We start from the raw sequence: 56,539 nt of genomic DNA, 5'->3' as shown, positions 1-56,539 counted from the left end.
TTCGGCCTCGACGCCGTAGATATCGGCGTTGACGTTGTCGTTGACCGAGGTCCGCGCGACGATCCGGCTCAGCTGGAGGTTCTTGTACTGATAATAGAAGCCGGTGAGGTTCAGCCTGAGCTGGCCGCCGCCGAAGGTGTTCTTCGAGCCGATCTCGTAGGCATTGACCTGCTCGGGGAGGAAGGTGCTGCTGACGTTGAACATCGGCAGCAGCGGCGGATTGATCCCGCCCGATTTATACCCGCGCGAATAGGACGCGTAGAGCAGGTTGTTCTCGGTGATCCGGTAGTCGAGTACCGCGCGCCCGGTCAGCCGCGAGAAGCTGACCTGTGCATTGGCGAACTCCTGGCGCCCCGGCAGATTGGGGTCGAAATCGACCGTGCCGTAGTTCAGCCCCTGCTCGATTCCCGTCGCGCCGATCGGTGTCAGCACGTTGAGCGCGAGGTTGCGTGCCTGGTCGGTCTTCTTGTCATGGTTGTAGCGCAGACCGACGGTGAGCTTCAGCTTGTCGGTGAACTTGAAATACGTCTCGCCGAAGATGCCGTAGGATTTAAGGCGGAACTCGGTATCGCTGTTGCGATAGAAGGGCGTCGACAGGAAATAGCCGTTGCCGGCGGGCAGCCCGGCCCCCGCGGCGTTCGCCGAGCCGAGGATGCCCGAGGCATAGTCCAGCCCGAACGCATTGACGAAGTAATCGGTGTTGGTCGACTTGCTGTCGACATAGATGCCGCCGAGCAGGAAGTTGAACATGCCGTCGAAATTGCTGTCGAGATGCGCCTCGGCGGAATATTGGCGGTTCTTCTGCCGCGAGCGATCGAAGTCGAGGCTTTGCGCATAACACCCGATCGAATTGCCGCCATAGATGCCGACATTGTTCGGATCCGCCGCCGACTGGCATACGCCTCCCGCCGCGCCGTTGGGGATCAGCGTTTGCCGCACGCCGTTGAGGAACGCGAACGGCGATCCGGTCCGGGCGAGCGCGTTGAGGTTGGCGAGCCCGGCATTGTTGGTCAGCGGGTTCTCGACCGCGAGATTATAGTCGGCGGTGCTGTCGACCACGTTGCGTGTGTAGCCGCCGGTGAAGTTCAGGCTGACCGGGCCGAAATCGTGGAAGATCTTGGCGGTATATTGCTCCTCCTCGGCGAAATAGGTCGGGCTGTAGTCGAGCGACACGGTGCGGACGTCGGTCGGGTTGACGACGCCGGCATAGGTATCCCGGCCGTACAGGCTCTGCAGGCCGAAGCGCGCGAGCGCGGGGTTGTTGACCGCGAAGAACTCGTTCGAGCTGAGTACCGCGGACAGCGTCGAATTGCCGTTCGCGGTCTCGTTGGCGAGCCGGTCGGGCAGGCAGCCCAGGACGCCGGTCGGATCGCGGTGGCACAGCTGCTTCTGCAACCGCGAGCGATCGTCCTTTTCGCGGAAATAATAGCCGATCAGGTCGATCCGGGTGTCGCTGGTCGGCTCCCACGACAGCGTGCCGCGGATCGAATACAGATCGCGCCCGTCGATCTTGCGGCCGTCGTACAGGTTCTTGGTATAGCCGTCGCGGTTGAGATAGGTGCCGGCGACGCGGATGCCGAGCGTGTCGGTGAAGGGCAGGTTGAACATCGCCTTCACGCGCTTCGAGTCGTAGTTGCCGTACTCGAACTCGGCGGCCGAATGGATCGCGGAGAGATCGGGCTTGGCGGAGATGAAGTTGACCACGCCCGAGGTGGCGTTGCGGCCGAACAGCGTGCCCTGCGGTCCGCGTAGCACTTCGATCCGCTCCAGATCGAAGAACTCGCTCTCGAACAGGCGGGTCGTCACCAGCGGCATGTCGTTGACGTGGATCGCGGTCGCGGTGTCGCAGGTCGCGCCGGTGCACAGATCGCCGATCCCGCGGATCGTGAAGCTCGACGTGGTGAAATTGGTCTTGGTGAAGGTGACGTTCGGCAACGTCTGCTGGAGCGCGCTCGGGTTGACGATCTGCTGCTTGCTGAGGTTTTCAGCGGTAAAAGCGCTCACAGCAATCGGAACATCTTGCAGACGCTGCGATTGGCGTTGCGCGGTAATCACGATATCCTGCGACGCGTAAGCGCTGGACGGCGTATCGGCTGGGGCGGTCTGCGTCGACGGGGTTTGCGTCGATGGGGCTTCCTGGCCGGGTCCGTTGGTCGGCGCGGTGTTTTCAGCCGATGTGGTGGTGGCGGTCTGCGCCATTGCCGGCGCGATCGACAGGAGTATCATCGCCGATGCGGCGAGCAGTTCGAACTTAGCCATGGCAGTCCTCTCCCCGATCGTGCCGGTCTATGCCGATTCACGATTTAGTTTTTCAGGTATGGCGAGGTAACGACGATTTAAATCAACCGTCAACGCTTTTTCGTCCCCTGAAAACCGGGATTTATGCCAAGTGGCCGAAATGAAACAGTTGCAAAAGAAGACCCATGTTCTGATGTTTGGGTATGCTGACAAAGGGTGTTGCGATGCGGGATGAAATGGGCGGCCCCGAGGGGCCGGCGGCTGCGGAGGACGGGGTTGGTCCCGACGGCAAGCTGAATGTGCCCGAAGACGTAGCGTCGGCGATCCGTACGCTGATCCGCTGGGCAGGCGACGATCCAACCCGTGAGGGGCTGCTCGATACGCCGCGTCGTGTTGCACGTGCGTGGAAGGAATATTGCGCGGGCTATGGCGACGATCCGGCCAAGCACCTCGACCGCGTGTTCGAGGAAGTCGGCGGCTATGACGAGATCGTGCTGCTGAAGGACATCCCGTTCCAGTCCCACTGCGAGCATCACATGGCGCCGATCATCGGCAAGGCACACATCGCCTACCTGCCGCGCAACCATGTTGTCGGCATTTCGAAGCTCGCGCGCGTGCTGCACGGGTTCGCGCGGCGGTTGCAGGTGCAGGAGCGGCTGACCGCGGAAGTGGCGGACTGCATCTGGGACAATCTCAAACCGCAGGGCGTCGCGGTGGTGATCGAGGCGAGCCATGCCTGCATGACCGCGCGCGGCGTCCGCACGCCGGGGGTGACGATGGTCACGAGCCGGATGATGGGCGTGTTCCGCGACGACGAGCGCAGCCGCAAGGAAGTGCTGGCCTTGATGGGGCGTGGCGTTTGATGCGCACCGTCCTGGTGACGGGCGGGGCGAAGCGGCTGGGTGCGGCGATCGTTCGGCGGCTCGCGGCGGACGGGCATGCGGTGATCGTGCACCAAGGGCATTCGCGGGACGAGGCGGAAGCGCTGGTGGCGGAGATCGTCGGTGAGGGCGGGCGTGCTGCTGCGGTGGCGGGCGACCTGAGCGACCTTGGCGCGATCGGCGACCTGTTCGCGAAGGCGCGGGCTGCGATCGGCGGACCGATCGACGGGCTGGTGAACTGCGCCTCGCGGTTCGAGTTCGATCGGCCGCCCAGCGTCGACCCGGTGCTATTCGCGGAGCTTGGTGCGATCAATTGTGGCGCACCGGTGCTGCTGGCCTCCGCGCTGGTATCGCAGGACGATGTTGCGAATGGCGCAGTGGTCAACGTGCTCGACCAGAAGGTGGCGAACCTGAACCCCGATTTCTTCTCTTATAGCTGCGGGAAGATCGCGCTGGAGGGTGCCACGACCATGCTCGCGCAGGCGCTCGGGCCGCGGATCGCGGTGAATGCTGTGTCGCCGGGGCTGACGTTGCCGAGCGGCGACCAGACCGAGGAAGAATTCGCGGCGGTGGCGAGCGACAATTTGCTCCGGCGACCGGTCGGCGCGGAGGCGGTCGCGGACGCGGTCGCGTGGCTGCTGACCGCGAAGGGCGTGACGGGGCAGAATGTGTTCGTCGATTGCGGGCAGCGATTTCTGACGCGCGATAGCGACGTGATGTTTGAGGGGCGCAATGGCTGAGTTTACGACGATCCTCGACGGGCTCGAGGTCATGATGCGGCTTGGCATCCACCCGCACGAGGTCGCGCCGCAACGCGTGGTCGTCTCGGTCGAGATGACGGTCGTGTATCCGGGCCCGCTCGGCGAGGATGCGATCGAGGAGGTGCTCGATTACGACTTCGTCCGCACGGGGATCCTGGCGATGGTCGCGGAGCGCCCGTTCAAGTTGCAGGAGACGCTCTGCGAGGCGATCGCCGCGCTCTGCCTGAGCGATGAGCGGGTGAGGCGGGTCGAGATCGAGACGATGAAGACCGACGTCTATCCAGATGCGGCGATCGGGTGCCGGATTGTGCGGGAACGAGGGATTTAGCCGGGGCGATAGTCCCACGATCGGGCGCATTTCGTTTCACACGCGTAAGGCCCCGATCTTAGAGCCGGATCGTTCTCTCCCCGTAATCCCCGATCCGGAGACCAATTTTGAAAATTCTCGTCGTCCTCACCTCGCATGCCGATCTCGGCGATACCGGCCGCAAGACCGGGTTCTGGCTCGAGGAACTCGCCGCGCCCTATTACGTGTTCAAGGACGCCGGCGTGGACATCACGCTCGCGTCGCCGGCGGGTGGCCAGCCACCGCTCGATCCGAGCAGCGCCAAGCCCGACGCGCAGACCGACGCGACGCGGCGGTTCGAGGCGGATGCCGAGGCGACCGCCGCACTCGCCGATACGCGCAAGCTGTCCGATATGCGGATCGCCGATTACGACGCGGTGTTCTATCCGGGCGGGCACGGGCCGCTCTGGGATCTCGCCAACGATCCGGCCTCGATCGCGTTGATTGAGGACACGATCGGTGCGGGCAAGCCGGTCGCGCTGGTCTGCCATGCGCCCGGCGTGCTGCGCGACGTGAAGGCTGCGGATGGCACGCCGCTCGTCAAGGGCAAGACGGTCACCGGCTTCACCAACAGCGAGGAATCAGCGGTCGGGCTTAGCGACATCGTGCCGTTCCTGGTCGAGGACATGCTCGGGCAGCAGGGCGGCAATTATTCGAAGACCGCCGATTGGGGCGTACACGTCGTCGAGGACGGCCTGCTGATCACCGGCCAGAACCCGGCGTCGTCGGAAAAGGCGGCGCAGGCGCTGCTGGCGAAGCTGGCTTAAGAAGAAACGGCCACCGGTTCAGCCGGTGGCCGTCCTTTGTAAGGTCAGGCGCGGTTGGCGGCGCTCAGGACGGCGCGGACCGAGGCGGTGGCGATGTCGGTGTCCATGCCGACGCCGAACACCGTCTTGCCCTCCGCGGTCCGGCATTCGACATACGCCGCCGCCTGCGCGTCGGCGCCGTGGCCGATCGCATGCTCGTTGTAATCCACCACGTCGAGCGTCGGCCCGGTCGACTCCGCGATCGCCGCGATCACGCCCGAGATCAGCCCGTTGCCGCGCCCCGAGATCGACCGCTCCTCGCCGTCGATCGCGACACGACCGATGAAGACGCGCTGCCCCGAGGCGCCGCTCTCCTCGTAGTCGCGCAACTCCACGCGGTCGTCGGCCTGCGGCATGTAGGTCCGTTCGAACAGGCCCCAGATGTCGGCCGCATTCAGCTCGCGGCTGGTCTCGTCGGCATAGGCCTGGACGTGGCGGCTGAAGTCCGCCTGCAACCGCTTGGGCAGCTTCAGCCCCTTGTCCTGCTCGATCACCCAGGCGACGCCGCCCTTGCCGGATTGCGAGTTCACGCGGATCACCGCCTCGTAGCTGCGACCGAGATCGGCGGGGTCGATCGGCAGATACGGCACCTCCCACAGCGTGTCGTTCTTCGCCTCCTGCGCCGCGAACCCCTTCTTGATCGCGTCCTGATGCGACCCCGAGAACGCGGTGAACACGAGGTCGCCGGCATAGGGCGTGCGCGGGTGGACGGGGATGTTGGTGCAGTAATTGACCGTGTTCACGACGCCGTCGATGTCCGACAGGTCGAGCTTAGGATCGACGCCTTGCGTGTACATGTTGAGCGCGACGGTCACGAGATCGCAATTGCCGGTGCGCTCGCCATTGCCGAGCAGGCAGCCCTCGACCCGGTCCGCGCCCGCCATCATGCCGAGCTCCGCCGCCGCGACGCCGGTGCCGCGGTCGTTATGCGTGTGCAGCGAGATCGCCACCGCGTCGCGGTTGCGGATGTTGCGGCCGAACCACTCGATCTGGTCGGCATAGATGTTCGGCGTCGCGCACTCGACCGTGGCGGGCAGGTTGAAGATGATCGGGTTCTCGGGCGTCGGCATCAGGACGTCCATCACCGCCTCGCAAACTTCCAGCGAGAAATCGAGTTCGGCGGTCGAAAAGGTCTCGGGGCTGTATTCGAACTGCCAGCGGACGTTCGGCTGCTTGGCGGCTTCGTCGCGCAGCACCTTGGCGCCGTCGATCGCGATCTGCTTCACCTGTGCGCGGTCCATCCCGAACACGATCTTGCGCCACGCGGGCGACACCGCATTATACAGATGCACGATCGCGGTCTTCGCGCCGACCAGGCTGGCGAAGCTCGTCTCGATCAGGTCACGGCGCGACTGGGTCAGCACCTGGATCGAGACGTCGTCCGGGATGCGGCCGGTCTTTACGAGGCCAGAAATGAAGTCGAACTCGGTCGCGCCCGCGCTGGGGAAACCGACCTCGATCTCCTTCAGCCCGACCTTGCACAGCAGGTCGAAGAACCGCGTCTTCTTCTCCGCGTCCATCGGGTCGATCAGCGCCTGGTTGCCGTCGCGCAGATCGGTCGAGAGCCAGCGCGGTGGCTTGACGATGGTCTTCGACGGCCATTGGCGGTCGGGCAGGTCGACTTGGGGGAAGGGGCGGTATTTGGTCGATGGGTCGCGCAGCATGGCTCGTGTCTCTCGTGTCGTCGGGAGCGTTCGGGTCAGCCCTTAGGCGCGAGGCGCGGGGCATGGCCACCGCGCAAACGATCGGCGCGCCTAAGGGCGCGTAAGTCGAAGCAGCAGGAGGCGACCATGCGTCATTGATGCCGTCCTATCGCGCGGACACGTGCCGTGTCCAGCGCGATAGGAATTTCGACAGATTATTGCGCCGAGAAGGCCGCGTTGATCGTCAGATCGACCTTGTCCGACACCACCGGGGCATAGGCGCCCAGGTTGAAGTCGCTGCGCTTGATCGAGGTCGTCGCGCGGAAACCGAAGTTGAGTTTCTTGTTCATCGGGTTCGCGCCCGCGCCGATGAAGGTCGCCTGGAGCACGACCGGCTTGGTGACGCCCTTGAGCGTGAGGTCGCCGGTGATCGTCGCCTTGTCGCCGGTCGCGACGACCTTGGTCGAGACGAACTTGGCGGTCGGGTAGGTCGCGGCATCGAAGAAGTCCTTCGACTTCAGATGGCCCGCGAACGGTGCCGCGGTGACCGAAAGCTGGTCGATCGCGAAGTTCACTTCGACCTTGGTCGCGTTGGGCTTGGCGGGATCGATCGTGATGCTGCCCCCCGACGCGCCGAGCTGCCCTTCGAGCATCGAGAAGCCCATGTGGTTGACGGCCCACGTGACCTGCGTGTGGTTCGGGTCGACCGCGTAGGTGCCGGCGGCGACGCGCGCCTTGACGGGGGCGCCGGGGACGCCTGCGGTCTGCGCGAGAACGGGCGCGGCGGTGAGGGCGAGGATCGTGGCTAGGACTAGGCGCATGCGGGGTCTCCTGTTTGACGCGCGATGCTGGCCCAGCGGAGGGGGCGCGTCAAACGACCTTATGCCAACGCTGTGTTTCGGAATTGGGTCGGTGGGGGCGTGCTCGCGCTCCCGGTAGAGTGCATCGCAAGCGCTCGTTCCCCCGCGGACGCGGGGGCCCAGCTAAACCCCGATCACCGCCCGAGATCCTGACCCCCGCGTTCGCGAGGGAACAGTAAGGGAGAACGCCCTTACCTTACACCACCACCCCGGCGAAGGCCGGGGCCCAATTGGGGGACGTCGCTAACGGAAGACAGCGTTCCGTTACTCGAACCTTTCCAATTGGGCCCCGGCCTTCGCCGGGGTGGTGTGGAGTCCGCGGGAACGCCAGCCCGTCGGACCCGGCGAAGCCGTGCCCTATGGGCAGGCTCCGTCGTGCCGGCCGCGCTCACGCGCTAGCGCGCGCTCGCGTCAGTTCTTCGCCTTATCAACCAGCGCATTCTTGCCGATCCAGGGCATCATACCGCGCAATTCCGACCCGATCTTCTCGATCGGATGCGCCAGCGCCTGCTTGCGTGCCGCCTTCAGTTCCGGCTGCCCTGCACGGTTATCCAGGATAAAGTTCTTCACGAACCGGCCCGACTGGATGTCGGCCAACACGCGCTTCATCTCGGCCTTGGTCTCCGACGTGATGATCCGCGGCCCGGTCGTGATGTCGCCATACTCGGCGGTGTTCGAGATCGAATAGCGCATGTTGGCGATGCCGCCCTCGTACAGCAGGTCGACGATCAGCTTGGTCTCGTGGAGGCACTCGAAATACGCCATCTCGGGCGCGTAGCCGGCCTCGACCAGCGTCTCGAACCCGGCCTGGATCAGGTGGGTGATGCCGCCGCACAGCACGGCCTGCTCGCCGAACAGGTCGGTCTCGCATTCCTCGCGGAAGTTGGTCTCGATGATACCCGAGCGACCGCCGCCGACGCCCGATGCATAGGCGAGCGCGATGTCGTGTGCGTTGCCCGACTTGTCCTGGTCGATCGCGATCAGGCAGGGGACGCCGCCGCCGCGGACATATTCGCTGCGCACGGTGTGGCCGGGGCCCTTGGGCGCGATCATGATGACGTCGAGATCGCCGCGCGGCTCGATCAGGCCGAAATGCACGTTGAGGCCGTGGGCAAAGGCGATCGTCGCACCCTGCTTGAGGTTGTCGTGCAGGTCGGCAGCGTAGATCGCCGCCTGATGCTCGTCCGGGGCGAGGATCATGACGATGTCGGCCCAGGCTGCGGCTTCCTTGTTCGACTTGACCGCGAAGCCGGCCTCGATCGCCTTCTTTGCGGTGGCCGAGCCTTCGCGGAGCGCGATCGCGACGTCCTTGACGCCCGAATCGCGGAGGTTCTGCGCATGCGCATGGCCCTGCGAGCCGTAACCGACGATCGCGATCTTCTTGTCGGTGATGAGGTTCAGGTCGGCGTCGCGATCGTAATAGACACGCATTGGATGGTCCTTTCGATAAGGTGTGTCCCTCCGCGAAGGCGGAGGTCCAGACTGGGCTCCCGCCTTCGCGGGAGAACAAAACTTGTGGTGGTTAAGCCGGCTCTTTGCCGCGGGCGATCGCGACGATGCCGGTTCGGGCGACTTCGATCAGACCGACTTCACCCATGAGTTCGACGAACTTGTCGATCTTGTCGATCCCGCCGGTGACCTCGAACACGAAGCTCGACGTCGTCGCATCGACGACGCGCGCCCGGTAGACGTCGGCGAGGCGCAGCGCTTCGATCCGGTGGTCGCCGGTGCCGCGGACCTTCACCAGCGCGAGCTCGCGCTCGACGTGCGCGCCCTGTGCCGTGAGGTCGGTGACCTTGTGCACCGGCACCAGCCGGTCGAGCTGGGCGATGATCTGCTCCATCGTCGCCGGCGACGCGCTGGTGACGATGGTGATCCGGCTGACCGACTTGTCGGCAGTGATCTCCGACACCGTCAGGCTCTCGATATTATAGCCGCGCGCGGTGAACAGGCCGGCGATCCGGGCGAGGATGCCCGGTTCGTTGTCGACGATGACGGCGAGCGTGTGCCGCTCGGCCTTTTCCTGGGGAATGTGCATCTTAAACCAGCGCCTTCGCTTCGTCGTCCATCGTGCCGGACACTTCGTTCGCCTGCAGGATCATGTCGGTATGCGCCGCCCCCGACGGGATCATCGGGAAGCAGTTGGTCAGCTGCGACACGCGGCAATCGACGATCACCGGGCCGTCATACGCCAGCATCTCGGCGATCCCGCTGTCGAGCTGGTCGCGCGTCTCGATCAGGATGCCCTTCCAGCCATACGCCTCGCCGAGCTTGACGAAATCGGGCAGCGAATCCGAATAGCTTTCGGCATAGCGGCTCTCATAGGTGAGCTCCTGCCACTGGCGGACCATACCCATATACTGGTTGTTGAGGATGAAGATCTTCACCGGCAACCGGTATTGCGACGCGGTCGCAAGCTCCTGGATGTTCATCTGGATCGACGCCTCGCCGGCGATGTCGATCACCAGCGCGTTCGGGTTGCCGAGCTGCGCGCCGATCGCGGCGGGCAGGCCGTACCCCATCGTGCCGAGACCACCGCTGGTCAGCCACTTGTTCGGCTTCTCGAACCCGAAATGCTGCGCCGCCCACATCTGGTGCTGGCCGACCTCGGTCGTGATGATCGGCGAACGCGCGTGCGTGGCGTCGAACAGCGCCCGGATCGCGCGTTGCGGCATGATCTCGGTCGGATCGTTCTCGGGGAAATCGAGACACTTCACCGCGCGCCAGCCGGCGATCCGCCGCTGCCAGTCGGTGGTGTCGGGCTTGGGATGCTGGCGGCTCTTCCAGATCCGCACCATGTCCTCGAGCGCATGGCCGACATCCGCGATGATCCCGAGATCGACGCGCACCGTCTTGTTCACTGACGAGCGATCGATATCGATATGCACTTTGCGCGAGTTCGGGCTGAACGCGTCCAAGCGCCCCGTCACGCGGTCGTCGAAGCGCGAGCCGAGCGCGACGACGAGGTCGGCCTGGTTCATCGCCATGTTGGCCTCGTACGTGCCGTGCATCCCGAGCATGCCGAGCCACTGCGGCCCCGATGCGGGATAGGCGCCTAGGCCCATCAGCGTCGACGTCACCGGCGCGCCGGTGATACGGACGAGTTCGCACAGCAACTGGCTCGCGGCCGGACCCGAATTGATGATGCCGCCGCCGGTGTACAGGATCGGGCGTTCGGCCGCGGCGAGCATGTCGACGAGCTGCTCGATCTGCGACTGGTCGGCCTTCACCTGCGGGCGATAGGTCTTGTGCTGTATCGGGCCGGGCTTCTTGTAGCGCGCGGTCGCGACCTGCACGTCCTTGGGGATATCGACGACCACCGGCCCCGGACGACCCGAGGTGGCGATGTGGAACGCCTCGTGGATCACGTCGCCGAGCTTGGCGGGATCCTTCACGAGGTAGTTGTGCTTCGAGCAGTGGCGCGTGATGCCGACGGTATCGGCCTCCTGGAACGCGTCCGTGCCGATCAAAGCGGTCGGCACCTGGCCGGTGATCACAACCATCGGGATCGAATCCATCAGCGCGTCGGTGATCCCGGTGACCGCGTTGGTCGCGCCCGGACCCGAGGTGACGAGCACCACGCCGGGCTTGCCGGTCGAGCGGGCGTAACCTTCGGCCGCATGCGTCGCCGCCTGTTCGTGGCGCACCAGAATGTGTTTGATCCGGCCGCTGCGAAACAACGCGTCGTAGATCGGCAGCACGGCGCCACCCGGATAGCCGAAGACGACCTCCACGCCGAGATCGCACAGCGCCTCGATCAGGATATCGGCTCCACTCTTCTCGGTCATTTCATATCATCCTTTGCGAGAACGCTGCCTTTAGCGTCTCGTGGAGGGGCCGGCTACCGGTATAAAAGATGCGTGTCAAACATCATTTGAGCAATATAGTTTCAAATTGCTGCAGGCGCGTTGGGAGATCGAGCGCTTCGGTGCGGGGCCAGGCGGCGGGCGGCTGATGTCGGAGCCATGTGTATTGGCGCTTGGCATAGCGGCGCGTGGCGAGCGATCCGGCGGCGATCGCGTCGGGTTTCGAGGTCTCGCCGCGGACGAGCGCGGCGATCTCGGGAACGCCGATCGCGCGGCGGATCGGGGCGTCCTGCGGAATGTCGGCGCGGGCGAGAAGCGCGGCGATTTCCTCGCGGCTGGTGTCGGCCATCGCGGCAAAACGCTGGTCGATGCGCGCGTTAAGCCAGTCGCGGTCGGGGATCAGGATCAGCGCGCGGACGTCGATCGTGTCGCCGATCCCGCCGATCTTTTCGGTCTGCCAGTCGGCGAGCGTGCGGCCGGTGCCGCGGACGACTTCTAGCGCGCGGGCGACGCGGGTGGTGTCGGCTGCGTTGAGCTTGGCGGCGGCTTGCGGATCGAGTTGCGCGAGCGCGGCGTGCGCTTCCGCCACGGGTAGGGCGCGGATGTCTTCGCGGAGGGCCGGGTCGATCGCGGGGACGGGGGCAATCCCGTCGAGCAAGGTGCGGATATAGAGCCCGGTGCCGCCGACCAGGATCGGCAGTTTCCCCTCGGCCAGCGTATCGTGGATCGCCTGCGTCGCCTCGGCGGCCCAGCGCGCGGCGGAGTAGCTCGCATCGGCGGCATCTACGTGACCGAAGAGCCGGTGCGGGGTGCTGGCCTCTTCTTCCGCGGACGGGCGCGCGGTGAGGATGCGGAGGTCGGCATAGACCTGCGCGGAGTCGGCGTTGATGACGACGCCGTCGTGGCGGGCGGCTACGGCCAGCGCGAGCGCGGACTTGCCGCTCGCGGTCGGCCCTGCGATGAGCGCGACCTTCGGGAGAGCGCCCGTTGATTGGGAGATAGGTATGTTCACGGCAACGCTTATAGCCTCGGGCACGCTGACCGCAGGCGATATTTCGACTGCGATGGACCGCCTGCGCGACGCCGGCTGCGCACCGGGTGCGAGCGGCTGGATCGACGAGGGTGACGCGGCGGACCTGATCTTCGGGATGGCGCCGGATGCAGCTCGGGGTGCGCTAGAGGGCGCTTTCGCGGGGGCGGACGTGGTCGTGCAGTCGAGCGTGACGCGCACCAAGACACTGCTGGTCGCCGACATGGACTCGACGATGATCACCGTCGAATGCATCGATGAACTCGCCGACTATGCTGGGATCAAGCCGCAGATCGCTGAGATCACCGAACGCGCGATGCGCGGCGAACTCGATTTCGAAGCGGCGCTCGACGCCCGCGTGGCGCTGCTGAAGGGGCTGGCGGAAAGCGACATCGAGCGCTGCCTGGCCGAACGCGTGAAGATCATGCCTGGCGCGAAGGCGCTGGTGCGGACGATGCGCGCAAGGGGCGCTCTGGCGGTGCTGGTGTCGGGCGGCTTCACGCGGTTCGCGGAGCCAGTGGCGAAGGAGATCGGGTTCCATCGCGCGATCGCCAACGTGCTTGAGATCGACGGTGGCATGCTGACGGGGACGGTGACCAAGCCGATCGTCGGGTCGAATACGAAGCTGACGACGCTGCACGCCGCGATCGCCGAGCGGGGGATCGCGGTGGAGGAATCACTCGCGGTCGGTGACGGCGCGAACGATCTGGCGATGATCGAGGCGGCGGGACTTGGGGTGGCGTATCACGCCAAACCGATTGTGGCTGCGGCAGCCGCCGCGCGGATCGATCATGGGGATCTGACGGCGCTGCTGTACGCACAAGGCATCGCGCGGTGGCATTGGGTGTTGGACTGATCAAATCCCGTCATCCTGACGAAAGTCAGGATCCAGAGCCAGAAAGGCTACGCTGCTTGGCTCTGGATCCTGGGTCGAGCCCAGGATGACGGGGTAAACAGAGGTCGACGCTTCCAATCAGCCGCCGTGTCTGGCCGCCAATTAGTCGTTTCACCCCTTCGCCAACGGCGTACCGCTCGCGTTGCACACATACGTCGCAAGTTCCTCGCGCAACGGCAGGCCCTTGATCGGGCGCAGCGGGCCGTCATGCGCTACGTTGGTCTCGACCAGTGCGCGGTTCGGGCCGACACCGAGGACATGGAACAGGCGCTTGCCGCAATCCGTCTCGGTGCGCGCATAGGCGACCTTGCCCTCATGCTCTTGCCGCAGGATCGCGATGATCGTTCCGCCTACGGCTTTCCGCTCGCGCAACAGGAAGTGGCGCGACGTCGGATCGGACGGGGTAGGGATCAGCCGGCCCTTGACCGTCAATTGTTCGGGCTTTGGCACCGCCACTTCGGTCTCGGCCAGATTGCGCAACGACACGCCGTTTTCCGTCATCGTATCGCTATTGGTAGTTGCAGGCGGCTCGCCAGAACACGCGGCCAACAGCGTTGCGCCGGCAAATGCCAGCGCCAAGGTCTTAATCATTCATCTAGCTCCCGGTCGATGTCGAAACGAAACGACCGGTCCGGGTAATTGATCCCTGCCGCGCCAGGTCCCGCCCTCGCAACGACGGCACCGCGGTCGATCAATGCGACCGTTTGTCGGCGCCGCGATCCGGGCGTACCACGGCTTTTGCAGGCGTAGCGGGTTCGCACACTCGCCGCGTCGGCTGGCAGGCGATGCCAACCGTCGAACACCCCTTGAGGCTGCCCTCGGTCGGGCACGCGCGGCATTGCTGCTTGATCTCGGTGCAGGTCGATGGCGCCGACAGTAACGCCAGGGTCAGAAAGAACATTCGCATATCCCCGTCATGAGTATCGTCATGCGTATCACCGCGTTTGGGTCCCTCAGATCAGGGCGCGACGATCACGCAGGGCACGCCCGCCGCCGAGCAGGCGCGCGTCGCGTCCGCCTTCGATGCAAAGCCGCCGGCCTGGAGCCGCGTCACGGTGCCCGCCTTCGTGTAGAAAGGCTGCGCGCCACGCAGTTTGCCGCGAACCTTGTTCCACTGCGTCTCGGCATTGCCCTGATCGCGGAACGCACCGAGCTGGACGCGCCAATTGCCCGTAGCCTTGACCGGCGCAGGCTTTGGCGCGGGCTTTGCCGCAACCGCCTTTACCGGCGCGGGTTTCGGCGTCGGCTTGGCCGCGGGTTCACGCGTCGGCGCGGGACCGCGGGCAGGCGGCGAACTCGATGCCGAGCGCGTAGGCCGCGGCGTCTCGGCCACCCGCGACGCCGGTACGTCGTTCCGTGCGCTGGTCGCTCCGACGGTTGATTGCGACGGGGCGGCGGGCGGTGCCTGCAACGCATATTGCTGCGCCAGCGCGGTGCCCTTCTCGCGGTCGGCGGGCGAAATGTACTGGTCCATCTGCGCCAGTGTCTGCGAGGCGGACTGCAACCCGGACGCCGAAGCGCGCGTCATCAGCGCATAGGCGCGGGGGAAATCGCGCGGCACACCATCGCCGTTGAACAGCATCGTGCCGAGCACCAGCTGGGTCCGCGGTTCGCCGCGTGCGACCGACTTTTCGAGCCAGGGCAGCGCATCGGTCTTCTTCCCCGCCTGGAACAGCGCAAGGCCGTAATTGTCGCCGGCCTGGAGATGCCCCTGCAAGGCCGCCTTGCGGAACCAGCTTTCGGCGAGGCCGGGATCGAGCGGCACGCCGCGGCCCAGCTTGTACGCCTGTGCGAGGTTGAACTGCGCGTCGGCATCGCCGGCGATCGCGAGCGGTCGCCACTCGCCGACGGCCCGCGCGTAATCGCCCTTGCCCCAGGCGTCGACGCCGGCCTTCACATCGGCAAAGGCGGGGACGGCGGCGAACACGCCGCTCAGTGCGATCGCACCCACCAAAAGCTTACGCCCAACCGTCATCGCTCTACCCCATATCGACTCATCGCTACCATGCCGCCGTTCGCCGCGTTAGGCAAAGGGCGTACGGGTGATTTCCGACCGATTTCGCTCGGATCAACCCCATTATGACGCGCTGTTAACCGCTTCTTGACCCGCGCCTGCCATGCCGGCTGCGACTATCGGGGGATCAGGCAGATTATGCGCGTTCTGGCGTTCGCATCGCAGAAAGGGGGTCGGGGAAGACGACCTTGACGGGTCATCTCGCCGTCCAGGCGGAGCGTGCGGGCCATGGTCCGGTGGTGCTGATCGACATCGACCCGCAGGGCTCGCTGTCCGACTGGTGGAACGAACGCACCGCCGAGGAGCCTGCCTTCGCGCAGACCACCGTCGCGCGGCTCGCCGCCGATCTCGAAATTCTCCGCCAGCAGGGCTTCAAGCTGGCGATGATCGATACGCCGCCGGCGATCACGATGGCGATCCAGAGCGTGATCCAGGTCGCCGAGCTGATCGTCGTGCCGACGCGGCCGAGCCCACACGACCTGCGCGCTGTCGGCGCCACGGTGGACATGTGCGCCCGCGCCGGCAAGCCGCTGATCTTCGTCGTCAACGCGGCCACACCCAAAGCGCGGATCATCGCCGACGCGACGCTGGCGCTGTCGCAGCACGGCACGGTGGCGCCGGTGATCGTCCATCAGCGCACCGACTTCGCCGTCTCGATGATCGACGGGCGGACGGTGATGGAGCTCGACGGGAATACCCGCTCGACCGCCGAGATCGAGGCGCTGTGGAGCTATGTCTGCGACCGGCTCGAGAAGAATTTCCGTCGTACCGTGTTCAGCGTGCCGGCTGCCGCGGGGCAGCGTGTCGCGGCTGGCTTCGGCCGCCGAGGTGTCGGCTGAGATGGCCCAGCCCAAACCACGCGCCGCGCTGTCGTCGTCGCTGTTGGCGCGCAAGGGCGACGCGCGTCCGGCGATGCGGCCGCAGGATCTGAATGCGCCGGCCGATGACGCGGGCGACGATCTCGGCTGGAACGACATGGGCTCGGCCGTGCCGTCGGTGCTGGTCGCGCGCGAGGCGTTGAAGGTCGAGATCGAGCGTCCGGTTGCGGTCGCGTCGGTCTCGAACGCCACCGCCGCGCGGATCGGCCGTGAGACTCTCGCCAGGACGAAGGGCGCGAAGGCCGCGTTCACGTTGCGGCTCGATACCGATCGGCACCTCCGGCTGCGGTTGGCGAGTGCGGTCACCGGATCGTCGTCGCAACATCTCGTCACGCTCGCTCTCGATGCCTTTCTCCAGACCTTGCCGGAGGTGGATGCGCTCGTCGCGCAGCTGCCGCCGGCCACGCCAAAACGTTGAAACAGGGATTATCCCGATGACCACGCGCGCACTTCTCCTCGGCAGCATTTCCGCCCTCATGCTCGGCGGCACCATGGTCGGCTGCGCGGCCAATGGTGGCGGCATAGCCTCGGCCAGCGATCGCAGCACGGCGCTGGCGTCGAAGGGCGCGGCGACGGATGCGGGCAGGGCGCAGACCGCGCTCGCCAAACGCGACGGTCCGGCGGCGATCGGCTTTGCGGAGGGTGCGGTGGCGCTGATGCCGCAATCGGCGGACTATCGCATGCTGCTCGGCCAGAGCTATCTGCAGGGCGGGCGGTTCGCGTCGGCGTCGCAGGCGTTCGCGGATACATTGCAGTTGTCGCCGACCAACGGCAAGGCAGCGCTCAACCTCGCGCTGGCACAGGTGGCGACGGGCGACTGGCAGGCGGCACGGCAGACGCTGGCGACGCACGCGGCGATCATCCCCGCGCCCGATCGCGGGCTGGCGCTGTCGCTCGCGGGCGATACCGCGGGGGGATCGCGCTGCTGACCGAAACCGCGCGGTCGCCCGAGGCGAACGCGAAGGTGCGGCAGAATTTGGCGTTGAGCTTTGCGCTGGCGGGGCGCTGGCAGGAGGCGCGCGTGGTCGCGGCGGCGGACATGGCGCCCGCCGACGTCGATGCGCGGCTCGAACAATGGGCGGCGTTCGCGCAGCCCGCCAACGCGTCGGATCAGGTGGCGAGCCTGCTCGGCGTGCGGGCGGTGTCCGATGCGGGGCAGCCGGTCGCGCTGGCGCTGAACGCGCCTGCCCCGGTGGTGCCGGGCGCGCCCGCACAGGCGCTCGCGGCGGTCGATCCGGTGGTGGTTGAGGCACCGGTCGAGGTTGCTGCCGTGCCAACCGTTGCGCCGGTCGCAGGCTTTGCGAAGGTGTCGTTCGGGCCGCGGCAGGAGGTCGTTCAGGCATTGCCGGCGATGATGCTCCGTCCGGCCGGTGGCCCGATCAAGGTCGCCTCGGCGTCCGCGCCATCGAGCCGGGGCATGGCTAGCGCGGCGTATCAGGTAAAGGCGCCGGTGACCGGCCATTGGTATGTGCAGCTCGGTGCGTTCGACAGCGCGGGCGTCGCGCGCGATGCGTGGGGGCGTGCGGCCAAGCGGTTCGCGGTGCTCGCGGGCTACACGCCCAACGGCATGACTTTCAAAGCGGATGGCGAGGATTTCTACCGGCTGTCGGTCGGCGGGTTCAGCCGGCCTGCGGCGCATTCGATGTGCCGGCAGTACCGCGCCAAGGGCGGGGCGTGCTTCGTCCGGATGGGCGCGGGCGATGCGATGGCGCAGTGGTTGCGCAAGCCTGGGATGCAGTTGGCCTCGCGGTAAGGGGGCTCCCACCCGCACCATAAGTGCGACCCGGCGAAATAAACGCCACCCCGGCGGAATAAGTGCCACCCCGGCGGAGGCCGGGGCCCAGTTGGGGAACGTCGCTAACTGAGGGCGGCGCTCCGTCACGACAACCTTTCCAACTGGGCCCCGGCCTCCGCCGGGGTGGTGGTGATGCGGTAGTGATCGGGTGGCAGTACTAGCGAACCTCGCGGCCACCCTTCCACAATCGCAGCACGCGGCCCTGCACCGGCAGCCCGTCGAACGGCGTATTCCCCGCCTCGGCCTTGAACGCCTCCCCGACGATCTGCCACGGGGCTTGGCCATCGAACAGCATCAGGTCGGCAGGCTTGCCCACCTCGAGCGTACCCGTATCGAGCCCCAGCACCCGCGCCGGATTGCGCGCCAGCAGCGCGAACAGCCGTTCCAGCGTCAGATGCTCGTCACGCACCAGCATCAGCGCGAGCGGCAGCAGCGTCTCCGCGCCCGCCATCCCGCTGCTCGAGTCCGTGAACGGCAGCCGTTTCTCCTCCGGCCCGCGCGGTTCGTGACCCGAACACAGCACATCGATCGTCCCGTCCGCGATCGCCGCCAGCGCCGCCTGCCGGTCGCTCTCCGCGCGAAGCGGCGGCGAGAGCAGCGCGAACGATCGGAAATCACTGACCGCGATCTCCGACAGATGCAGATGCGCCGGCGTGATCCCGCATGTCACCGACACGCCGCGACGCTTTGCCGCGCGGATCAGGTCGAACCCGGCCGCCGTGGTCACCTGGCGGATGTGGATCCGCGCGCCGGTATCCTCGGCGAGCATCAGGTCGCGTGCGATCGCTAGCGCCTCGGCAACAGCCGGCGCGGCGGGGAGACCGAGCCGCGTGGCGGTCTCGCCTTCAGTCGCGACCGCGCCAGCGGTGAGGCCGCCATCCTCGGCATGCGCGATCACCGTCACGTCGAGATCGCGCGCATAGGCGAGCACGCGCCGCATCACGCCACTATCGGCGATCCAGTGCTTCCCCGTGCCGACCGCCTTTGCGCCTGCCGACAGGCAGATCGCCATCTCGGCAAGGTCATGGCCTTCGAGCCCGCGCGTGGCGGCGGCGATCGGGTGGATCCACAGGTCGGGCTTGCCGATCAGCGCAGCACGCTGGACGATGCCGGGGTCGTCGAGCACCGGAGACTGATCTGGCATGAGGCCGATCCGCACGATCCCGCCGGCGCGGAACGCGGCACGGTCGACCTTGGCCACGCCGAGATCGACGATCCCGGGTGCCACGGTCTTGCCCGCGCAGTCGACGATGTCCGCATCCGAGGGAATGTCGACGATCCCGGTCGCAACGATCACGCCGTCGCGGACCAGCACATTTCCCTTCGTCACGCCGCCGACGGAACAGGCGAGCGTCGCGTTGGTAAGGGCCAGGATCATGCCCAACCCTCCACGCCGCGCGCTCTTCGTGTCAGCACGTCGAGGCAGGCCATGCGGACCGCGACCCCCATCTCGACCTGCTCGGTGATCGCCGAGCGGGCGTGATCCGCCACCGCCGAGTCGATCTCGACGCCTCGGTTCATCGGGCCGGGGTGCATCACCAGCGCATCGGGCGCCGCTTTCGCCAGCCGGTCGAGCGTCAGGCCGTAGCGCAGCCTGTATTCGCGCGTCGACGGCACGTAAGCCCCGTCCATCCGCTCGTTCTGGAGCCGGAGCATCATCACCACGTCCGCACCCTCCAGCGCCTTGTCGAAATCGGTAAACGCGGTGACCCCCGTCCGCTCGATCATCGGCGGCATCAGTGTCGAGGGCGCGCAGACGCGGACCTCCGCGGCAAGCGCAGTGAGCGCCAGGATGTTCGAGCGCGCGACGCGGCTGTGCAGAAGATCGCCGCAGATCACGACCCGCTGCCCTGCGATCGAGCCCTTCCGCCGCCGGATCGTCAGCGCATCGAGCAGCGCCTGGGTGGGGTGCTCGTGCCGCCCATCGCCAGCGTTGAGCACCGGGCAGTCCACCTTGTCCGCGATCAACCGCACCGCGCCCGACGACATGTGCCGGATCACGATCACGTCCGCGCGCATCGCGTTGAGCGTCATCGCGGTATCGATCAGCGTCTCGCCCTTCTTTACGCTCGACTGCGCGGCGTGCATGTTGACGACGTCGGCGCCGAGCCGCTTGCCCGCGATCTCGAACGACAGCAGCGTCCGCGTCGAATTCTCGAAGAACGCGTTGATCTGGGTGAGGCCGGCCAAGCGTTTGTCGGGCGTCGCGTGCGTCCGGTTCGCGCCGACCCACGTCTCCGCCTCGTCGAGCAGGAACGCGATCTCGTGCGGCTGGAGCCCGTCGATGCCGGTGAGATGCCGGTGCGGGAAGACGGCGCCGCCTTCGATGAGGGCGGCGGGGCGGTGATCTGAGGTTCGCATTAAAACCGCGGGATAGTGCGCACGGGGGCGGGGGCAAGCGTCGCGGCGTCGACCCGCCATGCCGCATGGTTAACCCGAATTTAGTAGGGCTGTGTAACATCGGGGCGCGGCAGGGGGCATGATGCAGGACGACACGGCAACCACGACGGCGCTTCGATGGTGGGAAACGCGCACGTTCGCGGTGGCGCTCGTTCTGCTGTCCGCGGTGCCGCTGGCGTGGCCGGCGCTCCCTCCGCTCGCCGATCTGCCAGGGCATATGGGGCGATGGCATATCGCAATGGCGTTTCCCACCGCGCCCGATCTCCAGCGCTACTACGCGTACCACTGGGCGCTGATACCCAACCTCGGGATGGACCTGCTGGTACCGGCATTGGCACGCCTGGTTGACCTCGAACCGGCGACCAAGCTGGCGGTGATCACGATCCCGATGCTGACCGTTGCCGGACTTTTATGGACAGCACGCGAGGTGCACGGGCGCGTACCGCCGACCGCAATCTTTGCGCTGCCGCTTGCCTATGCGTGGCCGTTCCAGTTCGGCTTTGTCAATTTCGCGCTGTCGCAGGCGCTGGCTTTCTGTGCTCTCGCGTTGTGGATACGGCTTGGGCGACAGGATCGTCTGGTGCTGCGGACGATCGTGAGCGTGCCGATCGCGATCCTGGTTTGGGTCGCGCACAGCTTCGGCTGGGGCATGTTAGGGCTGATGGCGGCGTCAGCGGAACTGGCGCGATTGCGGGGCGATCGGCGACCGTGGCTCCCGGCGCTTGGAACGGTGGCGGTGCGCTGCCTGCCGCTGGCAATTCCGTTGATCGTCATGATCGTGGCGGCGTCGCTCGCGCCCGCCGGGACCGGGACGATCGGTCTGGGGGCCGTCGATTGGTTCGACGGGACAGCCAAGATGCTCTGGGTACTGTCGATCCTGCGAGATCGTTGGCAGCTGTTCGACATCGCGTCGCTCATGCCCTTCGCCGCGTTGTTGTATGTTGCCACGCGGAGCCCGCGGCTCGGCTTCTCAGCACTGCTCGGGTGGCCGGCGCTTGCATGCCTGGCGGCGTTCGCGATCTTGCCGCGACTGATGATGGGGGGCGCGTATGTCGATATGCGGATGGCCCCTGCCGTACTGATGCTGGCCGTGATCGCAATCGTGCCGTCGCCGGGCCATACCCGATTTGCGACGATGCTGGCGGTAGCGGGCACAGCATTCCTGATCGCGAGGCTGGTCGGCACGACCGTCAGTTTCGGTGAGCGAGCGACCGAACAGGAGCGCGAACTCGCAGCCGTCGTGCACATCCCGCGCGGTGCGACCGTCCTCTCGCTGGTCCAGCGGCCGTGTGGCAACACGTGGTCCGACCTCCGCCGCGACGCGCTGCCGGGCATGGCGATCGTCCGCCGCGACGTCTTCACCAATGCACAATGGGCGTTGGAGGGGCAGCAACTCTTGCGCATCCGTTACGTGCAGGCCGCGCCGTACCTCGCCGATCCCTCGCAGATCGTGTTGCCAAAAGTGTGCCGAACGTTCGGATCGGACTTCGACACAGCGATAGCGCGGTTTCCCCGCACCGCGTTCTCGTACGTCTGGACGATCGGCTTTCCCCCGGTGCGGCCAAAGCGGTCGACCTTACGCTGATCTGGACCAACGGCGGATCGGCGCTCTACCGGGTCGAGCGCCGCTAGATCTGCGCGGTCACCAGCGCATCGATCGCGCCTTGCAGGATGTAGGCGGCGGCCATCTTGTCGACGAGTTCGGCGCGTTTGGCGCGACTCGCGTCCTGTTCGATCAGCGTGCGGGTGACCGCGACGGTCGACCAGCGTTCGTCCTGAAGCAGGATCGGAAGGCCCATGTCCTTGAGGTTCTGTGCGAACGCGCGCGTCGATTGCGAGCGCGGGCTCTCGCTGCCGTCGAGGTTGATCGGCAGGCCGATGACGAGGCCGACGACCGCCTGCGCCTTGATGATCTCGGCGAGCGCGGCCTTGTCCTTCTGGAACTTGGTGCGGCGGATCAGGAGCGCGGGGCTCGCGAACGACCAGCCGGCGTCGCAGAGCGCAGTGCCGATCGTCTTGGTGCCAACGTCGAGGCCGATCAGCCGGCCGCCGTTCGGGAGCGCATCGCGGAACTGCGCGGCGGAGAGCGTGATCATTTGAAAGCCTTCAGGCGGCGGTTGGCGTCGGCGCGGATGTTCGCCCAGAACAGGCTGTAGTCGTAGACGTGGTAGTTGTTGCCGGGCAGCACATACGGCCCGAGGTTCGGGCCCTCGCCGATCAGCAGGAAGCCGCGGTCGGCACAGCGGGCGGGGACGCTGCCGATCGCCATCGTCGCGGTCTTGAGGTCGGTGGAGGGAACGAGTGTGCCGAGATTGGCAGTGGCGGGCGCGGTCGCGTCGGCGGTGCCGGTCAGCGGGTTGGTGCAGACCATCGGCGTGGCTTTCCGCGGCTGTCCGTCGAAACCGGTGGTCTGGTCGTAGGTGTCGACGATCAACGACGGATCTGCGGGCTCGGCAAAGCTTTCCCACGACAGTATGCAGCCGGTCTGGTCCGCCGCGCGGCATTCGGCGAGGCCCATCTTCGGCAAGTCGGTCGTGCGCGAGACGGGCCAGCCGACGACGTAGGCCGCGACGATCCGCGCCTTCAGCTTCGGGTCGGTGGCGATCCGGTCGCGGAGCAGGCGGGTGAGGTGCAATGCGCCCTGGCTATGCCCGGCGAGGATGATCGGGCGGGTCGGGCCTGCTTCCTTGAGAAAGCGGTCGAATGCGGCGGAGACGTCGCCATAGGCGAGTGCCAGCGCGCGTTCGCTTTCGGCGACGCTGGTCAGGAACGCGCCGAACGTCGCCTGGCGGTAGCGTGGTGCCCAGATGTCGCCGGCCTCGTTGAACGCGCTCGCCTGGCCGCGCAGAAACAGTTCCGCCCGCGCGTTGGTCTCGGGATTGTCGATCGGCGCGTTCCAATGGTCGCGGTTGATGTACGAGGTCGGGTGGATAAAGAAGATCGCCGCGCCGGTGCCGGGCTGGCCGGGGGTGAAGCCGGGCGGCGTCCAGAGCGCGGGGTTGCCCGGCGCGTCGGGGCGGGCGAGCCACATGATCTTTCGCGCATAGATGTTGCGCGGGGCCTCGCGTTGCGCCTGGAACGTCTCGCGCGGGACCATCGCGATCCGGATCAACTCCGTCCCGTAGAGGCGATAGGCGAGCAATGCGGCGATCGCGAGGACGATCATCGCGGCGACGAAATAGAGAAACTTGCGGGCCAAGCGGGACCTTCCGTGCAGGCGGTGTCGCTCCCGTGCCGTATGCGGGGGAAGGTTGCAACGGGCGCCTTCTCGTTGGGGAAACCGGCGGCGGCCCGGAACTGGCTCGTTCCCCCGCGGAGGCGGGGGCCCAGGATCTCGGGCGGTATCGTCTGCAATCCTGGGCCTCCGCCTCCGCGGGAGAACAAGAAGGGCCGCGAGCTAGAAGGGTGTTGCGCCGCCTGCGCGCCCGGTGCTAGCCGCAGGGCATGTCCGTAGATACTGCAACCGTGAAGCGGATCGCGAGCCTTGCGCGCATCGCGATCACCGACGAGGACGCCGCCCGCATGGCGCCGGAACTCGGAAACATCCTTGGCTGGATCGAGATGCTCGAAGAGGTCGACACGACCGGTATCGAGCCGATGACCGCCGTCATCCCCAACACGCTGCGGCTGCGCGACGACGTCGTCAACGCCGACCCGCTGACCGGCGGCGGCATCCGCGAGCAGGTCTTGGCCAATGCCCCGGTGGCAGAGCATGGCTTCTTCGCCGTGCCGAAGGTGATCGAATAATGACCGACCTCACAGATCTCGGGATCGCAGGGATCCGCGACGGCGTTCGCGATGGTTCCTTCAAGGCGCGCGAAGTCGCCGACGCGTTCATCGTAAAGGTGAGCCAGGCCAAGGCGTTGAACGCGTTTCTTGTCGAGACGCCAGACCACGCGATCGCCGCCGCCACCGCTGCCGATACCGCGCGCGAGGCGGGCGAGACGCTGAAGCCGCTCGCCGGGGTGCCGATCGGCATGAAGGACCTGTTCTGCACCAAGGGCGTCACGACGACCGCGGCGAGCCACATCCTCGAAGGCTTCACGCCGACCTACGAATCGACCGTCTCGCAGAATTTGTGGGATGCGGGCGCGGGGATGCTCGGCAAGCTGAACATGGACCAGTTCGCGATGGGCTCGTCGAACGAGACCTCCGCATTCGGCAACGTGATCTCGCCGTGGAAGCGCAACGACGGCGGTAACGCCTCGCTGGCGCCGGGCGGCTCGTCGGGCGGTTCGTCGTCGGCGGTCGCCGCACGGCTCTGCCCCGGCGCGACCGGCACCGACACCGGCGGCTCGATCCGCCAGCCCGCCGCCTTCACCGGCATCAGCGGCATCAAGCCGACCTATGGCCGTTGCTCGCGCTGGGGGACGATCGCATTCGCGTCGTCGCTCGACCAGGCCGGGCCGATGGCGCGCGACGTCAAGGACTGCGCGATCCTGCTCGAGGCGATGGCCGGGTTCGACGCCAAGGACGGCACCTCGTTGCAGCTCGACGTTCCCAAATGGGAAGCGGGTTTGTCCGGCAATCTAAACGGCCTGCGCGTCGGAATTCCCAAGGAATATCGCGTCGACGGAATGCCCGAGGAGATCGAGGCGCTCTGGCAGCAGGGTATCGACTGGCTGAAGGATGCCGGCGCGACGATCGTCGAGGTCTCGCTCCCGCACACCAAATACGCGCTGCCCGCCTATTACATCATCGCCCCCGCCGAAGCCTCGTCGAACCTCGCACGCTATGACGGCGTCCGCTACGGCATCCGCGACCTGCCGACCGGCGCCGGCCTGCAGGACATGTACGCCGCGACGCGTGCGGATGGCTTCGGCCCCGAGGTGAAGCGCCGCATCATGATCGGCACATACGTGCTGTCGGCCGGATTCTACGACGCGTATTACACGCAGGCGCAGAAGGTCCGAACGCTGATCGCGCGCGATTTCGAGCGGGCGTGGGAAACATGCGACGTCCTGCTGACGCCGACCGCACCTTCGGCCGCGTTCGCGCTCGGCGAGAAGTCGGCCGATCCGATCGCGATGTACCTGAACGACGTCTTCACCGTGCCGTCGTCGCTGGCTGGCTTGCCGGCGATGTCGGTGCCGGGTGGTCTCGACAAGCAGGGTCTGCCGCTCGGACTGCATATCATCGGCAAGCCGCTCGACGAGCAAGGCGTGCTGAACGCAGGGCTTGCGATCGAACAGCGGGCAGGATTCACCGCGCGACCAGAGGCTTGGTGGTAACATGAGCGATTACAGAATCCAGGGCGAAACCGGCGAGTGGGAGGTCGTGGTCGGCCTCGAAGTGCACGCGCAGGTGACGTCGAACGCCAAGCTCTTCTCGGGCGCGGCGACCGCGTTCGGCGCTGAGCCCAACACGCAGGTGAGCCTCGTCGATGCGGCGATGCCGGGCATGCTGCCGGTGCCGAACCGCGAGTGCATCCGCCAGGCGGTCCGCACCGGTATGGCGATCGAGGCGCAGATCAACAAATGGTCGCGGTTCGATCGTAAGAATTATTTCTACGCCGATCTGCCGCAGGGTTACCAGATCAGCCAGCTCTATCATCCGATCGTCGGTGAGGGCGCGATCGACATCAGCCTCGACGAGAAGAACCCCGATGCCGCGGGCAAGCGGATCGGCGTCGAGCGCATCCATGTCGAGCAGGATGCGGGCAAGCTGATGCACGACCAGCATCCGACCCAGTCGTACGTCGATCTCAACCGGTCGGGCGTCGCGCTGATGGAGATCGTGTCGAAGCCCGATCTGGCATCGCCAGCGGAAACAGGGGCTTACCTGCGGAAGTTGCGATCGATCCTGCGCTATGTCGGCTCGTGCGACGGCAATATGGAAGAGGGCTCGATGCGCGCCGACGTCAACGTCAGTGTGCGCAAGCCCGGCGACGAGCTGGGCACGCGGACCGAGACGAAGAACGTCAATTCGGTGCGCTTCGTGATGGCGGTGGTCGAACAGGAGGCCAAGCGTCAGGTCGAGGTGCTCGAAGCCGGCGGCAAGATCCAGCAGGAAACGCGGCTCTACGATCCCGATCGCAACGAGACGCGCTCGATGCGATCGAAGGAAGACGCGCATGATTACCGCTACTTCCCCGATCCCGATCTGTTGCCGCTGGTGCTCGACGACGCGTTCCTGGCCGAGTGCCGGGCGTCGCTGCCCGAGCTGCCGGATGCGAAGCGGGCTCGGTACGAGGCGCTCGGGATCACCGCGTATCAGGCGACGGTGCTGACCGCCGAAGTCGAGGCGGCGCGGTGGTTCGATTCGTTGCTCGATGCAGGTGCGAAGCCGGCGGCGGCGGCCAACTGGACGACGTCGGAGCTGTTCGGCGCGCTGAACCGGACCGGCAAGGACATCGGGAACTCGCCGGTGTCGCCTGCCCAGGCGGCGGAGTTGCTGGGGCTGATCGCGGACGGCACGCTGTCGGGGAGCCTCGCGAAGCAGGTGTTCGAGGTGATGCTCGAGACCGGCGACGGCGCGGCGAAGGTGGTTGAGGATCGCGGGTTGAAGCAGACCAGCGATACCGGGGCGATCGAGGCTGTGATCGCCGAGGTTATGGCGGCGAATGCGGACAAGGTTGCGGATTATCGCGGTGGCAAGGACAAGCTGTTCGGGTTCTTCGTTGGCCAGACGATGAAGGCTATGGGGGGAAGGCCAACCCTGCCGTTGTTAACGAGGTGTTGAAGACGGCGCTTGGGGAGTCGGTGGCTTCGTAAGCTGACGACTTCCTTGCTCTCTCCCGCACCCGCCGGTCTCCCAGCTTTGTCCGTTCTCCCGCGAAGGCGGGAGTCCAGGGTAACGAGGCGCAGCGCTGCTAGATTCCTGGGCCCCCGCGTTCGCGAGGGAACGGGAGAAGGGGCATCTCTCCCAATCGCCACCACCCCGGCGAAGGCCGGGGCCCAATTGGGGGACGTTGCTAACGGAGGGCAGCGCTTCGTTACTGCCGACGTTCCAATTGGGCCCCGGCCTTCGCCGGGGTGGTAGTTGGGTGAGGTGGGTCGGGTTGAAAGCGCGGGCGATGGCAGCGCGGAGGTCGTGTTACGCGTCCACCTTCTGCGGATGATGCGGCACGAGGATCAGCGTATTCTCCTCCACCCGCCACGACGCCAGCCGCGACAGGAAGTTCATCCCCAGCACGTTCGTCTCGCCGAACGCCGGCGACACCACCACCTGCAAGTCCCGCGCGACGATCGCGCCGAGACGCAAGTTCGCGATCGTCCCCGTCTTCGCCGCTATCGAGCCATTGGCGGTCTGCAACACGATCGGCACCACCCCGACCCGCGCCTCGATCCCCGCCGCCTCTGCCGTCTTCTCCGAAATCGCGGTGATCGTCGCGCCGCTGTCGATCAGCAACCGCTGGCTCACCCCGTCGATCGTCGCGCGCGCCCAGAAATGGCCGTCCGGCGACATCCGGATACGAACCTCGCCGCCGACCACCTGCTGGTCCTCGATCTTCAGGAACCGGGCGATCTTGCCGACATACGGGTCGAACTGGCGCCGCTGGTCGACCGCGACGAACAGCAAGCCGACCAGCACGAGCGTGATGCCGATATTGACCAGCGTCCGCACGATCGGAATGCGCTGTGCGACGACAAACACGACGACGATGATGCCGAGGGCAACATAGAGCGCGGACGACGGGCTGGGGTTGGGCAGCGTGAAGATCGACGGGTCCTGAAGCAGAGGTGAATGCAGCATCTTAGCGTAGTTGCAGCAACCTGTATCGAGGCTGACCGGCGCGTGGGCGAACGGCGCTCGTGAAAGGGACCGATCCGAAACCGGCCGGATTGCCGTTCCTCGGGATTGCGCACGCCCTTCAGACTCGCTTCACTGAGCCCCGGGGGCGGCAGATGGCGATCAGATGGACAATCACGGTCGCGATCCAGATGCTCGCCTTCGCTCAGCCGCCGGCCGCCCAAAGCCAGTCCAGCGATGCGCAGCGTCTCGCCGCCATGACGCCGTCGCAGTTCCTGGCGCGCACGACACTGCACGACGACGATCTGGACACCTTTGCGACGATCACGACCGTGAACGGATTCGTCGCGCGAAGGCCACTGCTGGGAATAGTGTCCGATGACGTCTTTCTCCGCGCGTTCATCGACAAGCGCTCGGGCCGGACCGCGTATCAGGTCTACGCCACGGTGCGGTATCGCGATTATGGCTGGGCGGACTGGCAAGCGGCGAATTACGCAACGCCGACCGGGCCACGATCGATCGCCACGCAGAGGATTGCGCGTGTCCGGGCATCGTGCGCGAGGGGCCTTGCCTGTGCCCGGTCGGAAACTGTCGGATTTACGATTGGGGAGGCGCTGCTCAAGATCAATGCAGCGCTCTATGCGACCGATCAGAGTACGGCGTGGCGCTTCAAAATCATGGCGCGCAGTGGTGCCGAGCGTCCCTTGCTGCTCACCGCAGCGGAAATATCGGGTCTGCTGATGGCGGTCGACGCTTATCGCACCGACCGCCATCTGCCGAAGTTCTGACGCTTACTGCGCGTCGCCGTCCTGGTTCTTGGTCACGCCACCGGTGCCGCCGACGCCGTCCGGCAGGCCGCTATCGGTGAACGTCTCGGGCTCGTCGCCACCTTCGCCGCGCTCGACCGCGTCGGAGCGCGATTCGACCGCCTGCTCGATGTCGCTCCGCGTGTCCTCGTCACGGTCTTCGGGCAGCGTCTCGGGGTTCGTACCGGAATGCGGATCGGCCATGCTCAAAACTCCGGCTGCACTGGCGCGGGATCGGTCGAGGGCGCGCCCGGATCGGGATAATCGACGTCCGGCGCGGGTGGGTTGAACTCGGGTGGCGGCGTGGTCGGCTGCGCCGGCTGGCTCGGGGTGGGGAATTCTGCGGGGGTTGGGTAGCCATGATGCTCTCTCCTTCAGCCGCATCAACGCGTGCAGTCGCCCCGGGTTTCCTGCCCGAGTTTCCTGCCCGAGTTTCCTGGTAGTTGCCTTGCGTGCTTGCCCCGACGTGCAACGTTGGTATAGACGCGCCCGCTACGGCGATGTCCTGTGCGGGCGTGGCGGAACTGGTAGACGCAGCAGGTTTAGGTCCTGCCATCGCAAGATGTGGGGGTTCGAGTCCCTTCGCCCGCACCACTCCGCCGCTCGGGCGGGGCGACAGCCAACACGAATTTATCCCGAATGCTCTTTTAGACAAAGGCCGGACATGCAGACTGTCGAGACGTTGAACGAGGGCCTCAAGCGCGCCTACACGCTCACCATCACCGCGAAGGATATCGATGCCAAGGTCGATGTCGAGCTGAAGCGCCTCGCGCCGCAGATGAAGATGCCGGGCTTCCGTCCGGGCAAGGTGCCAGCGAACCTCATCCGCAAGATGCATGGCCCCGCGCTGACTCAGGACGCGGTCAACGCCGCGATCCAGGAGGGCGTCCAGACGCTCGTCGCCGAGAAGCAGCTTCGCCCGGCGATGCAGCCTTCGGTCGAGCTCGAGGACGGCTATGACATCGGCAAGGACGCCGTGGTCAAGGTCGAGATGGAGGTCCTCCCGCACGTTCCCGCGCCCGCGATCGACGGCATCAAGCTCGAGCGCCTGACCGTGCCCGTCGCCGACGAGGCGGTCACCGAGCAGCTCCAGAAGTTCGCCGACCAGCAGAAGAAGTGGGACGACGCGGCTGACGATTACGTTGCCAAGATGGGCGATCTCGTCACCGTCGATTTCGTTGGCAAGACCGCCGACGGCGTCGCGTTCGAGGGCGGCACCGGCACCGACATGGGCGTCGAGCTCGGCGCGGGTCGTCTGATCCCGGGCTTCGAGGATCAGCTCGTCGGCGTGAAGACCGGCGACGACAAGGTCCTCAACGTGACCTTCCCCGAGGAGTATCAGGAGAAGTCGCTCGCAGGCCAGCCGGCGACGTTCGACATCACCGTCAAGTCGGTGAAGACCGCGGGCGAGAGCAAGATCGACGAGGATCTGGCCAAGTCGCTCGGTCTCGAGAGCCTTGAGCAGCTCACGGGGCTGTTGAAGGGTCAGATCGAGCAGGAGCATAATGGTCTCACGCGCACGCACATGAAGCGCAAGCTGCTCGATCAGCTCGCCGAGGGTCATGACTTCGAAGTGCCGCCGTCGATGGTCGAGGCCGAGTTCAACCAGATCTGGTCGCAGCTCCAGCACGAAGCCACGCACGAGGCCGATCCCGAGGCTGCAATGGCCGAGATGGAAGGCGAGCGCGACGATTACCGCAAGATCGCCGAGCGTCGCGTGCGTCTGGGCCTGCTCCTGTCCGAAATCGGTCAGGCGAACGGCGTCGAGGTTTCGAACCAGGAAATGCAGCGTCTGCTCGCACAGGCCGCGCAGCAGTATCCGGCCGAGCAGCGCCAGCAGTTTATGCAGTATATCCAGCAGGAGCCGATGGCGGCCGCCCAGCTGCGTGCGCCGCTGTACGAGGACAAGGTCGTCGACTTCCTGTTCGAGAAGGCCGAGATCACCGACCGCGAAGCGACGCGCGAGGAGCTTGAGGCCGCGATCGAGAGCGAGGACGGTTTCGCGAGCGGCACGCACACGCATGATCACGACAATCACAAGCCGAAGAAGAAGGCTGTTGCCAAGAAGGCCAAGCCAGCTTCGGACGACGCCGTGACGGAAGAGGCGCCTGCCTCGGACGCTGCGGACGAGGCCAAGCCTGCGAAGAAGGCAGCTGCAAAGAAGAAGGCGGCTCCCGTCGAAGCAGAGACGGCCGTGACGGAATCGTCGCCGGTTGCTGCTGAGAACGCAGAGGGCACCGAAGCTGCCGACGCACCGGCGAAGAAGCCGGCCGCCAAGAAGCCCGCTGCCAAGAAGGCGGCGACCAAGACCGAGGCGTAACACGTCTTCGAGCGCCTCATGACTGAGGCGCTCGACCCTTTATCGGGTCACTTCCCCGGCGGAGTCCGGGGCCCAGTTGGAAAGGTAGCTGTAACGGCGCGCAAAGCTCCGTTATGGATCTTCCCCAACTGGGCCCCGGCCTCCGCCGGGGAAGTGCGTTTTGGGATGATGCGTTGACTGACGTTTCGACCGCTGCTCGATCTCCGATGTCGTCTTTCAACTCCGTAGGGCAGGGCATGACCGAACCTCGAATCGCCGTCCTCCTCCCGTGCTACAACGAGGAAGCCGCGATCGCGCAGACGATCGCCGGGTTCCGCGACGCGCTGCCGGGTGCCACCATCTACGTCTACGACAACAACAGCGCCGACCGCACGATCGAGGTCGCGCGTGCCGCCGGCGCCGTCGTCCGAACCGAGCGCATCCAGGGCAAGGGCGCCGTCGTCCGCCGCATGTTCGCCGACATCGACGCCGACATCTACGTGATGGCCGATGGCGACGCGACCTACGACGCGGCTTCCGCCCCGAATCTGGTCGCTCGCGTCCTCGACGAGCAGCTCGACATGGTCGTCGGCTCGCGCATCAGCCAGGTCCAGGAAAGCTACCGCCGCGGGCATCGGTTCGGCAACGCGCTGCTCACCGGTATGCTTGCCCGCCTGTTTGGCCGCAGCTTCACCGACATCCTCTCAGGCTACCGCGTCTTCTCTCGCCGGTTCGTGAAGAGCTTCCCGTCGCTGTCCGCCGGGTTCGAGATCGAGACCGAGATCAGCGTCCACGCGCTCGAACTCAAGATGCCGATCGGCGAGGTCGAGACGCCCTATTACGCGCGCCCCGAAGGCTCCGAATCGAAGCTCAGCACCTACGGCGACGGCTGGCGCATCCTCCGCACGATCATGACGCTCTACCGGATCGAGCGCCCGCTCTGGTTCTTCGGCGCGATCGGCAGCGTGTTCGGCCTGCTCGCGTTGATCCTCGGCATCCCGCTGGTGCTGACGTATATCGAGATCCACCAGGTCCCGCGCTTCCCGACCGCGATCCTGATCACCGGGCTCGGCATATTCGCTGCGCTCAACGTCTTCACCGGCCTGATCCTGGACACGGTCGTAAGAGGCCGCCGCGAAGTCCGTCGCCTCGCTTACCTCGCGTACCCCGCCCCAGGCATCTGACTCCCTCGCCCCTTCGGGGAGAGGGAAGGAGGAGCCGCTTTGGCGACGGGAGGGTGAGGGGCGGTTGGCGGATCCCAACTTCCCCTCACCCTCCCACCCGCAAGCGCGGGCGGGCCCCTCCCTCTCCCCGGAGGGGCGAGGGGAAGCAGTCCCCGCGCCGAGCGGCAGGCAGGGCTTGAACTCCCCTCTCGGACCGCCGATGTTAGCGGTTCACTGGGGCATAAGAGAGATTTCCATGCACAATCCGTTCGAGACCGGCGATTTCGCGAGCCCGTTGGCCAGCGCCGGGCTCGGCCTGCAGCAGACGCAAGCAGGCCTGGTTCCCATCGTCATCGAGCAGTCGAACCGCGGCGAGCGCTCGTTCGACATCTTCTCGCGCCTGCTTCGCGAGCGTATCATCTTCGTGACCGGTGGCGTCGAGGACGGCATGGCCTCGCTGATCACCGCACAGTTGCTCTTCCTCGAGTCCGAGAACCCGAAGAAGGACATCTTCATGTACATCAACTCGCCGGGCGGCGTCGTCACGGCAGGCATGGCGATCCACGATACGATGCGGTACATCCGTCCGCGCGTCGGCACCGTCTGCATCGGCCAGGCCGCGTCGATGGGCAGCTTCCTGCTCGCGAGCGGCGAGCCCGGCATGCGCGTAGCGATGACCAACGCGCGCATCATGATCCATCAGCCATCGGGTGGTGCACAGGGCATGGCCAGCGACATCGAGATCCAGGCACGCGAGATCCTGCGCATCCGCAAGCGGATGAACGAGCTGTATTCGCAGTATACCGGCCAGCCGATCGAAGAGATCGAGCGCCGGATGGACCGCGATACCTTCCTCGAAGCGAACGAGGCGAAGGATTTCGGTCTGATCGACGAGGTGTTCGACAAGCGTCCGGCGGTATCCGAGGATGCGCCGAAACCCGCCTGATCGCCGTCCGACCGACACGGGCATGGGGTGAATCGTAAACCCCGCCGGTTTATTTGATTGTAGGAACTCCGGGGTGCGTTACGGTAGCGGCCCCGGAAACGGCACGTGCACCGACATGCGCGAGAGGTGATTGAATGACGAAGCTGAGCGGTGGCGACTCGAAGAGCACCCTCTATTGCTCGTTCTGCGGGAAGTCGCAGCACGAGGTCCGCAAGTTGATCGCCGGGCCGACGGTCTTCATCTGCGACGAGTGCGTCGAGCTATGCAACGACATCATCCGTGAGGAGACGAAGTCGGCGTTGGTGTCCAAGAAGGACGGCGGCGTGCCGACTCCGCAGGAGATCTGCGACGTCCTCGACGATTACGTGATCGGCCAGAAGCGCGCCAAGCGCGTGCTGTCGGTGGCGGTGCACAATCACTACAAGCGGCTCAACCACGGCGCCAAGGGTGCCGATGTGGAGCTGTCCAAGTCGAACATCCTGCTGGTCGGGCCGACCGGTTGCGGCAAGACGCTGCTCGCGCAGACGCTCGCGCGCATCCTCGACGTGCCGTTCACGATGGCCGATGCGACGACGTTGACCGAAGCGGGTTACGTCGGCGAGGATGTCGAGAACATCATCCTCAAGCTACTCCAGGCGTCGGACTACAACGTCGAGCGGGCACAACGCGGGATCGTCTATATCGACGAGATCGACAAGATTTCGCGCAAGGCCGAGAACCCCTCGATCACGCGCGACGTGTCGGGCGAAGGCGTGCAGCAGGCGTTGCTCAAGCTGATGGAAGGCACGACGGCGTCGGTTCCTCCACAGGGTGGGCGGAAACATCCGCAGCAGGAATTCCTGCAGGTGGATACGACCAACATCCTGTTCATCTGCGGCGGTGCGTTCTCGGGTCTCGAGAAGATCATCGGTGATCGCCTCCAGGGCAAGTCGATCGGTTTCGGCGCGTATGTCGCCGGGCCGGACGAGCGCAAGACGGGCGAGACGCTGAAGTCTGTCGAGCCTGAGGATCTGTTGAAGTTCGGGCTTATCCCTGAGTTCGTCGGCCGTCTGCCGGTGATCGCGACGCTCGAGGATCTCGATGTCGACGCGCTGGTGAAGATCCTCAAGGAGCCGAAGAACGCGCTGGTCAAGCAGTACCAGAAGCTGTTCGAGATGGAGGACGTCGCGCTCGGCTTCACCGACGACGCGCTGGTCTCGGTCGCCAAGAAGGGCATCGAACGCAAGACCGGCGCGCGCGGGCTTCGCTCGATCCTGGAGAGCATACTGCTCGACACGATGTTCGACCTGCCCGGCATGGACGGCGTCGACGAGGTGATGATCGACAAGGACGTGATCGAAGGCCGCAAGGAACCTATTCGGGTGTATGCCGAGAAGAAGAAAACTGGCGACGCTGCTTAAGCGCTGATTGGTTGGGAATACGGGAGAGGGCGTCGAGCGATCGGCGCCCTTTTTCGTTCTGGGGCAAACGCGCCTGAATACCTTCGTCCGTCATCCTGACGAAGTCAGGATCCAGAGCAACTAAGGCTAGCGCTAGTTACCCTGGATCCTGACTTCGTCAGGATGACGGGAGGGGCGTACCACCAAACCGTGTCGCCTTGTCTCACCCGTCGCCTCAAGGAAAGTAAGCACAGAACTACGAGGTCAACAGCCTAACCCGCTCGAAATCCTTAGGACGCCCGAACATGCTGAGGATCGCGGCTAATTCCGCCCGGTCAGGCACGTAAACGACGCGTCGGTCCAACGAGACAGATACGCGCGTTCGCGGCAGCACCTCCGTCCAACCCGCGCTCGTCGTAACATGAAACCCCGCCATGATCTCGACGACCAAAGGCGGTGTCTCCCACCGCCCGAACAGCGTCGATCGGAACAACGAACTCGCGCGATCCTTGGTGGGCACGACCCCGAGCCCGTCCATCGCCCTTCGAGCATCGCCTACGCTCATGAGCACATCGACGTCGCCTACCTCGATCGGTGCCACCCCGTGAAGCGCCACCGCCGCGCTGGAAATGACCCACCACGGGTCTCGAGCATCCCGCATCACATCGACGGTCATGACAAGCGTTTCGCGGAGATCGGCGGCCAGCATCGCCGCAACCTACCCGATCCTGACCGCCCCGCAATCGCCCCGACTCGGACCCTTATCGGCCCTCGCGCATTCGTTATCCAAGTGGAACGAGGGAGCATGCATGACGATCGAAGTGGCCGACCGACCGAACGAACACGTGGTGGAGACGATGCCGGACCGTCTGGCGCTGCCGATCTGGACGCTGATCGCGCCGGGCCTGGGACTGCTCGCCGTCCTCGTCGGCCTCGCCAAGATGGGTACGCTCGGCACCGCCGCCGCCGTGATCGTGCTGATCGGCAGCGTGCTCGCCGCGGTCCACCACGCCGAAGTGATCGCGCACAAGGTCGGCGAACCGTTCGGGACGCTCGTCCTCGCGATCGCGGTCACCGTGATCGAGGTGTCGCTGATCGTCTCGCTGATGCTATCGAACGCCGGCGATGCGACTACGCTCGCGCGCGATACGGTGTTCGCGGCGATCATGATCATCCTCAACTTCATCATCGGCATCTGCCTGCTCGCGGGGGCGGTGCGGCATCACGAGCAGCGGTTTACGCTGAAGGGTATGACCGCGGCGCTTGGCGTGCTTGCTGCGATGGCGGTGCTGTCGCTGATCCTGCCGAACTATACCTCGTCGACGCAGGGCCCGACCTACGCGTCGTCGCAGTTGATCTTCGTCGCGGTCGTGTCGCTGATCCTCTACGGCACGTTCGTGCTGGTGCAGACGGTGCGCCACCGCGATTATTTCCTGCCGTCGACCGACGACAAGGACGATCACGCTGCGCCGCCATCGGGTCGCGCTACGGGCATCGCCTTCGCCGCGCTGCTCGTGGCGCTGGTGTCGGTGGTGCTGCTCGCGAAGACGCTGTCGCCGACGATCGAGGCCGCGGTGCTCGGTGCCGGCCTGCCGCTGACCGTGGTCGGCGTCGTGATCGCCGCGCTGGTGCTCGCGCCCGAGAGCCTGGCTGCCTACAAGTCGGCGCGGCGCAACCGGCTGCAGACCAGCCTCAACCTCGCGCTCGGCTCCGCGCTGGCGACGATCGGGCTGACGATCCCCAGCGTAGCGATCGTGTCGCTGGTGCTCGACCTCCCGATAGCGCTCGGCATCGACGCGAAGAGCATGACGTTGCTGGCGCTGTCGTTGTTCGTGGCGACGCTGTCGCTCGGCACCGGGCGGACCACGGTGTTGCAGGGTGTCGTCCACCTCGTGATCTTCGCCGCCTACCTCTTCACGACGGTCGTGCCATGACCATCATGCGCATCGATTCGATCGACCATTTCGTCCTGACGGTGCTCGACATCGATACCACGGTCGCGTTCTACCGGCGGGTTCTCGGTATGGAGGCGGAGGAGATGGCGTCGGGGCGATGGGCGTTGCGGATCGGCCGGCAGAAGATCAATCTCCAGCAACTGCACCTGAGCGTCGATCCGAACACCCGCCACCCGACGCGCGGTGCCGGCGATTTCTGCCTGTTGACCGACGTTCCGATCGACGCTGTAGTCGCCCATCTGCAGCGGGAGAAGATACCGATCGTCGCGGGTCCGGTGCAGCGGACCGGGGCCGCCGGGCCGATCCTGTCGGTGTATGTCTACGATCCCGACGAGAATCTGGTCGAGGTCAGCAACCAGATCGCGTGAGCCGTCGGCTCGGCGTCTATCTGTTCACGACGGTGGTGCCGTAAGCTCAGGGACCTTGTGTCGATAGGTAGGCGATAACGTCGGCGCGGTCCTTCGGATCGGGAAGGCCGGCGAACGCCATCGTCGTGCCGGGCACCATCTTGCGCGGGTTGGTGAGCCAGGCGTCCATGCGCTTGGCATCCCAGTTGCCGCCAAGCGACTTCAACCCGGCAGTGTAGGAGAATCGAGGGCGTCGCTCGCCGATCGGGCCGCCCATAACACCGTAGAGGTTCGGCCCATCGGTATCGCCCGCATATTGCCCGATCGTGTGGCAGGCGGTGCAGCGGCGGAAGACGCGTTCGCCGCTGGCGATCTGGCTGGTCGTGCCGGCGTCGGGGCTCGAACCGCAACCGGCTAGCGCCAGTGCCAGTAGGGGCCACCGCGGCAGGGTCATCGCTTTTGGCGTGCGGCCAAGGCGAGACCGGCGGCGATCTGTACGACGGCGTAGAGGCGACGGCGGCCGGGACGGTCGACGAACGGCTTCACCAGTTTCTCGGTGCCGAGCGCATCGTCCTTCCAGAGATCGACATGGCGGCGTGGCTGGAGGAGGCCGATCAAGCCGTCGCCAACCATGAAGATCGCCGCCATCTCCGCCGCGCGCGATCCCCAAGGTCCGTTCTCCCGCGAAGGCGGGAGTCCAGGGTCACGGGCGGTAAGGCTTGCGACTCCTGGGCCCCCGCCTTCGCGGGGGAACAAGGATGCGTCGCTCATTGTGGTTTAGCCTTCGCAGCTTGCGCAGCCTTCCAGCCGGCAACGTCTTCCAGTGCGATACTCCGGCGGAGGACCAGCGCGTCCGGATCGATCACGACATGCGCGCCGGCCGGGACCGACAGGTTCGCCTTTCCGTCCGTCATCGGCAAAGTCCGTATCTTCCCATCGATCCGCACCTGAACCGGAAGCGGGAAGGGGCCATTACCCGGCACTTTCCACGCTAGCGACAGTGTACTTTCCGTCCGCATCTCGACCAGTTCGGGCAGCGCCGCTTGCCGCAAATACACGTCAAAGAACCAATTATAGTCCTTCCCCGTCACCTTCCGGACGAGCGCCTCATATTCCTTCGTCGACCCGAACCGCGGCGCGAAATTCCCCGGCCTGGGATCCGAGCGCCCGTACACCGCCAGCCGGGTCACATCGAAGAACGCCTTGTCGCCGATCAGCCCGCGCAGCGTGTGGAGCATCCACGATCCCTTGTAGTAGATGTCCTGCCCCGCTCCGCCCTTGTCGAGTTCGTACACCTCCTCCTCGGTGGTGACGCGCTGCTGCGTGATCGGCTTGCGGTTCATGATCGAGGTCCGCTCGCCCTGCATCATCGCCGCATAACGAGCGCGGCCCTCGCGCCACTGGCCGTAGAGCGGCTGCATGTACGTGCCGTACCCCTCGTGCAGCCAGTAATCGTCCCAGTTGGCGGCGGTCAGCTGGTTGCCGAACCACTCATGCGCGAACTCATGCTGGAACAGCCAGTCGAACCCCTCCGGCGCCTTGGCGTAGTCGTTGCCGTACGCGTTGATCGTCTGGTGCTCCATGCCCTTGTGCGGCGTCTCGACCACGCCGAGCTTCTCGTCGCCGAACGGGTAGGGCCCGATCATGCTCTCGAAGAAATCAAGCGTTGGCGCGAACTCGGCGAACAGCTGTTCCGCCTGCGGTTTCTCGCCCGGGAGGTACCAGTAATACATCGGGATGCTGTTGCCGAACCGGCTCTTGTAGGTGCCGCTGATCTCCTCGTACGGGCCGACGTTCAGCGCGATACCGTAGGTGTTGGGATGCTTGGCGCGCCAGTTCCAGGTCGTCCGGCCGTCCGCCAGCGTATCGACGCCGAGCAGCACGCCGTTCGACGGTGCCTTCAGCCCCTTGGGCACGGTGATGTGCAGCGTCACCAGCGCGGGCTCGCCGGTCGGGAAATCAAGGCACGGCCAGAACAGGTCGCAGCCATAGCCCTCCGCGGTCGTCGCGAACCACGTCCGGCCGTCCGGCGTCTTCGACCAGACCATACCGTCATCCCACGGCGCCTTCACCGCGACGTGCGGCGTGCCGCCATAAGTGATCTTCGCGGTGACTTTCCCGCCGGCGGGGACGGATTTGGGGAGCGTGATCGTCAGCCGACCCTCAGGATTGCTCCATGCCGAGGGGGCGAGCTGCACGCCGTCGATCGCGATCGCGCTGACAGGCAGATTGCGGTCGAGGTCGATCGGCAGGCGGGTGAGGGGGCTTTCGCGGTGAAGACCAACGTTGCCACGCCGTTCAAGCTCTCGGTCTCGGGCAGCACCTCGAACGCGAGGTCCGCGCTGTCGAATTGCAGCGCGGTCTGCTCGGGTGTCAGTACGCCGCCGGACCGCTGGGTTTGCGCGGTGATCGCGGGCTCGCCCTTCTTCGGCAGTGGAGTGGCGGCGAGAAGCGCGGTGGCGCTGGCGGCGAACAGGAGACGGGAAATCATGGCCGGCGTTCTCGCGCGGCAGTTAGGGCGACACAAGCCCCCTACGTCATGCCGGGCTCGTTCCGGCATCCACCGTTCCGCACACCCGAGAGACGTGAGGTTGCGGCACCGTGGACCCCGGAACGAGCCCGGGGTGACGGAGCGGGTGAGGCCGATCCGAGCCCCACAAATACCGATCCAACCCCCAACCAATTGATGGACGCTTCATCCTCACCATATAAGCTACAGACTATGCCCCCATGCAGGCACCCACCGGAGCGTTCATGACCCAGTACCCCGTCCTTCCCCTTCGCGACATCGTCGTGTTCCCGCACATGATCGTGCCGCTGTTCGTCGGCCGCGATAAGTCCGTTGCCGCGCTCGAAGCGGCGATGGCGGCGGACAAGGAGATCTATCTCGTCGCGCAGGTCGACCCCGCAGAGGACGATCCCGCGCGCGACGACCTGTATTCGATGGGCGTCACCGCGACCGTGTTGCAGCTGTTGAAGCTCCCCGACGGCACCGTTCGCGTGCTTGTCGAAGGCAAGCAGCGCGCGACGCTGGAGACGCTGGACGAGAGCGGCGATTTCCTGACCGCGACGGTCGAGACGGTCGCCGATGCCGAGGTCGAGGGCGCCGAGGTCACCGCGCTGATGCGCTCGGTGGTCGATCAGTTCGAGAACTACGCCAAGCTCAACCGCAAGCTCGCCTCCGAGACCGCGGTGCAGATGTCGGAGATCGAGGACGCGTCGAAGCTGTCCGATGCGGTCGTCGCCAACATCGCGATCAAGGTTGCCGAGAAGCAGGCGATGCTGATCGAGACCAACCCGTCGAAGCGGCTAGAAATGGCGATGGTCGCGATGGAGGGCGAGCTGGGCGTCCTGCAGGTCGAGAAGAAGATCAAGAGCCGCGTCAAGCGCCAGATGGAGAAAACGCAGCGCGAATATTACCTCAACGAACAGCTGAAGGCGATCCAGCGCGAGCTCGGCAACGAGGGTGATGAAGGCGAAGGCGACGAGATCGCCGAGCTGACGCAGAAGATCGCAACGCTCAAGATGAGCAAGGAAGCACGTGGCAAGGCGACGTCTGAACTCAAAAAGCTCAAGACGATGGCACCGATGAGCGCCGAGGCGACCGTCGTGCGCAATTATCTCGATGTGCTGCTCGGGCTCCCCTGGGGCAAGAAGTCGAAGATCAAGAAGGACATCGCCGCCGCGCAGGTGACGCTGGACGAGGATCATTACGCGCTTGAGAAGGTCAAGGACCGGATCGTCGAGTATCTGGCCGTGCAGGCGCGTACCAACAAGCTCAAGGGGCCGATCCTGTGCCTCGTCGGCCCTCCCGGCGTCGGCAAGACCTCGCTTGGCAAGTCGATCGCCAAGGCGACCGGGCGCGAGTTCATCCGCCAATCGCTCGGCGGCGTGCGTGACGAAGCCGAGATCCGCGGCCATCGCCGGACGTATATAGGCTCGCTGCCGGGCAAGATCGTGACGAACCTGAAAAAGGCTGGCACCTCGAACCCGCTGTTCCTGCTCGACGAGATCGACAAGCTCGGCCAGGATTTCCGTGGCGATCCGGCGTCGGCGCTGCTCGAGGTGCTCGACCCGGAGCAGAACGGCAAGTTCCAGGATCATTACCTGGAGGTCGATATCGACCTGTCGGACGTGATGTTCGTGTGCACGGCAAACTCGCTCAACCTGCCCCAGGCGCTGCTCGACCGCATGGAGATCATCCGTCTGGAGGGCTATACCGAGGACGAGAAGGTCGAGATCGCCGAGCGTCATCTGGTCGAGAAGCAGATCGAGGCGCACGGCCTGAAGCCGGGCGAGTTCACGCTGACGCAGGAAGGGCTCCGGACGCTCATCCAGCAATACACGCGTGAGGCTGGCGTGCGTACGCTCGAGCGCGAGATCGCCAAGCTGTGCCGCAAGGCGCTGCGCCAGATCCTCGAGAACAAGACCACCAGCGTCACGATCACGCCCGAGAATATCGGCGAATATGCCGGTGTGCAGAAGTATCGCCATGGGCTCGGCGAGACCGAGAACCAGATCGGTGCGGTCACCGGGCTGGCCTGGACCGAGGTCGGTGGCGAGCTGCTGACGATCGAGAGCGTGACGGTCGCTGGCAAGGGCCAGGCCAAGCTCACCGGCAAGCTCGGCGACGTGATGAAGGAGTCGATCGAGACCGCGTTCAGCTTCGTCAAGGCGCGCGCACCGAGCTACGGGATCAAGCCGAGCCTGTTCGCGCGAAAGGATATCCATATCCATCTGCCCGAGGGTGCTGTGCCGAAGGACGGTCCGTCGGCGGGCATCGGCATGGTCACGTCGATCGTCTCGACGCTGACCGGCGTGCCGATCCGGCGCGAGGTGGCGATGACCGGCGAGGTGACGCTGCGTGGTCGCGTGCTGCCGATTGGTGGCCTCAAGGAGAAGCTGCTTGCCGCGCTTCGTGGCGGGATCGAGACGGTGCTGATCCCGGCGGAGAATGAGAAGGACCTCGCGGAGATCCCGGCGAACATCAAGGCGGGGCTGAAGATCATCCCCGTTTCGCATGTCGACGAGGTGCTTCGTCTGGCGCTGACCGAGCCGCTCGAAGCGATCGAGTGGACCGATGCGGATGAGTTGGCGGCACTGCCGCCGGCACCGATCGCACCGGTCGGGGTGGCCTTCACCACTGATCCATGTTTGGATCGTACGCGATGATGCGGCGGTTTCGTTTGACAGCAGACGGAGCCGCCGCATTATTGCGCGCTGAGCGCGGTCGCGAGTCCATCGTGGCTGATTCGAGTTTTTCCGGGGGATTATATGAACAAGCAGGAGCTGATCGCGACGGTTGCCGACACGTCCGGGCTGGTTAAGGCCGACGCGGTCAAGGCCGTCGAGGCGGTGTTCGACGCGATTGAGGCATCGTTGAAGAAGGGCGACGAGGTTCGCCTGGTCGGTTTCGGCACGTTCTCGATCTCGAAGCGCAAGGCGTCGACCGGCCGCAATCCCCGCACCGGCGAGCCGATGACGATCAAGGCGTCGACCCAGCCGAAGTTCAAGGCCGGCAAGGGCCTCAAGGACGCGGTCAACTAAGGACGCCTTCGATCCTCCCCCGCCAGGGGGGTGGCAGGCGGTAGCCTAACGGAGGGGGCGGTAAGCGACACCCTTCGTGGCGTGATCCGCCCCATCCGTCGCCTCCGGCGCCACCTCCCCCTGGCGGGGGAGGATCGCAGGGATTGCTCTCGAAAGGGCTGGACAGGCAGGCGTCCCCTGCCTAAAGGCCCGCTTCCGAACGAGTTTCGGGCGCGTAGCTCAGTGGTAGAGCACACCCTTCACACGGGTGGGGTCGCTGGTTCAATCCCAGCCGCGCCCACCAGATTTACGCCGGTTCCTTCGCACGAAGGGGCCGGCGTTGCTGTTTCTGGCGTGCGTCGGTGGCATCGTGATCGCGTCGCAGGCATAATTAAGCCTCTTCCGTCATCCTGACGAAAGTCAGGACCCAGAGCCATGCAGTGCGACGCCCGTTACCCTGGGTCCTGACTTTCGTCAGGATGACGGGGCGGGCGCGGAAAGTCGGCGCGAAACGACGCCCGTCCCCTCCGCACAACATGACGCTTTGTTCATTAGGCTGGTTCGTTCGATCGAACTAAACGCCGCCCGTGGTTCAGTCCCGACTCCTAGACATCGCGATCAGCGAATTCGGTACCAAAGGGCTTGAGGGGGCCAGCACGCGCGGGATCGCCGCTGCGGCTGGCACCGCGATGTCGTCGATCACCTATCACTACGGCGGCAAGGAGGGCTTGTACCTCGCCGCCGCCGACCGGATCGCCGAGCGCATGTCCGCGGTGATGGGCGACCCGTCCGAACTGTCGCAGGATCTCGCGGCGGACGACGCCAGCGAGGCCCGCGCCCAGATCCACCGCATCTTCGGCCGACTCGCCGACAAGATGGCCAGCAACGAAAGCGCCGACTGGACGCTGTTCGTACTGCGCGAGCAGATGAAGCCGGGCGAGGCGTTCGAGCGCATCTATGGCGGCGTGATGGGCCAGATGGTGCGCAGGCTCGCCGACCTTGTCTGCATCGCCACCGGCTGTGCCGAGATCCGTACCGGCAGGATCGCGACGATCACCTTGATGGGGCAGGTACTGACGTTGCGCGCAAGCCGCGCGACCTGCCTCAAACTGCTCGAGCGCGACACGCTCGAGCCCTCCGACATCGACGATATCAAGGCGCGGATCGACGCCAATATCGACGCCATTCTCGATTCGATGCGTGCTGAAGAACAGGGCCAGGCATGACCGACCAGACGAACCACTCCGAAAACGACCACGACGAGGATCGCAAGGACGATCCCAAGGGCGAGGATCAGCAGTCCGACACCGAACAGCAGGACGAGTCCGACGACGACAAGAAGCCGTCGGTGTTCAAGAAGCCGCTGTTCTGGATCATCCTCGTCATTGTCGTCGGCGGGCTGATCATCGGCGGCGTGCTCTACTGGCTCCACGCGCGGCAATTCGAATCGACCGACGATGCGTTCGTCGACACGCATATCGTCCGCCTCGCGCCACAGGTCGCCGGCACGCTGGTGCAGGTCGCGGACATCGACAACCGTCATGTCGAAGCCGGGCGCCTGCTCGCGGTGATCAAGGCGTCGGGTCGCGACGCGCAGGTCGCCGAGGCGCAGGCGAACGAATCGCAGGCGCGCGCGCAATATGCTCAGGCGCAGGCGCAGGTCACCGCCGCCGAGGCGCAACGCCAGCAGGCCGCCGCACAGGCGCGCGTGCCGATGGCCGCCGCGGTGAAGGCGCAGCAGGATCTCGCGCGCTACGAGGCGTTGCTCCGGCTCGACCCGAACGCGGTCGCAGGGCAACAGCTTGATCAGGCGCGCTCGACCGCGCGCCAGACCGCTGCCGATGCCGCCGCCGCGCGCGAGCAGATCGACACCGCCGCGGCGCAGATTGCGGTCGCGCGGAAACAGGTCGGTGCCGCCAGGTCGGTGATCGACGCCAAGCGTGCGCTGGTCGATCAGGCCAATGTCAGCATCAGCGATCTCCGCCTGACCGCGCCGGTCGCGGGGCAGGTGGTCAACCGCTCGGTCAATATCGGCTCGTATGTCGCGCCCGGCACGCAGCTGATGGCGATCGTCCCCGACCAGATGTGGGTGACGGCGAACTTCAAGGAAACGCAGCTCACGCTGATGAAGATCGGCCAGCCCGTCGACATCCATGTCGATGCGTATCCCGGCGTCGACTTCAAGGGCCATGTCGACTCGATCCAGCGCGGCGCAGGCCAGGCGTTCGCCCTGCTGCCCCCGCAAAATGCGACCGGCAACTATGTGAAGGTCGTCCAGCGCGTCCCCGTCCGTATCGTGTTCGACGCGAAGAACGGCCCCGATCCGAAGCGCTATCCGATCGGCCCGGGCATGTCGGTGGTGCCGACCGTCAAGGTGCGCTGAGGTGGCGAAAGCTCCTGCGAAGGCAGATGCGGGCGGCGGTCATACGTGGTCGCCGAGCCGGTCGGCGGCGGGCAAATACAGCCCGTGGCTGATCGTCGCGATCATCTCGATCCCCACCTTCATGGAGGTGCTCGACACCTCGATCGCCAACGTCGCGCTCGATCATATCTCGGGCGGGTTGTCGATTACGACTGACCAAGCGACGTGGGTGCTGACCAGCTACCTCGTCGCCAACGCGATCGTCATCCCGATCTCGGGCTGGCTGTCCGACGCGATCGGCCGGAAGCGGTATTTCCTCCTCTCGATCGCATTGTTCACGCTCGCGTCGCTGCTCTGCGGCCTCGCACCGAACATCGGTACGCTCGTCGTCGCACGCGTGTTGCAAGGCATCGGCGGCGGCGGATTGGCGCCGGTCGAACAGTCGATCCTCGCTGATACCTTTCCGCCGAAACAACGCGGGATGGCGTTCGCCGCCTTCGCGATCGTCGTCGTCGTCGGCCCCGTGCTCGGGCCGACGCTGGGCGGCTACATCGTCGAATATTCGAGCTGGCACTGGGTGTTCCTGATCAACGTTCCGGTCGGCATCGCCGCGTGGTTCCTGGTCGAGACGTTCGTGGACGAGCCGGACCAGGTGAAGAAGGACCGCGACGAACGCTTCAAGAACGGCCTGACGATCGACTATATCGGCGTTGCCTTGGTCGCGCTGGGGCTCGGCTTCCTCGAACTCACCTTCGATCGCGGCGAGCGCGAGGATTGGTTTTCAAGCGGCTTCATCGTGATGTCGGCGATCATCGCCGCGGTGTCGCTGGTCACGCTCGTCATCTGGGAACTGAACCACAAGGACCCGGTGATCGACCTCAAGCTGCTGAAGAACCGCAACTTCGCGCTGACGATCGGCGTGATGGGCGTCACCGGCATGATCCTGTTCGGCACGACGCAGCTCATTCCGCAGATGCTGCAGCAGGTGCTCGGCTACAGCTCGCTCGATGCCGGCCTTGCGTTGACCGCGGGCGGTCTTGCGACGCTTGTCATGGTGCCATTTGCAGGGCGACTAAGCGGGCTGGTCGACGTCCGCTTCCTCCTGTTCCCCGCGTTGCTGGTGCAGGCGTTCGCGCTGTGGAACATGAGCCACCTGACCGCCGACATCGCGTTCTCCGATGCGGCGTTCGCGCGGCTGTTCCAGGCGATGGCGCTGCCGTTCCTGTTCGTGCCGATCAACGCGATCGCCTATGTCGGGCTCAAGCAGACGCAGACCGCGCAGGCGTCGAGCCTGCTCAATGTCTCGCGCAACCTCGGCGGCACGATCGGCATCTGCTTCGCCCAGACGCAGCTCGCAGGCGGGTTGCAGCGGCATCAGTCGGAACTGACTCAGACGCTCAACCCGCTCGATCCGAACTACAACGACTGGATGCAGAAGGCGACGAGCGTGTTCGGCGGGCAGGGCGACGCTACGACGCCGTTGGCCGTTCTCTACAGCCAGATGCAGCGCCAGGCGACGATGCTCGCGTTCCTCGACGTGTTCCGCGCGATGATGGTGGTCGTGCTGGTCGTCGCGCCACTGGTTCTATTCATGCGCTCCGGCAAGACCGGCAGCGCGCCCTCGGGAGGGATGCATTGATGCGTGCGCGGTTCATGGTGGTTGCGGTTGCGGCCCTGCTCGCGGGGTGCACCGTCGGCCCGAATTACGTCGCTCCCGAGATGGCAGTGCCGCCGGCGTTCGTCGGTCCGCAAGCGAGCGTCGGCGCGACCGTCGACCCGGCGCGGTGGTGGTCGGCGTTCGGCGATCCGCAGCTCGACGGGCTCGTCGAGCGCGCGCTCAAGGGCAATCCCGACATCGCGATCGCCGCCTCGCGCGTGCGACAGGCGCGGTTGCAGGAGATCGTCGCACGGTCGCAAGGGTTGCCGAGCGTCAACGCGAGCGCCAGCCCGAGCCATATCGAGTTCAGCAAGAACGCCGGCCTCTCGTCGATCGCACGCGCGTTCAGCGGCGGTACGGGGGCGGGTGGTACCGGTTCGACCGGCGGTATCGCGCTGCCCGGTAGCGGGATCACGACGTACTCGGTCGGGTTCGACGCAAGCTGGGAGCTCGACCTGTTCGGCGGCGTCCGGCGCAGCACCGAGGGCGCGCGCGCGCACCGAAGCTGCAGTGTGGTCGAAACGCGATGCGGCGGTGACACTCGCCGCCGAAGTCGCGCAGGCGTATTTCGCGCTGCGGCTCGACCAGGCGCAGCTCGCGACGATCGAGGGCGAGATCGCCAACCAGCAGCGCGCGCTGACGATCGCGGGCAACATCGCCAAGGTCGGCCTCGTCCCGCCGATCGACGTCACCCGCCAGCGTGCTTCGATCACCTCGACTCAGGCGCGCGCCGAACCGGTCCGCGCCGATGTCGATGTCCGCATGCACGCGCTGGCGATCCTGCTCGGCGAGCCGCCCGCGACGTTGATGACCGAACTCGCGGCACCGTCGGTCGCTCCGCTCGGCGTACCGACGATCCCGGCGGGCCTGCCCTCCGAGCTGTTGCGGCGGCGTCCTGACATCCGCGCGGCCGAACGCGATCTAGCTGCCTCGACCGCGGATATCGGTGTCGCGGTGGCGGACATGTATCCGAAGTTCAGCCTCACCGGCATGAGCCAGCTAATCTCGACCGCGCTCGGCAATCTGTTCTCCGGCGACAGTCTCCAGCTGACCGCGAGTGGCGCGGCGCAGTTCCCGCTGCTCGACTGGGGCCGGCGCAAGTCGACCGTGAAGTCGCGCGAGGAGGACCGTGAGCAGGCGTATCTCCGCTATCGCTCGACCGTGTTGCAGGCGTTGCGCGACGTCGAGGACCCATTGGCGCAGATCGCCGCCGAGCGGCGTCGGAATGCGGCGCTGCAACGGGCGATCGTCGATGCACAGAGCAGCGCGAAGGCGGCGGAGTCGCAGTACCGGACCGGGTTCGTGGCGCAGAATACGCTGCTGGATGCGCAGACGGACGTGCTGGCCGCCCGGGAGCAGCTGGTGGCTAGCGACGCGCAGTTGCGGCAGCTGACGGTGGCGTTGTTCAAGGCGCTCGGTGGCGGGTGGGAGCAGGCGGAGTAGCGCCACCGTCTGGGTGCATGCTGCGATCCCCGGATTAAATTATCGTCACGTCGATTCCGACATATCGCTGCAACATATCGGGACGAAAGGGTGTGTGTCGCCGCTCCCTCTCCCCCTGTGGACGGCGACTTGACCGGGTCTCCCTGTCCCGGTCTTCTCCCTGAACTACGGGGCGACCATCACGGTCGCCCCGCCTTTTGCGTTCAGGGACGGAGCTCGAATAGCATTCGCGCCACGCGTCTGCCTTCCGCCACGCGTCTGGGCCCGTCACGCCCCCAATATCCGTCACCCCAGCGAAAGCTGGGGTATTTCTCGTGGTGGGTGACCCTCGCCAAACCGGAATATTCCAGCTTTCGCTGGAATGACGGCAAGGCAAAAGTATCGCCTGCCATCATCCGCCGACACACCCATCCGCCATACCCGTCACCCCAGCGAAAGCTGGGGTATCTCTCGTGGTGGGTGACCCTCGCCAAACCGGGATATTCCAGCTTTCGCTGGAATGACGGCGGGGAACATGATCGACGCTTCGTCGTCCGCCAAAACACGTCATCCCAGCGAACGCTGGGATATCCCTCGTGATGGGCGACGTGGGCCTCACGGAGATATCCCAGCCTTCGCTGGGATGACGGTCGTTTTAGGTAGCTAACGGCTTGGACGGCGACGCGTCCGTCGTCCCGGATCGCTCCGGGACGACGTTGCAGCCTTACGCAGCCAGCTTGCGCAGGACGTAGTGGAGGATGCCGCCGTTGAGGAAATATTCCAGCTCGTTGACGGTATCGATCCGGCACTTGGTCTGGAACGTCTCGCTGGTGCCGTCGGCGCGGGTCATCTTGACCATGACGTCCTGGCGCGGGCGGATGCTCGCGACGTCGAGGATCGTGAACATCTCCGAGCCGTCGAGACCGAGCGTCTTGCGATCGGTGCCTTCGGCGAACTGCAACGGCAGCACGCCCATGCCAACCAGGTTCGAGCGGTGGATGCGCTCGAAGCTCTCGGTGATCACGGCGCGGACGCCGAGCAGGTTGGTGCCCTTCGCCGCCCAGTCGCGCGACGAGCCGGTGCCGTATTCCTTGCCGGCGACGATCACGAGCGGCGTGCCGTCCTGCTTGAAACGCATCGCGGCGTCGTAGATCGCCATGACTTCGCCGTCGTACTTCGACATGCCGCCTTCGACGCCGGGGACCATCTCGTTCTTGATGCGGATGTTGGCGAAGGTGCCGCGCATCATCACGTCATGGTTGCCGCGGCGGGCGCCATAGCTGTTGAAGTCCGCCCCGCTGACCTGATGCTCCTGCAGGAAGCGGCCTGCGGGCGAGTCGGCCTTGATCGAACCGGCCGGCGAGATGTGATCGGTGGTAATCGAATCGCCGAGGATCGCGAGCGGCTTGGCGTCGATGATGTCCTGCACGGGGGCGGGGGTCATCGACAGGCCGTCGAAATAGGGCGGGTTGGCGACATAGGTCGACCCGGCGCGCCACTGGTACGTGTCCGAGCCGGTGACGTCGATCTCGCGCCACTTGGAGTCGCCCGCATAGACGTCGCCGTAGCGCGCCGCGAACATCGTCGCGTCGATATTGGCGTCCATAGTGCTGCGGACTTCCTCGTTGGTCGGCCAGATATCGCGCAGATACACGTCCTGTCCGTCCGAACCCTGACCCAGGGGCGTCTCGATCATGTCGGTCGTGACGGTGCCCTTGATCGCATAGGCGACCACGAGCGGGGGCGATGCGAGGAAGTTGGCGCGAACGTCGGGCGATACGCGGCCCTCGAAGTTGCGGTTGCCCGAAAGCACCGACGCGGCGACGAGGTCGTTCTCGTTGATCGCAGCCGAGATCGCAGGGGCCAGCGGACCCGAGTTGCCGATGCAGGTCGTGCAGCCATAACCGACGAGGTTGAAGCCGAGCGCGTTGAGGTCAGCGGTGAGGCCGGCCTTGTCGAGATAGTCGGTGACGACCTGCGAACCGGGGGCGAGCGAGGTCTTCACCCACGGCTTCGACTTGAGGCCGAGCGCGTTCGCCTTGCGCGCGACGAGCCCTGCAGCGACCAGCACCGACGGGTTCGAGGTGTTGGTGCAGCTGGTGATCGCGGCGATCACGACGTCGCCGTCGCCGATGTCATGCTCGCGGCCTTCGACCGCGACGCGGGCGGGCTGCTCCTTGTGGTACAGCTTGTGTAGGTCGCTGTTGAACACCTCGTCGACCTTGTTGAGGCTGACGCGGTCCTGCGGGCGTTTCGGACCGGCGAGCGATGCGACGACGGTGCCCATGTCGAGCTCGAGCGTATCGGTGAAGACGGGGTCCTCGGCGTTCTCGTCGCGCCAGAAGCCGTTGGCCTTGGCATAAGCTTCGACCAGCTCGACATTCTCATCGGACCGTGCCGTGAGGCGCATGTAATCGAGCGTCTTGTCGTCGATCGGGAAGAAGCCGCAGGTCGCACCGTATTCGGGCGCCATGTTGGCGATCGTCGCGCGATCGGCGAGCGTCATCGACGACAGGCCGGGGCCGAAGAACTCGACGAAGCGGCCGACCACACCCTTGGCGCGCAGCATCTGCGTGACGGTGAGCACGAGATCGGTGGCGGTGATGCCCTCGTTCAACTTGCCGAGCAGCTTGAAGCCGACGACCTCGGGGATCAGCATCGACACGGGCTGGCCGAGCATCGCGGCCTCGGCCTCGATCCCGCCGACGCCCCAGCCGAGCACGCCGAGACCGTTGATCATCGTCGTGTGGCTGTCGGTGCCGACCAGCGTGTCGGGATACGCGATCATCGTGCCGTCGCCATGGTCACCCGACGACGCCGACGACCAGACGGCCTGGCCGATATATTCGAGGTTCACCTGGTGGCAGATGCCGGTGCCGGGGGGGACGACCTGGAAATTGTCGAGCGCCTTGCTGCCCCACTTCAGGAACTCGTAACGCTCGATGTTGCGCTCGTACTCGAGGTCGACGTTGTCGTGGAACGCCTGCGGGGTGCCGAACTCGTCGACCATCACCGAGTGATCGATGACGAGGTGGACGGGGACCTGCGGGTTGATCTTCTCGGGGTTGCCGCCGAGCTTGGTCATCGCGTCGCGCATTGCGGCGAGGTCGACCACGCAGGGAACACCGGTGAAATCCTGCATCAGCACGCGGGCCGGGCGATACTGGATCTCGCGGTCGCTGCGACGCTCCTTCTGCCAGTCGACGATCGCCTGGATATCCTCGCGGGTGACGGTCACGCCGTCCTCGAAGCGGAGCAGGTTCTCGAGCAGCACCTTCATCGAGAAGGGCAGGCGGCTGATGTCGCCGAGCTGTTCCGACGCCTTGGCGAGGCTGTAATAGTCGTACGACTTGCCGCCGGTGGAGAGGCTGGTGCGGGTCTTGAGGGTGTCCTGGCCGATGGCAGTCATAGGGGTCCTTCCCGTGGGCGTCGGGCCGCCGGGCGCCGAGGGAAAGCAGCCATATAGGCCACGCGGGCGCGTCGGGGACCGAGCGAAAAATGCTGTTACCCGAGGGGCCTTAGCAAGGGGGAGCGGATCGGGGAAGGGCGCGGGTGGCCGGCGGGAGAGGATAACTGCAATTGCGGTAAGCATGACCGCGCGCCCGCCCCGCGACGACCCATCGGGCGAGCATCGTCGATCGACACGATCCGCCTTTCTTCGCCGATGGAACAGCGTAAGGCCCAGGTGATGACGCGCCATGACCCCGAACCGCAAACCGACAGGCCTGCCGCATCGCTGTGGATCGGGACCTATGCCGGTGGCGGCGGGGAGGGGGTGTATCCGTTGCATCGCGGTGCCGGGGAATGGACGATGCCCGCGCCGGCACATCCCGCGCAGAACTGTTCGTTTGGCGTCCATGCCGCGCGGTTCGATCTTCATTATCTGGTCGACGAGCATGGCGGGTCGGTCGGGGTGTTCCGCAGGCGCGAGGATGATGGCCTCGCGTCCTGGGATTGCCTCGCACAAATACCGACTGGCGGCGTCGCACCGTGCCACATCGCGCTTGATCGCAGCCAGTGCTGGTTCGCGGTCGCCAATTACGCCAGCGGCAGCCTGTCGGTGCAACGCCTCGACCCGCAGACCGGTCTCCCGGTCGGCGTGCCGATCGTGCGGCAAAACACCGGGTCGGGGCCGAATCCCGATCGGCAGCAGTCGCCCCACGCGCATTGGGTCGGGTTCAGCCCGGATAATCGCTGGCTCTACGCCACCGATCTCGGCACCGATCAGGTGCTGGCGTTCGCATTCGATGCCGAGGACGGTACGCTCGGTCAGCCGATTGTCGCACTGGATGCGCCACCCGGCTCAGGGCCACGCCACCTTCTGCTGCACCCCCACCGACCGGGGTTGGCCTATCTCGCGTGCGAGCTGACCAATCACCTGGTCGTCCTGGAGATCGAGGGGGCGGTGTTCCGCCCGCGCAGTACGGTATCGACCCTGCCGGCCGATGCGGCACAGGGGTCGATCGTCGCGCACATCGCGGCAAATGCCGCGGGCAACCGGCTCTACGTGTCGAACCGGGGCGACGACAGCATCGCCGTCTTCGCACTCGATGACGAGGGCGAACCGGTGCTGCTCCAGCATGTCGCCAGCGGCGGGGCCTCGCCGCGATTCTTCCTGTTGCTCGAAGACGAGCGCCAGATGATCGTCGCGCACGAACGCGATCACCGCGTGACGCTGCTCGATATCCAGTCGGACGGCACGTTGTCGCTGACCGCGACCGGCATCGTCGTTCCCGGTGCGGCGTTCGTGTTCGATAGGCGGTCTCGAACATCCGCCTGACTACGCGCCATTTCCCGCCAATCGCCTAGCTCACGCTCGCGATCAGCAGCGTCAATTCATCGCGGACCGGGTTCAGTTCGATCCGGCTCGGGCGGAGCGCCCGCCGCTTGCCGGGATACGCGGCACGCACGGCATCGCACAGATCCTTGACGGGAACGCGGATGCAGGCGCCCTCGTCGCAGACCAGCCGCGGCGTGCTCACGGTGTTGCCGCAAGTCGGTATCTCGCCGGCGATCGCCGGTGCGGTGCTCAGGAAAAGGCATGCGGCTGCGACCCGCAAAACGGGTGTCGTGATCGTCATAGGTCTGGCCCCCACAGGCGTTTGAACTTGGTAACCAGATCATTAGGCTTGAAAAGTTTCGGTATCGTTTCGATTTCGCCGCCGCCGGGACTAAAATCGCGAACGATCCAGGAATGGCACGTCGCTATCGATATTGTACGCATCGTCTATTGTTGTCGGCGAGCAATTCAGGATAATATCCGGGACTGAATTCGATCGGACAATAAAAACAACGATCAAATAAAATTGTGTATAGGACGTGGGGGCATTCCGGTTCGATGATATCGAATACGGTGATCGGCAAAGCCTTGAGAGGATAAAGATTACACGGGGGTGATAATCATGACGGCGAGATCGGCGGTAGCAGTACGAACATTGGGCATGTCGCGAACCGCGGCATCCGCACTTCGGACGCTCGCAATCACGTCGGAAGGGCTCGAAGCGCTGTTTGATCGCTTCACGGACCGATCATTTTCCGAAGCTTTCGAACAGCTTGTGCAGCAGATCTATCGACTTAGCGGGCGAGTGATCGTCACTGGCATGGGCAAGAGCGGAATCATCGCGCGCAAGGTCACTGCGACGCTCACCTCGACCGGTACGCCTGCGATGTTCCTCCACCCCGCCGAAGCGGGGCATGGCGATCTCGGCATGATCACCGACAAGGATCTGGTGTTGATGATCACGCTCTCGGGCGAGAGCGCCGAGCTCGCGCCGATCATCACCTATTGCAAGCGCTTCGGTATCCCGATGGCCGCGATCACCTCACGCGCGCGTAGCACGGCGGGACGCGCGGCGGACGTGCTGATCAACCTCCCGGCGGTGCGCGAGGCTTGCCCGATCGCGCTGACGCCGACCACCTCGTCGACGCTGCAACTCGTGCTCGGGGATGCGCTGGCGATGGCGCTCGTCGACCTGCGCGGTTTCTCGGCGGACGATTTCTACAAATTCCATCCCAATGGCCGGTTGGGCGCGCAACTGCTCAAGGTGCACGACCTGATGTCGACCGGCGGCGACGTTCCCAAGGTCCGGCCCGATGCCAGCCTGCTCGATGCGACCACCGAGATGACGCGGGCGCGGTTCGGAGGCACCGCAGTCGTCGATGCCGAGGATCGGCTGGTCGGCGCGTTCACCGATGGCGATCTGCGCCGAACGATCACCGGCGGCGGCAGCATGGCCGCGCGCGTCGATGCGTGGATGACGAGCAACCCGATCAAGATAGCCCCGAACGAGCTTGCGTCCGAGGCGCTTCGCCGGATGCAGGCGAACAGCGTGACGATGATGTTCGTCGCCGATGCCGGCTATCTGCTCGGTGTCATCCACATGCACGATACGTTGCGCGCAGGCATCGCCTGACCATCCTGGTGGTCATCCCCGCCCGCGGTGGGTCGTCGCGGCTGCCGATGAAGCCGTTGCGGACGATCGCCGGGCTCAGCCTGCTGCATCGGACGATCGGGCTCGGTCGCCGCGCGATCGCACAGCTCGACGATGCCACGCTGGTCGTCGCGACGGACACGCCGGAAATCGCAGCGCATGCCCGCGCAATCGGGTGTGAGGCGATCATGACGCGGCGGGCGATCACCTCGGGGTCGGGGCGTGCGCTAGCCGCGGCGATGGCGACGAAGACGCAGAGCGGCCTATCGCCGAGGATCGTCGTCAATCTCCAGGGTGACGCACCGTTCCAGTCGCCTGCTGCGGTCGCGGCGGTGACAGCAGCGCTGTCGGTCGGAACCGCGGATATCGCGACGTCGGTGGTACGGCTCGACTGGTCGGCGCTCGACGCGCTGCGCCTGCACAAGCGAACCGCACCGTTTAGTGGCACCACGTGCGTGCGCACCACCGCGGGGCGGGCGCTGTGGTTCTCGAAGCAGATCCTGCCGGCGATCCGCGACGAAGCCACCGTGCGGGCGCTATCGATGACGCTGTCGCCGGTATGGCGGCATGTCGGGCTCTATGCATATCGGCTGGCCGCGTTGCAGGCGTTCGAAGCGTCTGCGCAGACCGAACTCGAGCGCCATGAGGGGCTCGAGCAGCTTCGCCTGTTCGAGCTCGGCCTGACGATCGATGCGGTCGAGATCGCGCCGGCACGGTTCGACATTTCGGGGATCGATACGGAGGCGGACATCGCCCGGGCCGAGGCGTTGATCGCGGCGCATGGCGATCCGCTGGACGATCCATGATCGCGCGCGTGTTCGTCGTCCGCCACGGCAATACGTTCGGGACGGATGATGCGCCGCGCCGGATCGGCGGTCGCACCGATCTGCCGCTGGTCGTCACCGGCCGTGAACAGGCGCGCGCGCTGGGTCATGACTTTGCGCGGCGCGGCATCGTCTTCGATCGCGTCGTCTGCGGTCCGTTGCGTCGCACCCGACAGACGGCCCAGATCCTGCTGGCGGCGGCGGGGCAGGACCGCGCGGTGACGATTGCCGAATGGCTGCGGGAGATCGACCATGGGCCCGACGAGAATCGCTGCGAAACCGCCGTGCTCGCGCGCGTAGGGCAACCCGCGCTCGATGCCTGGAACACCGATGCGGTCGCCCCCGATGGGTGGCAGGTCGATGCCGATGCCCGTCGGAGTGCCTGGCGCGGTGCACTGGCCGCCGCCGCCGGTACGCTGCTGGTGGTCACGAGCAGCGGACACGCCCGCTTCGCCTTGCCCGGCGTGACGAGGTTGCGCACCGGCGCCTACGGGATGATCGCGGTGGGCGCGAACGCGCCGCCCCTGGCGGTGAGTTGGGACGTGCGTCCGTGACCCGCCGGACTTAGTCGGGGTATCGCTGCCGGAATCGCCGTTCCGTTCCAACCTTGCCGAGACGGCCATTGCCCCCGACGCGCAGTTTCTGGCGCGTCGGGGGAAGGCTATAAATGCGCGGCGCTTACGCCTTCACTACTTCGTCGATGGCGACCAGCTTCGCCAACAGCGGTGCGATCCAGTCGAGTGGCAACATGATCGCCCCGTCCGATGGCGCGTTGGCGGGATCGTCATGCGCTTCGGCGAACACCGCGGCGACGCCCGCCGCGACCGCTGCACGCGCCAGCACCGGCGCGAAGTCGCGGTCGCCACTCGAGGAGTCGCCGTGACCGCCCGGCGCCTGCACCGAATGCGTCGCGTCGAACATCACCGGATAGCCGGTGCGCGCCATGATCGGCAGCGCGCGCATGTCCGATACGAGCGTGTTGTAGCCGAAGCTCGCGCCGCGATCGCACAGGATGATGCCCTCGTTGCCCGTCGACGCGATCTTCGCTGCGACCGCCGTCATGTCCCACGGTGCGAGGAACTGGCCCTTCTTGACGTTGACCACGCGTCCCGACCGCCCTGCCGCGAGCAGCAGGTCGGTCTGCCGGCTGAGGAACGCCGGGATTTGCACGATGTCGACCGCGTCCGCGACCGCGGCGACCTGGTCGACCGCGTGCACGTCGGTCAGCACCGGACAGCCGAACGCGTCGCGAACGTCGGCGAGTATCCGCAGGCCTTCGTCGAGGCCGATGCCGCGCCGGCCCGTGCCGGAGGTCCGGTTTGCCTTGTCGTAGGAGGCCTTGAACACGAACGGTACGCCGGCGGCGCGTGTCGCAGC

Annotated in this window: 50 protein-coding genes, 2 tRNA genes and 4 pseudogenes (2 of these 56 running past the window's edge); 33 read left to right on the top strand and 23 right to left on the bottom strand. The window is 65.8% G+C overall.

The window, feature by feature from the left end:
* Window positions 1-2,259 carry the 5' portion of a TonB-dependent receptor gene (locus tag QP164_RS10345; RefSeq protein ID WP_333923074.1) on the bottom strand. The gene continues 717 nt to the left of window position 1, outside the view, so 2,259 of the gene's 2,976 nt are visible here — the first part of the coding sequence; its start codon is at window positions 2,257-2,259; the stop codon falls past the left edge of the window.
* Window positions 2,260-2,462: 203 nt separating this feature from the next.
* Between QP164_RS10345 and folE the strand changes: the two genes are divergently transcribed.
* The 4 genes from folE (at window position 2,463) to QP164_RS10325 (ending at window position 4,993) form a co-directional block, all read left to right on the top strand.
* On the top strand, window positions 2,463-3,101 hold the full coding sequence (folE, locus tag QP164_RS10340) for a GTP cyclohydrolase I FolE (RefSeq protein WP_435368409.1): 639 nt from the start codon (window positions 2,463-2,465) through the stop codon (window positions 3,099-3,101).
* Window positions 3,101-3,859: an SDR family NAD(P)-dependent oxidoreductase gene (locus QP164_RS10335; protein WP_333923073.1), complete on the top strand. Its 759-nt coding sequence runs from the start codon at window positions 3,101-3,103 to the stop codon at window positions 3,857-3,859. The genes folE and QP164_RS10335 overlap by 1 nt, the downstream gene beginning before the upstream one ends.
* Window positions 3,852-4,208 carry a dihydroneopterin aldolase gene (locus QP164_RS10330; protein WP_333923072.1) on the top strand — a complete coding sequence of 119 codons (357 nt, stop codon included), beginning with the start codon at window positions 3,852-3,854 and terminating at the stop codon, window positions 4,206-4,208. The genes QP164_RS10335 and QP164_RS10330 overlap by 8 nt, the downstream gene beginning before the upstream one ends.
* A gap of 107 nt (window positions 4,209-4,315) precedes the next feature.
* Window positions 4,316-4,993: a type 1 glutamine amidotransferase domain-containing protein gene (locus tag QP164_RS10325; protein ID WP_333923071.1), complete on the top strand. Its 678-nt coding sequence runs from the start codon at window positions 4,316-4,318 to the stop codon at window positions 4,991-4,993.
* A 44-nt stretch (window positions 4,994-5,037) separates the two neighbouring features.
* Here the strand turns inward: QP164_RS10325 and leuA are convergent, their stop codons facing one another.
* The 6 genes from leuA to miaA form a co-directional block, all read right to left on the bottom strand.
* Complete coding sequence (gene leuA / locus QP164_RS10320) at window positions 5,038-6,696, bottom strand: 2-isopropylmalate synthase (protein WP_333923070.1); 1,659 nt, start codon at window positions 6,694-6,696, stop codon at window positions 5,038-5,040.
* Window positions 6,697-6,890: 194 nt separating this feature from the next.
* Window positions 6,891-7,496, bottom strand: coding sequence for a YceI family protein (locus tag QP164_RS10315; RefSeq protein ID WP_333923069.1), 606 nt, complete (start codon window positions 7,494-7,496; stop codon window positions 6,891-6,893).
* A 450-nt stretch (window positions 7,497-7,946) separates the two neighbouring features.
* Window positions 7,947-8,966, bottom strand: a complete 1,020-nt coding sequence (gene ilvC / locus QP164_RS10310; protein WP_333923068.1) for a ketol-acid reductoisomerase — start codon at window positions 8,964-8,966, stop codon at window positions 7,947-7,949.
* Between the two features lie 91 nt (window positions 8,967-9,057).
* Window positions 9,058-9,573: an acetolactate synthase small subunit gene (gene ilvN / locus QP164_RS10305; RefSeq protein ID WP_333923067.1), complete on the bottom strand. Its 516-nt coding sequence runs from the start codon at window positions 9,571-9,573 to the stop codon at window positions 9,058-9,060.
* 1 nt (window position 9,574) lies between these two features.
* Window positions 9,575-11,323, bottom strand: a complete 1,749-nt coding sequence (locus QP164_RS10300) for an acetolactate synthase 3 large subunit (protein WP_107954978.1) — start codon at window positions 11,321-11,323, stop codon at window positions 9,575-9,577.
* Window positions 11,324-11,405: 82 nt separating this feature from the next.
* Window positions 11,406-12,353: a tRNA (adenosine(37)-N6)-dimethylallyltransferase MiaA gene (gene miaA / locus QP164_RS10295; protein WP_333923066.1), complete on the bottom strand. Its 948-nt coding sequence runs from the start codon at window positions 12,351-12,353 to the stop codon at window positions 11,406-11,408.
* Between miaA and serB the strand changes: the two genes are divergently transcribed.
* Window positions 12,346-13,227 carry a phosphoserine phosphatase SerB gene (serB, locus tag QP164_RS10290; RefSeq protein WP_333923065.1) on the top strand — a complete coding sequence of 294 codons (882 nt, stop codon included), beginning with the start codon at window positions 12,346-12,348 and terminating at the stop codon, window positions 13,225-13,227. The genes miaA and serB overlap by 8 nt on opposite strands.
* Window positions 13,228-13,377: 150 nt before the next feature.
* Here the strand turns inward: serB and QP164_RS10285 are convergent, their stop codons facing one another.
* The 3 genes from QP164_RS10285 to QP164_RS10275 all read right to left on the bottom strand — a co-directional run bounded on the left by QP164_RS10285 (window position 13,378) and on the right by QP164_RS10275 (window position 15,241).
* A complete protein-coding gene (locus QP164_RS10285) occupies window positions 13,378-13,857 on the bottom strand; it encodes a hypothetical protein (RefSeq protein ID WP_333923064.1) in 480 nt (159 codons plus the stop codon).
* A 100-nt stretch (window positions 13,858-13,957) separates the two neighbouring features.
* Window positions 13,958-14,167, bottom strand: coding sequence for a hypothetical protein (locus QP164_RS10280; protein WP_132741422.1), 210 nt, complete (start codon window positions 14,165-14,167; stop codon window positions 13,958-13,960).
* Window positions 14,168-14,224: 57 nt separating this feature from the next.
* Window positions 14,225-15,241, bottom strand: a complete 1,017-nt coding sequence (locus tag QP164_RS10275; RefSeq protein ID WP_333923063.1) for an SPOR domain-containing protein — start codon at window positions 15,239-15,241, stop codon at window positions 14,225-14,227.
* A gap of 177 nt (window positions 15,242-15,418) precedes the next feature.
* On the opposite strand from QP164_RS10275, the pseudogene QP164_RS10270 reads away from it, so the two are divergent.
* From QP164_RS10270 to QP164_RS10255, 4 genes and pseudogenes are all read left to right on the top strand, one after another.
* Window positions 15,419-16,119: pseudogene (locus tag QP164_RS10270) on the top strand (AAA family ATPase).
* Window position 16,120: 1 nt separating this feature from the next.
* Window positions 16,121-16,576, top strand: a complete 456-nt coding sequence (locus tag QP164_RS10265) for a hypothetical protein (protein ID WP_333923062.1) — start codon at window positions 16,121-16,123, stop codon at window positions 16,574-16,576.
* Window positions 16,577-16,592: 16 nt separating this feature from the next.
* Window positions 16,593-17,087 (top strand): tetratricopeptide repeat protein, encoded by a 495-nt coding sequence (locus QP164_RS10260; RefSeq protein WP_333923061.1) that lies wholly within the window; start codon window positions 16,593-16,595, stop codon window positions 17,085-17,087.
* Between the two features lie 35 nt (window positions 17,088-17,122).
* Complete coding sequence (locus QP164_RS10255) at window positions 17,123-17,911, top strand: SPOR domain-containing protein (protein ID WP_333923060.1); 789 nt, start codon at window positions 17,123-17,125, stop codon at window positions 17,909-17,911.
* A gap of 199 nt (window positions 17,912-18,110) precedes the next feature.
* Here the strand turns inward: QP164_RS10255 and QP164_RS10250 are convergent, their stop codons facing one another.
* Window positions 18,111-19,331 carry a dihydroorotase gene (locus QP164_RS10250; protein WP_333923059.1) on the bottom strand — a complete coding sequence of 407 codons (1,221 nt, stop codon included), beginning with the start codon at window positions 19,329-19,331 and terminating at the stop codon, window positions 18,111-18,113.
* A complete protein-coding gene (locus QP164_RS10245) occupies window positions 19,328-20,314 on the bottom strand; it encodes an aspartate carbamoyltransferase catalytic subunit (protein ID WP_333923058.1) in 987 nt (328 codons plus the stop codon). The genes QP164_RS10250 and QP164_RS10245 overlap by 4 nt, the downstream gene beginning before the upstream one ends.
* Window positions 20,315-20,432: 118 nt before the next feature.
* Here QP164_RS10245 and QP164_RS10240 point away from each other — a divergent pair, with 118 nt between their 5' ends.
* A complete protein-coding gene (locus QP164_RS10240) occupies window positions 20,433-21,938 on the top strand; it encodes a hypothetical protein (RefSeq protein ID WP_333923057.1) in 1,506 nt (501 codons plus the stop codon).
* 43 nt (window positions 21,939-21,981) lie between these two features.
* On the opposite strand, the gene ruvX is transcribed toward QP164_RS10240, so the two are convergent.
* Both ruvX and QP164_RS10230 read right to left on the bottom strand, forming a co-directional pair.
* Complete coding sequence (ruvX, locus tag QP164_RS10235) at window positions 21,982-22,449, bottom strand: Holliday junction resolvase RuvX (protein WP_060524389.1); 468 nt, start codon at window positions 22,447-22,449, stop codon at window positions 21,982-21,984.
* The gene (locus tag QP164_RS10230; protein ID WP_333923056.1) at window positions 22,446-23,552 is read right to left on the bottom strand and encodes a DUF3089 domain-containing protein; all 1,107 of its coding nucleotides are present in this window, start codon (window positions 23,550-23,552) and stop codon (window positions 22,446-22,448) included. The genes ruvX and QP164_RS10230 overlap by 4 nt, the downstream gene beginning before the upstream one ends.
* Window positions 23,553-23,797: 245 nt before the next feature.
* On the opposite strand from QP164_RS10230, the gene gatC reads away from it, so the two are divergent.
* From gatC to gatB, 3 genes and pseudogenes are all read left to right on the top strand, one after another.
* Entirely contained in the window at window positions 23,798-24,100 is a 303-nt protein-coding gene (gene gatC / locus QP164_RS10225) for an Asp-tRNA(Asn)/Glu-tRNA(Gln) amidotransferase subunit GatC (RefSeq protein WP_056048145.1), read from the top strand.
* Window positions 24,100-25,584: an Asp-tRNA(Asn)/Glu-tRNA(Gln) amidotransferase subunit GatA gene (gene gatA, locus QP164_RS10220; protein WP_333923055.1), complete on the top strand. Its 1,485-nt coding sequence runs from the start codon at window positions 24,100-24,102 to the stop codon at window positions 25,582-25,584. Before gatC ends, gatA begins: the two co-directional genes overlap by 1 nt.
* A gap of 1 nt (window position 25,585) precedes the next feature.
* Window positions 25,586-27,066 (top strand): annotated as a pseudogene (gatB, locus tag QP164_RS10215) (Asp-tRNA(Asn)/Glu-tRNA(Gln) amidotransferase subunit GatB).
* A gap of 322 nt (window positions 27,067-27,388) precedes the next feature.
* Here gatB and QP164_RS10210 read toward each other — a convergent pair.
* Window positions 27,389-28,048: a retropepsin-like aspartic protease family protein gene (locus QP164_RS10210; protein WP_333923054.1), complete on the bottom strand. Its 660-nt coding sequence runs from the start codon at window positions 28,046-28,048 to the stop codon at window positions 27,389-27,391.
* A gap of 152 nt (window positions 28,049-28,200) precedes the next feature.
* Here QP164_RS10210 and QP164_RS10205 point away from each other — a divergent pair, with 152 nt between their 5' ends.
* Window positions 28,201-28,833, top strand: a complete 633-nt coding sequence (locus tag QP164_RS10205) for a hypothetical protein (protein ID WP_333923053.1) — start codon at window positions 28,201-28,203, stop codon at window positions 28,831-28,833.
* A 3-nt stretch (window positions 28,834-28,836) separates the two neighbouring features.
* On the opposite strand, the gene QP164_RS10200 is transcribed toward QP164_RS10205, so the two are convergent.
* Window positions 28,837-29,055 (bottom strand): hypothetical protein, encoded by a 219-nt coding sequence (locus QP164_RS10200; RefSeq protein ID WP_132898094.1) that lies wholly within the window; start codon window positions 29,053-29,055, stop codon window positions 28,837-28,839.
* Window positions 29,056-29,360: 305 nt separating this feature from the next.
* Here QP164_RS10200 and QP164_RS10195 point away from each other — a divergent pair.
* From QP164_RS10195 to clpX, 5 genes are all read left to right on the top strand, one after another.
* Window positions 29,361-29,445, top strand: a tRNA-Leu gene (locus tag QP164_RS10195).
* 70 nt (window positions 29,446-29,515) lie between these two features.
* The gene (tig, locus tag QP164_RS10190; RefSeq protein WP_333923052.1) at window positions 29,516-31,171 is read left to right on the top strand and encodes a trigger factor; all 1,656 of its coding nucleotides are present in this window, start codon (window positions 29,516-29,518) and stop codon (window positions 31,169-31,171) included.
* A gap of 236 nt (window positions 31,172-31,407) precedes the next feature.
* Window positions 31,408-32,334: a glycosyltransferase family 2 protein gene (locus tag QP164_RS10185; protein ID WP_120299975.1), complete on the top strand. Its 927-nt coding sequence runs from the start codon at window positions 31,408-31,410 to the stop codon at window positions 32,332-32,334.
* 235 nt (window positions 32,335-32,569) lie between these two features.
* Window positions 32,570-33,259 carry an ATP-dependent Clp protease proteolytic subunit gene (locus QP164_RS10180; RefSeq protein WP_056048165.1) on the top strand — a complete coding sequence of 230 codons (690 nt, stop codon included), beginning with the start codon at window positions 32,570-32,572 and terminating at the stop codon, window positions 33,257-33,259.
* Window positions 33,260-33,393: 134 nt separating this feature from the next.
* Entirely contained in the window at window positions 33,394-34,659 is a 1,266-nt protein-coding gene (clpX, locus tag QP164_RS10175) for an ATP-dependent Clp protease ATP-binding subunit ClpX (RefSeq protein ID WP_056048170.1), read from the top strand.
* A gap of 235 nt (window positions 34,660-34,894) precedes the next feature.
* On the opposite strand, the gene QP164_RS10170 is transcribed toward clpX, so the two are convergent.
* The gene (locus QP164_RS10170) at window positions 34,895-35,347 is read right to left on the bottom strand and encodes a hypothetical protein (RefSeq protein ID WP_333923051.1); all 453 of its coding nucleotides are present in this window, start codon (window positions 35,345-35,347) and stop codon (window positions 34,895-34,897) included.
* A gap of 100 nt (window positions 35,348-35,447) precedes the next feature.
* Here QP164_RS10170 and QP164_RS10165 point away from each other — a divergent pair, with 100 nt between their 5' ends.
* Both QP164_RS10165 and QP164_RS10160 read left to right on the top strand, forming a co-directional pair.
* A complete protein-coding gene (locus QP164_RS10165; protein WP_056048176.1) occupies window positions 35,448-36,572 on the top strand; it encodes a calcium:proton antiporter in 1,125 nt (374 codons plus the stop codon).
* Complete coding sequence (locus QP164_RS10160) at window positions 36,569-36,961, top strand: VOC family protein (protein ID WP_132898090.1); 393 nt, start codon at window positions 36,569-36,571, stop codon at window positions 36,959-36,961. The genes QP164_RS10165 and QP164_RS10160 overlap by 4 nt, the downstream gene beginning before the upstream one ends.
* Window positions 36,962-37,007: 46 nt before the next feature.
* On the opposite strand, the gene QP164_RS10155 is transcribed toward QP164_RS10160, so the two are convergent.
* The 3 genes and pseudogenes from QP164_RS10155 to QP164_RS10145 all read right to left on the bottom strand — a co-directional run bounded on the left by QP164_RS10155 (window position 37,008) and on the right by QP164_RS10145 (window position 39,431).
* The gene (locus QP164_RS10155; RefSeq protein WP_333923050.1) at window positions 37,008-37,394 is read right to left on the bottom strand and encodes a c-type cytochrome; all 387 of its coding nucleotides are present in this window, start codon (window positions 37,392-37,394) and stop codon (window positions 37,008-37,010) included.
* A complete protein-coding gene (locus tag QP164_RS10150) occupies window positions 37,391-37,588 on the bottom strand; it encodes a hypothetical protein (protein ID WP_056057985.1) in 198 nt (65 codons plus the stop codon). Before QP164_RS10150 ends, QP164_RS10155 begins: the two co-directional genes overlap by 4 nt.
* A 119-nt stretch (window positions 37,589-37,707) precedes the next feature.
* Window positions 37,708-39,431 (bottom strand): annotated as a pseudogene (locus tag QP164_RS10145) (M1 family metallopeptidase).
* Window positions 39,432-39,694: 263 nt separating this feature from the next.
* Between QP164_RS10145 and lon the strand changes: the two are divergent.
* The 8 genes and pseudogenes from lon to QP164_RS10105 all read left to right on the top strand — a co-directional run bounded on the left by lon (window position 39,695) and on the right by QP164_RS10105 (window position 47,928).
* A complete protein-coding gene (gene lon, locus QP164_RS10140) occupies window positions 39,695-42,112 on the top strand; it encodes an endopeptidase La (protein WP_333923049.1) in 2,418 nt (805 codons plus the stop codon).
* Window positions 42,113-42,190: 78 nt separating this feature from the next.
* The gene (locus QP164_RS10135) at window positions 42,191-42,487 is read left to right on the top strand and encodes an HU family DNA-binding protein (RefSeq protein WP_268795398.1); all 297 of its coding nucleotides are present in this window, start codon (window positions 42,191-42,193) and stop codon (window positions 42,485-42,487) included.
* A gap of 208 nt (window positions 42,488-42,695) precedes the next feature.
* Window positions 42,696-42,770: transfer RNA gene (locus tag QP164_RS10130), tRNA-Val, on the top strand.
* Between the two features lie 283 nt (window positions 42,771-43,053).
* Window positions 43,054-43,692, top strand: coding sequence for a CerR family C-terminal domain-containing protein (locus tag QP164_RS10125; protein ID WP_332754527.1), 639 nt, complete (start codon window positions 43,054-43,056; stop codon window positions 43,690-43,692).
* On the top strand, window positions 43,689-44,849 hold the full coding sequence (locus QP164_RS10120) for an HlyD family secretion protein (protein ID WP_332754526.1): 1,161 nt from the start codon (window positions 43,689-43,691) through the stop codon (window positions 44,847-44,849). The genes QP164_RS10125 and QP164_RS10120 overlap by 4 nt, the downstream gene beginning before the upstream one ends.
* 1 nt (window position 44,850) lies before the next feature.
* Window positions 44,851-46,467, top strand: a complete 1,617-nt coding sequence (locus QP164_RS10115; protein ID WP_333923048.1) for a DHA2 family efflux MFS transporter permease subunit — start codon at window positions 44,851-44,853, stop codon at window positions 46,465-46,467.
* Window positions 46,467-46,739 (top strand): annotated as a pseudogene (locus QP164_RS10110) (efflux transporter outer membrane subunit); the annotation flags it as partial. The gene QP164_RS10115 and the pseudogene QP164_RS10110, both read left to right, overlap by 1 nt.
* A gap of 256 nt (window positions 46,740-46,995) precedes the next feature.
* The gene (locus QP164_RS10105) at window positions 46,996-47,928 is read left to right on the top strand and encodes an efflux transporter outer membrane subunit (protein WP_333923047.1); all 933 of its coding nucleotides are present in this window, start codon (window positions 46,996-46,998) and stop codon (window positions 47,926-47,928) included.
* A gap of 703 nt (window positions 47,929-48,631) precedes the next feature.
* On the opposite strand, the gene acnA is transcribed toward QP164_RS10105, so the two are convergent.
* A complete protein-coding gene (gene acnA, locus QP164_RS10100) occupies window positions 48,632-51,316 on the bottom strand; it encodes an aconitate hydratase AcnA (RefSeq protein WP_333923046.1) in 2,685 nt (894 codons plus the stop codon).
* Between the two features lie 279 nt (window positions 51,317-51,595).
* Here acnA and QP164_RS10095 point away from each other — a divergent pair, with 279 nt between their 5' ends.
* The gene (locus tag QP164_RS10095; protein ID WP_333923045.1) at window positions 51,596-52,687 is read left to right on the top strand and encodes a lactonase family protein; all 1,092 of its coding nucleotides are present in this window, start codon (window positions 51,596-51,598) and stop codon (window positions 52,685-52,687) included.
* A gap of 25 nt (window positions 52,688-52,712) precedes the next feature.
* On the opposite strand, the gene QP164_RS10090 is transcribed toward QP164_RS10095, so the two are convergent.
* Window positions 52,713-52,988, bottom strand: a complete 276-nt coding sequence (locus QP164_RS10090) for a hypothetical protein (RefSeq protein ID WP_132741474.1) — start codon at window positions 52,986-52,988, stop codon at window positions 52,713-52,715.
* A 360-nt stretch (window positions 52,989-53,348) separates the two neighbouring features.
* On the opposite strand from QP164_RS10090, the gene QP164_RS10085 reads away from it, so the two are divergent.
* The 3 genes from QP164_RS10085 to QP164_RS10075 are packed head-to-tail and all read left to right on the top strand — an operon-like array spanning window position 53,349 to window position 55,716.
* Window positions 53,349-54,320, top strand: coding sequence for a KpsF/GutQ family sugar-phosphate isomerase (locus QP164_RS10085; protein WP_132741476.1), 972 nt, complete (start codon window positions 53,349-53,351; stop codon window positions 54,318-54,320).
* An 8-nt stretch (window positions 54,321-54,328) separates the two neighbouring features.
* The gene (gene kdsB, locus QP164_RS10080; protein WP_132741478.1) at window positions 54,329-55,144 is read left to right on the top strand and encodes a 3-deoxy-manno-octulosonate cytidylyltransferase; all 816 of its coding nucleotides are present in this window, start codon (window positions 54,329-54,331) and stop codon (window positions 55,142-55,144) included.
* On the top strand, window positions 55,141-55,716 hold the full coding sequence (locus tag QP164_RS10075) for a histidine phosphatase family protein (protein ID WP_333923044.1): 576 nt from the start codon (window positions 55,141-55,143) through the stop codon (window positions 55,714-55,716). The genes kdsB and QP164_RS10075 overlap by 4 nt, the downstream gene beginning before the upstream one ends.
* Before the next feature lie 124 nt (window positions 55,717-55,840).
* On the opposite strand, the gene kdsA is transcribed toward QP164_RS10075, so the two are convergent.
* Window positions 55,841-56,539: the 3' portion of a 3-deoxy-8-phosphooctulonate synthase gene (gene kdsA / locus QP164_RS10070; protein WP_333923043.1), read on the bottom strand. Its footprint extends 141 nt past the window's final position; the window shows 699 of its 840 coding nt (coding positions 142-840); its start codon lies beyond the right edge, outside the window; the stop codon is at window positions 55,841-55,843.

Origin of the sequence: Sphingomonas sp. LR59, assembly GCF_036855945.1 — a bacterium.
Classification (GTDB): Bacteria; Pseudomonadota; Alphaproteobacteria; order Sphingomonadales; family Sphingomonadaceae; genus Sphingomonas.
Note: the sequence above shows the minus strand (reverse complement) of the source record. Positions and strands in the feature narration are given on the sequence as shown.

Excerpts from the sequence above, each read along its gene's own strand:
- folE (WP_435368409.1), top strand. The coding sequence starts at position 2,463 with ATGCGGGATGAAATGGGCGGCCCCGAGGGGCCGGCGGCTGCGGAGGAC.
- QP164_RS10335 (WP_333923073.1), top strand. The coding sequence starts at position 3,101 with ATGCGCACCGTCCTGGTGACGGGCGGGGCGAAGCGGCTGGGTGCGGCG.
- QP164_RS10330 (WP_333923072.1), top strand. The coding sequence starts at position 3,852 with ATGGCTGAGTTTACGACGATCCTCGACGGGCTCGAGGTCATGATGCGG.
- leuA (WP_333923070.1), bottom strand. The coding sequence starts at position 6,696 with ATGCTGCGCGACCCATCGACCAAATACCGCCCCTTCCCCCAAGTCGAC.
- QP164_RS10315 (WP_333923069.1), bottom strand. The coding sequence starts at position 7,496 with ATGCGCCTAGTCCTAGCCACGATCCTCGCCCTCACCGCCGCGCCCGTT.
- ilvC (WP_333923068.1), bottom strand. The coding sequence starts at position 8,966 with ATGCGTGTCTATTACGATCGCGACGCCGACCTGAACCTCATCACCGAC.
- ilvN (WP_333923067.1), bottom strand. The coding sequence starts at position 9,573 with ATGCACATTCCCCAGGAAAAGGCCGAGCGGCACACGCTCGCCGTCATC.
- QP164_RS10300 (WP_107954978.1), bottom strand. The coding sequence starts at position 11,323 with ATGACCGAGAAGAGTGGAGCCGATATCCTGATCGAGGCGCTGTGCGAT.
- serB (WP_333923065.1), top strand. The coding sequence starts at position 12,346 with ATGTTCACGGCAACGCTTATAGCCTCGGGCACGCTGACCGCAGGCGAT.
- QP164_RS10285 (WP_333923064.1), bottom strand. The coding sequence starts at position 13,857 with ATGATTAAGACCTTGGCGCTGGCATTTGCCGGCGCAACGCTGTTGGCC.
- QP164_RS10280 (WP_132741422.1), bottom strand. The coding sequence starts at position 14,167 with ATGTTCTTTCTGACCCTGGCGTTACTGTCGGCGCCATCGACCTGCACC.
- QP164_RS10275 (WP_333923063.1), bottom strand. The coding sequence starts at position 15,241 with ATGACGGTTGGGCGTAAGCTTTTGGTGGGTGCGATCGCACTGAGCGGC.
- QP164_RS10265 (WP_333923062.1), top strand. The coding sequence starts at position 16,121 with ATGGCCCAGCCCAAACCACGCGCCGCGCTGTCGTCGTCGCTGTTGGCG.
- QP164_RS10260 (WP_333923061.1), top strand. The coding sequence starts at position 16,593 with ATGACCACGCGCGCACTTCTCCTCGGCAGCATTTCCGCCCTCATGCTC.
- QP164_RS10250 (WP_333923059.1), bottom strand. The coding sequence starts at position 19,331 with ATGATCCTGGCCCTTACCAACGCGACGCTCGCCTGTTCCGTCGGCGGC.
- QP164_RS10245 (WP_333923058.1), bottom strand. The coding sequence starts at position 20,314 with ATGCGAACCTCAGATCACCGCCCCGCCGCCCTCATCGAAGGCGGCGCC.
- QP164_RS10240 (WP_333923057.1), top strand. The coding sequence starts at position 20,433 with ATGATGCAGGACGACACGGCAACCACGACGGCGCTTCGATGGTGGGAA.
- ruvX (WP_060524389.1), bottom strand. The coding sequence starts at position 22,449 with ATGATCACGCTCTCCGCCGCGCAGTTCCGCGATGCGCTCCCGAACGGC.
- gatC (WP_056048145.1), top strand. The coding sequence starts at position 23,798 with ATGTCCGTAGATACTGCAACCGTGAAGCGGATCGCGAGCCTTGCGCGC.
- gatA (WP_333923055.1), top strand. The coding sequence starts at position 24,100 with ATGACCGACCTCACAGATCTCGGGATCGCAGGGATCCGCGACGGCGTT.
- QP164_RS10210 (WP_333923054.1), bottom strand. The coding sequence starts at position 28,048 with ATGCTGCATTCACCTCTGCTTCAGGACCCGTCGATCTTCACGCTGCCC.
- QP164_RS10205 (WP_333923053.1), top strand. The coding sequence starts at position 28,201 with ATGGCGATCAGATGGACAATCACGGTCGCGATCCAGATGCTCGCCTTC.
- QP164_RS10200 (WP_132898094.1), bottom strand. The coding sequence starts at position 29,055 with ATGGCCGATCCGCATTCCGGTACGAACCCCGAGACGCTGCCCGAAGAC.
- tig (WP_333923052.1), top strand. The coding sequence starts at position 29,516 with ATGCAGACTGTCGAGACGTTGAACGAGGGCCTCAAGCGCGCCTACACG.
- QP164_RS10185 (WP_120299975.1), top strand. The coding sequence starts at position 31,408 with ATGACCGAACCTCGAATCGCCGTCCTCCTCCCGTGCTACAACGAGGAA.
- QP164_RS10180 (WP_056048165.1), top strand. The coding sequence starts at position 32,570 with ATGCACAATCCGTTCGAGACCGGCGATTTCGCGAGCCCGTTGGCCAGC.
- clpX (WP_056048170.1), top strand. The coding sequence starts at position 33,394 with ATGACGAAGCTGAGCGGTGGCGACTCGAAGAGCACCCTCTATTGCTCG.
- QP164_RS10170 (WP_333923051.1), bottom strand. The coding sequence starts at position 35,347 with ATGCTGGCCGCCGATCTCCGCGAAACGCTTGTCATGACCGTCGATGTG.
- QP164_RS10165 (WP_056048176.1), top strand. The coding sequence starts at position 35,448 with ATGACGATCGAAGTGGCCGACCGACCGAACGAACACGTGGTGGAGACG.
- QP164_RS10160 (WP_132898090.1), top strand. The coding sequence starts at position 36,569 with ATGACCATCATGCGCATCGATTCGATCGACCATTTCGTCCTGACGGTG.
- QP164_RS10155 (WP_333923050.1), bottom strand. The coding sequence starts at position 37,394 with ATGACCCTGCCGCGGTGGCCCCTACTGGCACTGGCGCTAGCCGGTTGC.
- QP164_RS10150 (WP_056057985.1), bottom strand. The coding sequence starts at position 37,588 with ATGGCGGCGATCTTCATGGTTGGCGACGGCTTGATCGGCCTCCTCCAG.
- lon (WP_333923049.1), top strand. The coding sequence starts at position 39,695 with ATGACCCAGTACCCCGTCCTTCCCCTTCGCGACATCGTCGTGTTCCCG.
- QP164_RS10120 (WP_332754526.1), top strand. The coding sequence starts at position 43,689 with ATGACCGACCAGACGAACCACTCCGAAAACGACCACGACGAGGATCGC.
- acnA (WP_333923046.1), bottom strand. The coding sequence starts at position 51,316 with ATGACTGCCATCGGCCAGGACACCCTCAAGACCCGCACCAGCCTCTCC.
- QP164_RS10095 (WP_333923045.1), top strand. The coding sequence starts at position 51,596 with ATGACGCGCCATGACCCCGAACCGCAAACCGACAGGCCTGCCGCATCG.
- QP164_RS10090 (WP_132741474.1), bottom strand. The coding sequence starts at position 52,988 with ATGACGATCACGACACCCGTTTTGCGGGTCGCAGCCGCATGCCTTTTC.
- QP164_RS10085 (WP_132741476.1), top strand. The coding sequence starts at position 53,349 with ATGTCGCGAACCGCGGCATCCGCACTTCGGACGCTCGCAATCACGTCG.
- QP164_RS10075 (WP_333923044.1), top strand. The coding sequence starts at position 55,141 with ATGATCGCGCGCGTGTTCGTCGTCCGCCACGGCAATACGTTCGGGACG.